Genomic DNA, 57,671 nt, shown 5'->3' with positions numbered 1-57,671 from the left:
GCGGCTCGAAGGTCAGAATCGCCTGCTTGATGGTCTGCTCGATATCCGACCACTGGCGCGTGGCCATGAACGCGCCCGTCAGCGGCGGCACGCCGAAGTTCACGGTCGACCCGGCGACATGCGGATAGCGTTGAGGATCGATCAGATCGCCCAGATTCGTGGCATTGAGCAGGTACGCGAGATCGCGCTGGATGATGTCGCGCAACTGCGCACGTGTGACCGCATATTCGCCGGGCACCTCGGTCTGCCGGTGCGGGGCATCGTCGCGCAGCCGGTCGATGAGCGTCGGCAACAGGTAGCTGTCGGCGCGACGCAAGCCGCGGGTGGTGGTCATGCCGTGCGCCCCTTCGTCCTGTTTTCCTCGACGCCACGCTTGCCGGGTTCATCGCCGTTCGGCCCGGCGCCGGGATTGAATGCTTTCTCGCTTGAATGAGCCTGAAAGACTGTGTGCGAATCGCATAGGTATTTGCGCATGGATTGCTCGAAACCGATTGGCTCCGCTCGCGCCTGTATTGCCTGATTTTTACCGAGGATAGTTGGAAGACTCATCGAATTCTCGTCGGTGCACGCGCCGTTATATTGACTGATCGAGATAAACGTCGCTTTTGATTTGTCTTTTCTCGCCGATTTACTCTGAAATCGGTCGCTATTAACGCACAATCGAGAGTTTACGTCCATCATCAAATAAATGCCTAAAAACAGCGATTTACTCACCCTTTTTTTAGAGTTGTAAATTTTGTTTAAAAACATGGGAATAGTTAAATTCAAAAGAGAATAGGAATTGTCGTGTTCAAATAATCCGGAAGATGCAGTTATTACGTCAATGCGTATTCAAACAACGCAAAAACGGGCTGATCGCCCATTTTCAGACGTCGAGAAGGATGCGAGGGCAGCGAAACCGGCGTGCGACGTACCTGCTTAACGACGACCGACTCCGGCCGCGAAGTCGTCTACGAATGAGCTTCGCCCGAATGAGGCCGCTCGATCGCGTAATAGACGAGACATCCCGCCACCACGCCCCAGAACGCAGCGCCGATGCCGAGCAGTGTCACATCGCTCAGGGTGACGACGAACACGATCATCGCGCTCAAGGGCAAGGCCGAGCGGAACGCGCTGATGAACGATTTTTCCAGCACGCCCATCATCGCGAGTCCGGCGAGTATCGCGATGTACACGCCCGGCAGGCTCGTCAGCAGGAACACATAAGCAGTGGCGAATACGCCGATCAGCGCGCATATGACACCCGCGATCAATGCGCCGATGTAATGTCGCCCATGCGTGCCGCCCGACACCAGAATCGCGTTGCTCGGCCCCGCCAGCACGGACGGACAGCCGCCGAACGGCGCGGTAATCGCCGTGAGCACGCCGCTATAGAGGGTCACGAGCCGCAGCGACGTGCGATAGCCCGAGGCGCGCGTCACCGCGATGCCTTGCGCATTCTGCACGAAGAGCACGGTGATGAGCATCGGCAGCAGGAGTTGCGAGATCGCGTGAATATCGAAGCGCGGCATGACGAGCGCCGGCGTGGCCGTCCATGCGCCGCCGGCATGGCTCGGCAACCGGAAGCCCGTGGCGAAGAGAATCGCCGCGCCAGTCAGCATCGCGCCGATGAGCGGCGGCATGGGCGCCGCATTGCGGCGTTCGAGCCACATCAGACCGAAGAACGTCAGCAGCATGCCGGCGCCGATGAGCGGCGCGGCCACGGTCGAATGCACGACGGCGAGCACGTACTTGATGAACAGCCCGGCGATCATCGCCATGACGATGGGCATCGGCACCCACCTGTCCAGCAAGCCGACGAGGTTCGTCACGCCGAGCACGAGCAGCACGGCCGCGCATACGAGATACGTGCCCACCGCCGCGCCGAAACCGTATTGCGCGATCACCGGCGCGGCGAGAATCGCGCCGGGAATCGTCCAGAGAAAGAGCAAGGGCTGGCGCGTCTTCCAGCTGATCGCGATGCTCGCGAACCCGTTGATGCCGATCGAGGCGAAGAGCCACGACGACGTCTGCGCGAAAGTCAGGCCGCCTTCCCGCGAGGCGGCGATGATGATCGCGACGGGTCCCGTCGCGGAAAAGCTCATGCTCGCGAACGCGAGCGTGAAGTACAGGAGCCACGACCGGCCGAGGCCGGTCCCGGATGCATCGCCAACAGACATAAGTCACGCTCGGACGGGAACTCGCCTGCGCCGGATTCCGCGCAGGGTCACAACGATCAAAGGCTCGACGTCAATGCACGGCCGCCGCTTCGGCATGCACGGGCGCACGCCAGATGAGGCCGATGATCACGCCGAGCACGCACAGCGCGCCAATGTACCATGCGGGCGCCATCGTGATGCCCTGCCGCCCCACCATGAACGAGGCGACCGCCGGTGCGGTGCCGCCGAAAATCGCGTAGGCGGTGTTGTACGAAAGCGCGAAACCCGTGAAGCGCACTTCGGGCGGAAAACTCTTCACGATGATGTACGGCCCGAGCGTGATGGTCCCGATCAGGAAGCCGCCGAGGACGTAGAGCGTCCACACCCACTGGCCGCCTGCGTTCAGGCTCATGTAGAACGCGCCGGAGACGAGCAGCATCGCGATACTGCCGATCGCGTAGGCGCGCCCTCCGCCGATCCTGTCGGCGGCCCATCCGGCGAACGTGCTGCCGAGGATCAGCCCGAGGATCGACCACGAGTTGTTGGTGAAGACGTCCTTCGGCGCGAAGTGGAACTGCGATTGCAGGAACGTCGGCGTGTAAAGGAAGTACAGCACGAAGATGCCCGAGAACACCCATGTCGCCAGCAGCGAGACGATGACCGCGCCTCGATGATCCTTCAGCACGACCGCGAGCGGCAGACGCGCGTCCGCTTCACGCTTCGCGCGCAGCGCCTCGAATACCGGCGTCTCCTGCAGATAGCGGCGCAGATAGACCGAGATCAGACCGAACACCCCGCCCGCGATGAACGGCAGACGCCAGCCCCAGCTCTTCAGATCGGCAGTCTCCATGTTGCCGATCAGGAACTTGGCCGACAGCGCGCCGAGCAGGATGCCCGTGCAGAGACCCGACATCAGCAGCCCGCACGCGAGACCCACGCGGTCGCGCTTCACGTGCTCCGCGCAGAAGATCCACGCGCCCGGCACTTCGCCGCCGACCGAAAGCCCCTGCAGGACGCGGCACAGCAGGAAGAGCAGCGGCGCGACGATGCCGAGCGTCGCGTAGCTCGGCAACAGACCGATGAGCAGCGTCGGCGCGGCCATCAAAAACAGGCTCAGCGCGAACATCTTCTTGCGGCCGATGCGGTCGCCGAAGTGTGCGAAGAAAATGCCGCCGATCGGACGAACGAGATAGCCCGCCGCGAAAATACAGAACACTTCGAGCTGCGAGAGCCATTCGGGCGTCTGCGGCGGGAAGAACACGGTCGCCAGCAGCTTGGTGAAGAACACCGCGACGATGAAATCGTAGTACTCCAGCGCACCGCCGAGCGACGCCAGCATCAGCGTCTTGATATCGTTGCGTGACATCGACCGCCCTTGAATGGCGACGTCGTCCGTCTGTACAGGGGTAGAACTCATCTTTGGCTCCAGACTCCGAGTGAGGTGACGTTTAACGCATTCGCCATTTAATCAGCATGCTGATTATTCGTGCGTCCGGCTCCATGGAACGCACGAGCAGATCCGCTCTGATGCCTGCGCGACGCATCGTTCTGTTGACTTCGTGTATTGACATCCATCATTGACTTCTTGCGCTGCTGCCATCAGCATTTCGTCAGTACGCTGATAGATAGCTTTGTATCCGGAAAAAAATGGCAGCGCAACTCTGATTGCACCTACAATTTCGCGATGGTCCGTGGCTCCGGTTGCAGTGCATCGACACCGTGCGCGCACATGTTCGTGACATCGCCCATGACATCGCCTATGACATCGCGACGTGCGAACGCTACACTCCTGAGTGACACGACTTCTTCCAGAAAGGTGAAGGATGGGCACCGTAGCCGAGAAAAAAGCGGCCGCTTCCGATAGCGGAATCGAGACCGGCCATTTGTGGCAGCGCCCGGGGTTTCTGATCCGGCGGCTCAATCAGATCCATATCGCGCTCTTCTTCGAGTGCTGCAAGGACTTCGCCATCACGCCGGTGCAGTATGGCTTGCTGACGACACTGAGCGAGCGTCCCGGGCTCGATCAGACCTCGCTGTGCGCGGAAGTCGGCGTCGATCGGACCACCATGGCCGACGTGCTGCGCCGCCTCGAGGAGCGCGGCCTCGTCAAGCGTGAGCCGAGCCCGCACGACGGGCGTCTCAAGATCGCCAACATCACCGCGAAAGGACGTCGCGTGATGAAGGACATGTACGGCAGCATGCGCGAAGCCCAGGTGAGGTTCCTGAACCCGCTGAGCCCCGAAGATCGCGTTCATTTCGTGCGCATGATGATGCAACTCGTCGAAGGCAATAACCAGTACGGCCGCACCTCCCTCAAGCATTTCGACTGACTACTGTGTGATATCGCGGCGGTACGTCTCCGGCACGAAGAGCGCGCCGACCGCGAACGACACGGCGGCGATCACGATCGGATACCAGAGCCCGAAGTACACGTTGCCGCGCGCGACCGCCATCGCGGACACCACGAAAGGCAGCATGCCGCCGAACCAGCCCGAGCCGAGATGGAACGGCAATGAAAGCGACGTATAGCGGATGCGCGCCGGGAAGAGCTCGACCATGAACGCGGCCATCGGTCCGTAGACCATCGCGAGGTAGAGCAGCAGTAGCCACATCAGGAAGACGACCATCGGCGCGTCGATCCTGGCGGGGTCGGCATGCGCGGACCAGCCCGAGGCGACCAGTGCTTTCTCCAGCTCGCGCCGGTCGTCGCCGTGCACCACGATCGAGCCGATCTCCGCCGATGCCCCCTCGCCCGCCCGCTGCGGCGCCTGACTGTACGACACGCCCGACGCACTCAGGAACGAGCGTATGCGGTCGCATTCCGTCACCGGCGCGGAGAACAGCGTGAAGCGGCAATCGTTCGCACGGACCGTCACGGGCGCCTGCTTCTGGAACGCTTCGAGCTGAGGATTCGCGTAATGCGTGAGCGCGTGGAAGATGGGCTGCGTGGTCGCGGCGAGCAAAAGGCACGCCAGCATCATGATCCACTTCCGCCCGATGCGATCCGACAGCCAGCCGAACACGAGGTAGAACGGAAACACGGCGATCAGCGCGATCGCAAGAAACAGACTCACCGTGTTCGGCGCGACCTTCAGCGTGTTCTGCAGGAAATACATCGAATAGAAGTGCCCGGTTCCGAACACGACGCCCACGCCCGAGGCCGTGCTGAACAGCATGATCAGCACGTACTTGAGATTCTCCCACTTGCCGAAGCTCTCCCCTATCGGCGATTTCGACAGCCGGCCCGCCTGCTTCATGTCGCGAAACGTCGGCGATTCGGCGAGCTTCGTGCGCAGATAGACCGAGACGGCCAGCAGCACGATCGAGATGACGAACGGCATGCGCCAGCCCCAGCTCTGGAACGCGGCTTCGTCCATCGCGGCGCGGCTCACGCTGACCGCGGCGATCGAGGCGAGCAGCCCGAGCGTCGCCGTGGTTTGCAGCGAGCTCGTATGGAAGCCGCGACGCTCGGCCGGTGAATGCTCGGCGAGATAGGTCGCGGCGCCGCCGGTTTCGCCGCCGAGCGCGAAACCCTGCAAAAGCCGCAGTGAGACGAGCAGGACCGGTGCCATCATGCCGATCTTCTCGAACGACGGCAGCAAGCCCACCCCGACGGTCGCGACGCCCATCAGCACGATGGTCGCCATGAACGTGTACTTGCGCCCGATCCGGTCGCCGAGCCGTCCGAAGAAAAGCGCGCCGAGCGGACGCACGAGAAAGCCCGCGCCGAAAGTGGCGAGGCTCGCGAGAAAAGCGACGGTATCGTTGCCGCTCGGGAAGAACAAGGTGCTGAACGTGCCCGCCAGCGCGGCGTAGATGTAGAAGTCATACCATTCGAGCAGCGCGCCGAACGAAGACGCGATGATCAGCGTGAATTCCTGGCGCGTGACTACGCGGTGCGACCGCTCCGAAAGAGACGTGGCCATGTCGATCCCATGCGCGTGGCGGCCCGCTTGCGTGAAGCGCGCCGTACTACCGGATTTCTACCTGATTACTACCGGATGATCAAAGATCCTTGAGCAGTTCGAGCGCCTCGTCACGCTTCATCACGGCGGCGTACTTCTGCGCCATGTCGAAGAGATTCGCTTCGTGCGGCGCGATCGCACGGTCGCCGACGCAGTCGGAGAGCACGAACGGGCGAAAACCGTATTGCATCGCATCGACGACGGACGATCGCACGCAGCCGCTCGTCACCGCGCCCGCGATCACGAGCGTGCGCACGCCGTGCTGCGTGAGCCACGCCGCGAGCGGCGTGCCGAAGAACGCCGACGGCACCGTCTTGCGCACGACGAGTTCGCCCTTGCGCGGCGCGAGTTGCGGCACGATCGCGCTGTCGTGCGCTGCTTCCTTCAGCGCGAGCAGGCCCGGCACTTTCATCGTGAAGACATTGTGATCGGCGTCGTCGTCGGCGAAGACGATGCGGCTGTGCGCAACCGGCCAGCCCTTGTCACGCGCATGCGCGAGCAAGGGAATGGTGTGCTCGATGGCCTGCGGGATATTGCCGCCGCCGAACACTTCCGGATTCGCAAAGCCGTTCACGAAGTCGACGATCAACAGTCCGACCGGCGCTTTCGGCTCCAGCGTCGAGCCGAAGCTCTGACGCCTGTAGGTTTCGATATCGTGGGACATGTGCGTGTTTTTGTGATCTAGCGGTCGAGCACCGCGCCATCGCGAACGACGGCTTCGCCGTCGAGGAACACATCGCAATGACGCAAGGGAATGTCGATATGGCAGGCCGTCGTGCGGCTGCCGCCTGCTTCGTTGTTCGGGCCGAGCGAGAACAGGAAGTTGCCTTCGAAGGCGCGCGCGTCCATGCCGATGGTCGCCTCGCGATCGTACAGTCCGAGCGTTGACCAGTGCGCCCGCGGCTGCAAGCCCCATCCGATGTGCGAGATCGCGTACGCTTCGGGATCGTCGAACGTCGCCATGTATTCGCCGAGCAGTTGCGCGTCGACGCCGCCTTCGACGCGCGTCGCGTAGCCGCGCTCGACCGTGAGCTCGATGCGGTCCTGTACGTAGCTCTTCTGCGGCAGCAGGATATCGCCGCGATCGATCACGATGCGGCCATGCGCCTGGCCATCGTTCGGGAAGGTCAGCGCGAAGCCGCTCGGCCAGTGGTCCCAGCGTCCGGGTTCATCGACGAAACCGTATTCCGCGATCGGCTCGAACTCGCCCAGCGGGCAGCGGAAATCCGTGCCGGCCGCTGACACGATGTGCATCTCCTTCGCCCGCGCGATGCGCGCCTGTGCGGCAAGCACGCGTTCGCGATCTCCGGGCGCCGGCACGAGCCGCGTGAGCACTTCGGGCGGCTCCACGGCAAGCAGAATCTTCGTGCCGGTCTTGAGTATTTCCAGTTGCTCCGGCGAGAAGAGCAGCGTCATCAGATCGAGCACGAGATCGCTTTCCTTCAGCGCGGCGATGGCGGCGCGGTTGCCGGTCAGGGGCGTCGTGCCGAGGTAGGCGAGCGAGTCGCGGCTCAACGCTTTCTCGCCGTTCACGGGCGGAAGATCGAGACGATTGACGATCGCACCCATCGATTGCGCCGCGATCAGCGCGGTCGCAAGCGTCTGGGGATGCGTGGACGCGCTGGTGAGGATGGTGACCGTCTGCCCGGGTTCGAGACGCGAGAGCTTGAGCACCTTGGTCCACGCATCGACCATCTGGTAATCACTGACAGGCATGTTTGCCTCCTTGATGGCGGATTCAGCGGCGCGCGGCGAGCGGCGGAAGCGATGCACCGAGGAAATCGCCCAGCGCCGCGTAAAAGCCGGCTTCGTCGTCCCACGGAATCATGTGGCCGGCGTTCTGCACGCGCGTGTGATCGAGATGCGGCACGAGGGTGCGAATCTCGTCGACATCCGTGTCGCGCACCACGTCGCCCCGGCCCGCCGTGACGAGCAGCGCGGGAATCTTCAGATGCGGAAGATCGGCGTGAATGTCGTCGGTATGGAAACCTTCGAAGCTCGTGCGGATGGCGCGCTCGTCGCATGTATGCAGCCATTCGGCACGCAAAGCGAGCTGCTCATCGGTCCATGTCGGGCAGAAGGCGCGCATCGCGTCGGCGCTCATGCCATCGCGCGACTGGCGGATCGAATCGATGTACCACGGCAATTGCGACGGATAAGGACGGCGCCCGGGACCGGAAACCGGCGGGTCGATCATCGCGAGGCGCGCCATGGCCGCAGGCATCGAGCGCGCGGCGCGAACGCCGATGCGCGCGCCCATCGAATGACCGACGACGCTGTATCGAGCGAGGCCCAATGTAGTTGCAAATGCAATCAGATCGGCTGCTTGCGCATCGAGGCTGTAATCGAGTGAATCGGACACGGATGACAGACCGCGTCCGCGCACGTCGAGCACGTAGGTATCGAACACCTTGCCCATGTGCTCCGCGACGAAACCCCACGTGACCGCCGGGCTCGTGATGCCCGGCACGATGATCACCGGATCGCGTCCGGCGCGCGTGCCGCCATAGCGCAGATAGTGCTGACGGATGCCGTTCGCGTGAACATTCGCGCCGTATAAATAGGTCGACATGCCGGCCTCGATCAATACGCGCCGGACAGCAACGCGCCCGCTCCGGGAACGATCGCTTCCAGACCGAGTTGCCTGAGCATCGCGTAAGTCGTCGCGACCGCGGCCGTGACGACCGGCTTGCCCGTCATCGCCTCGACCTTTGCGATCACCGGCAGTGAGGGCATTTGCACGCATGCGGACAGGACGATGGCATCCGCCTCCTGATAGCGCGTCGACATCACGATTTCCGGCAGGCGAGCCGGATCGTGGCGGCCGACTTCGAGGTTGTCGGGAATCTCCAGCGCGCGATAGTCGATGACTTCGTAGTCTTCGTTGCGGATATAGTCGACCACGAGCTCGGTCAGCGGCTTCATGTAAGGCGCGACGACCACGACGCGCTTCGCGCCGATCACCTTCAATGCATCGACCAGCGCGCCCGCGCTCGTGATGACGGGTGCGGTGCCGCCATTCTCGACCGTGCGTTCATGCAGACGCTTCTGCGACACGCGGTGGTAACCGTGCCCCATCGCCATGATCGCGACCAGACAGGCATAGCCGAGCACATCGACGCGCGCATCCGAGAGCTCGACGGCGCAACGGTCCGACTCCGCGTCCATCGCGGCGAGTTCTTCCTTGACCACATTCTTCATGCGCATGCGGCTCGAATGGAACGTGAAGCGTTCGGGCCGGATCGTCTGGCGCGCGAGCAACATCGCGGGAATCTCGGTCTCCATCGTCGTGTTCGAGCTCGGCACGATCTGGCCGATTCGGTAGGGCTTCGTCATTTGCTGCTCCATGTCCTTGAGGTGTTCCGGTATGTCAAAGGCGGAAGATGCGTTCGGCGTTGCCGTGGCAGACGAGCGCGCGCGTGGCGTCGTCGAGCGGCGCCCGTTCGATGAAGTCCGCTGCGATCTCGGTCGATTCGTACGGATAGTCCACCGAGAACATCACCGCCTGCGCCCCCATCTCGCCGATCGCGCCCATGAGCGCAGGCGCAGAGCACACGCCCGACGTCGTGATCAGGATGTTCGTGCCGATGTACTCCGACGGCGCGCGTTCGAGACTCACGCCGTGCGAATAGACGGCGAAGCGGCTGTCGAAACGCCAGCGCAGGAACGGCAAGCCTTCGCCCATGTGGCCGAGAATGATCTTCAGATCGGGAAAACGATCGAACACGCCGCTGAACAGAAGACGCAGCGCGTGACTGCCGGTTTCGACGCCCCAGCCCCACGTCGCGCCGGTGAGCTCGGGATGACCGTCGAGCACGCGCGGATTCACGAATGCGTCGGTCGGATGCAGGTACAGAGGCACATCGAGTTCCTGCATGGTCGCCCAGAACGGGTCGTATGCGCGGTCGTCGTAGTAGACACCCAGCGTATGGCCGTTTACGAGCGCGCCCTTGAAACCGAGCTCGCGAACGGCGCGCGTCAATTCGTCGGATGCAGCCTGCGCCGTATGCATCGGCAAGGTCGCAAAACCGCCGAAGCGCGCCGGATGCCGCGCGATCTGCTGCGCGAGAAAGTCGTTGCTCTCCTTCGCGCGGCTGATCGCGAGCGCCGCATGGGGCTCGCCCTGCACGCTCGGCCCCGTCTGCGAAAGAATCGTGTAGTCGATGCCCGCGCGGTCCATTTCCACGATGCGCTGCTCGTCGAAATCGGCGAGACGCGCGGCGAGATCGCGCAGGACTTCGGGCGCGATGTGCTGCGTAAAGCTCTTGGAATACGCCTGAAAACCCGGTGTGCTGAAGTGCTCCTCCAGCGCAATCTTGCGAACCCGCTTGCTCATTTGAACCCCATTTAATCAGTAGGCTGACAATGTGATCGAAGTGAAGATCCGCCGGACCGCGCACGGCGCGGCCAGCGGAACTCAATCGCCCTTTCCGAAGAACCGCCTGATGCGGCCCCAGATGACGCTCCACACGAGGCTGCCCGCGTTGAACTTCGCCGCAGATGCCGATGCGGATGCCTCCGGCGCCGCGTTGCCGCCGAGTTGCGCGGTGATGCGCGCGCCGAAATCCGCGATCATCCGCCGCACGAAATCCTTCACCAGGCCCGAGCGCGAAAACTGCGCGAGCGGCCCTTGCAACATGTATTCGAGCGTGACGGCCACGCGCGTCTGCGCGCCGCCTGCCTCGCTCGTCAGCGCATATTTGACATCGCCGTTCGCGCGCGAGCGGCTGATGTTGTCCTGCCCCGCTCCACGCATGACGGCGCGATGCGCGGCGTCGTCGCGTTCCAGGCGTGCCGCGCCGGCGAAGTTCGCCGACATCGGGCCGAACTTGATTGCGATCTTCCCCTTCACGCTTTCGCCGTCATGTTCCAGCAGTTCCGCCCCGGGCAGGCAGGACGTGACGGATGGCAGATCGCCCATGAATGCCCAGACCTCGTCGAGCGCGAAGGGCACGACGAAGCTGTCGTCGATCGCAGTCCAGCCTTTGCGCTGCGCGGCGGGTTGAGCCGACGATGCAGTGCTCGCTGCGACAGGCACCTGCAAGGCGCTGGCCGGTGCGGCGGAGAACGTCTGGAACGCGGGCGACGACGTAGTTGCATCGCTAACTATTGCGCGCGCAACGGGCGCCTCGGCGATCGGATTCCCCTTGAGATCCTGAAGCACCGCCTTGATCGCCGCGACGATGCCCATATAGCCCGTACATCGGCACAGATTGCCCGACAGTTCGAGCCGGATGCGCGCTTCGTCGGCATCGGGGAAACGCCGCACGATGTCGCGCGCGGTGATCAGCATGCCCGGCGTGCAGTAGCCGCATTGCAGGCCGTGATGAATCGAGAAGGAACGGCGCAGGCGCTTCATCAGTTCGTCGTCGTCGAAGCCTTCGATGGTGCGCACCTTCTGCTGATCGCACGCAACCGCGAACGTGATGCACGAGCGCACCGGCTCGCCGTCGACGAGCACGGTACACGCGCCGCACACGCCGTGCTCGCAGCCGAGATGCGTGCCCGTGAGATTCTGCGTATCGCGCAGGAAGTCGCCGAGATGCACGCGCGATTCGACGTCGCTGCGCACGGAACAGTCGTTGATTGTGAGTTCGATGACGGACATTGCAGTCTCTTTCAGGCTCGGTTCGCGCTCGATGTGCCGAACGCCTGCGCGAGGCAGCGCTCGAGCGCCGCAGTATGAATCGATCGGTCGATGCTGTCCGCGTTGGGCATCGCGCTTGCAACCGCTTGCGCGAGCGCATCCTCGCTGGCGGCGGCCGGGCCGTGCTGCGCGATCTGTCGGGCGAGTTCGTCGAGCGCGGCCGGTGGCCCGTCGAGTGCGCCGAGCACGACGCGAGCGAGTCCGGTGCGCGCATCGAAAGCGGCAGCCGCGCTCGCGTGCGCGAATTCGCCGGTCTTGCGGCACAGCTTGTAATAGCCCCAGCGCAGCGTCGGGCCGAGTTTCGGCAGCAGTATGGCGGTGATGATCTCGCCTTCTCCGAGCAGCGTCGTGAATGCGCCGAGCATGAACTCGCTCGCGCGCACGTGCCGCGTGCCGCCCGCTTTGGACAACTCCAGACGCGCGTCCAGTGCCGACAATGCGAGCGGCCAGTCCGCGGCGGGATCGGCGTGCGCGAGGCTGCCGCCAATCGTGCCGCGGTTGCGGATCGCGCGATACGCGATGCCGCCAGCGACATGCTGCATGTACGGATGACGCAGGAGCGCGTGCTTGCCATCCTCGATTTCGGCATGCGTCACCGCCGCGCCCACACGCACGAAGTCGCCGGCTTCGGAGACGGTGCGCAGGTCAGCGATGCGCGATACATCGACGACGCGGCCCGGCCGTGCGAGACGCAGGTTCAGCATCGGACCCATCGACTGGCTGCCGGATATCGGCTTTGCGCTGTTCAACTCCCTGAGCGCTTCGGGCAGCGACGCCGCTCTCACATACTCGAATGCAGCGGCTTTCATCCCGCCACCTCCTGACTCAGCTCTTGCCTGCTCGCCGCCTTCGCGGCCTTCGCGGCCTTCGCCGCTTCGATCGCCGCGAGCAACCGGCGCGGCGTCAAAGGCGTTTCCGACACGAGCGCGCCGAGCGGCGTGAGCGCGTCGTTCACCGCGTTGAAGAGCGCAGCAGGCGGTGCGATCGCGCCGCCCTCGCCCACGCCTTTCGCGCCGAACTCCGTATAAGGCGACGGCGTTTCCATATGGATGATCTTGAGCGACGGCAACTCCGTCGGTCCCGGCAACATGTAATCGGCGAGTGTCGACGTGAGCGGCTGCGCGTTGTCGTCGTAGAGCGTTTCTTCGTAGAACGCGGTGCCGATGCCCTGCGCCGTGCCGCCGATCGTCTGTCCTTCGACGACCATGGGATTGATCATGCGGCCGCAATCCTCGACGATCACGTAATCGAGGATCTCGACATCGCCAGTCTTCGGATCGACGGCGACCGCTGCCGCGTGCGTCGCGTAGCTGAACGCGCCGGTATCGACTTTCGGCTTGAAGCCTTGCGTCGCTTCGAGACCGGCGAGATTGACGCCCGCGGGCAAGCGCTCCGGACGCAGATACCACGCAGCCGCGATCTCCTGAATCGACACGCTGCCCGTTGCGCCGATCACTTCGCCATTCTCGAAGCGCACGGTGCCCTGCTCTTCACCAAGCAGATGCGCGCCGATGAAAAGCAGACGCGGCACCAGCTCACGACAAGTCGTAGCGACCGCGCCGCCCGCCATCACGATGCTGCGCGACGCATACGTGCCCGTCGAATACGGTGTGAGGGCCGTGTCGCCATGCACGACCTTGATCTTTTGCAGCGGCACGCCAAGCACTTCGTTCGCGATCTGCGCGAGCGTCGTTTCCATGCCCTGTCCATGCGAATGAATGCCCGCACGCACTTCGAGCCCGCCATCGGCGGTGATGCGCACCGTCGCGAGATCGTAGCCCGGCACGACAGGCAAGCCCCACGACGCGAACACCGCCGTGCCGTGCGCGGACTGCTCGGTGAACGTTGCAAACCCGATACCGACGAGACGCCCATCGTTCCCACCGGTCTTCTGCCGCGCGCGCCACTTCGGAACGTCGAGTTGCGCCACCGCACGCCGCAGGCTTTCCTGGAAGTCGCCGCTGTCGTAGTGCTTCTTCACGACGTTCGTATAGGGCATGTCCGCGCCGCGCACGAGATTGTCGTGACGCACCTCCCACGCCTCGCGTCCAACTGCGCGCGCGATGGCATCCATCGTCAGCTCGATCGCGAAGCACACACCCGTGCGCGCCACGCCGCGATACGGCAAAAAGCCGGGCTTGTTGGTCGCCGCGCATTGCGTGCGGCAGCGGTAGCCCGAGAAATCGTACGGGCCGGGGAGATTGCCGAGCGCTTGCCCCGTCTCGAGGCCGATCGTGAAGGGCCACGCCGAATACGCGCCGCCGTCGATCAGAAGCTCCGCGTCGAGCGCGAGGAGACGACCGTTCCTGTCGGCATAGGCGGTCAGCTCGTAATGATGCTGACGCGTGTTCGCGCCGGCGATCAGGTGCTCGCGCCGATCCTCGATGAAACGGAACGGCTTCTTGTACGTAAGCGCGAGCCATGCGATGCACAACTCCTCCTGCTGGAGCACGCACTTGTAGCCGAACGCGCCGCCGACATCGGGCGAAATGACACGCACCTGTGCATGCTCGATGCCCAGACACTGCGACAGCACCGTGCGAATCATATGCGGCACTTGCGTCGACGTGATGACGACGAGTTGCGAATGCGTGTGGTCCCAGTAGGCGAGCACGGCCTTGCCTTCCATCGGCACCATGCACTGGCGCGCGAGATCGACCTTCTGCCGCACGACGACGGGCGCATCCTTCGCGCGCTCATCGAAGTCGACATCCGCCTTGAGGTCCAGAAAGAGATTGTCGGTCCAGTGATCGTGCACGCGGACATCGGTGCGTTCGCGCGCGGTGTATGCGTTCGCGAAGGCTGGCAACTCCTCCAGATCGAGTTCGATTTCCTCGGCGATATCCTCGGCCTGCGCGCGCGTCTTCGCGAAGCACATCGCCACCGGCTCGCCCACGAACCGCACCTTCCCCGACGCGAGCGGCGGATGCGACGAAGACTTGTACGACGGCAGGCTCGAGTCGGCGACGATATCGCTTGCCCCGTGCATGTCGTCGCGCAAGATCACCTGCCCCGCGTACCGCTCCGGCTTGCCGATGCGCACGATGCGCGCATGCGCGACGGGACTGCGCAGAAACGCGACTTCCTGCAAGTCGGGAAACGTATAGTCGGCAACGAACTTGCCCTTTCCATGCAGATGCCGCTCGTCCTCGCGACGCCTGACGCGCGCGCCGACGCCACCGCTTTCCGCCGGCGCTTCCGTGTGTTCCGTATCACTCATGCGCTCTCTCCGAGATGGACGATCCAACGACCTTCAGACCGGGTAAGCGAGATCGTTGGCGATCATCGCTGTGTCGTAGACCGCCTGTCTTTCCTTCAGCAAAAGAACGTTACCATTGCGCGCGAAACGATCAAAAAGCCTGCCCGCCTGATGCAGCGTCGTCGCGCCTTCGACCAGCGTTTGCAGCAGCATGTAATTGCTCTGTGCGACGATTTCCTCGTCCGTCGCATCGAGGATGCGCACGTTCGACACGAAATGCAGCATTTGCCGCGGCGCGAACATCTGCGTGCGCGCGATCGCCACTGCCCGGTCGCGCAGCATGTCGCGCCCTTCCGCATACACGAGGCCGACCGGGAAACCGTTCGCGACGTTCTCGTGCTCGGTCACGCGATAGAGACAGTTCTCGGTGAAGAACTCCGGCCAGCGCTCGATGTCGCCACTGTCCAGCACCGCGCAGTATTCGGCATGAAAATCCTCGACCGCGGCGCGCGCGATGAGCGCCTTGTCGTGCGCGATGGCCTGCTTCTCGAATCCTGGCAACATCTAGAACTCCATGACTTCACGATAGTGTTTGTACATGGCCCGAATGGCAGCCTCGGAGATCAGGTTGTCAGCCGTGCCGATCTTGTCGCCGTCCAGCCTGACGATGCTGCGGTCGCTCACCGAGCGGCGCACGCCTTCCTGGACGAACTTCATCGCTTCGTTGTCTTCGAGGCCCAGAAAACCCGACGGTCCCATCAGATTGCCCTGGCGCAGACGGTGACGCACCATGTCCTCGCTGTCGTCCTCGTAGCCGAACATGGTCCAGAGCATGATCATGCTGTTCGGCCCGTTCGGCACGATATGGCGGATGCCGAGCGTGTTCATCTCGCGCTGCACGATGAGATTCGGCCAGATGGTCTGCATCGTCACCGACCATTCGGAGTCGAACTCCTTGACGAACTCGAGGAAGCGTTCGTCGCGCAGGGTCATGCCGTCGTGGAACGAGCGCATCTCCTTCTTCTTTTCCTCGTCGATGCTCGCATAGAGCGAATCGCTCTTCGCCGAAGCCATCGTGCCATGGATGCCGTACTTGCTGTCCGCGACCATCGCCGAACGGTTGCCCGCCACGAGCAGGCCGAACACGACGAGGAACGAATGCAGCAGCGTCGCGTGATACGGGTCTTTAAGGTTCTCGTGATACATCTTCCAGTTGCACGGCAGCTCGTTCTTGTAGAAGCCGAGCACGCGCAGGCGCTTGCCGTTGAACACGGCATCGAAATCCTCGAGGATCTCGGGCGTGAGATAGTCCTCGAGCGACTCCATGTCGTGCGTGAACGATGCGAAGACCACGCCGTTGCGGGTCGCGACCGCGAGCTTGCGCAGGCCGTGCTCGTCGGTGCGGAAATCCTTGGGCATGCCGCCCAGCTTGTTCACGCCGCGCCTGAACGGCACGCCCTGAAGATTGCCCTTCAGGTCATACGACCATTGGTGATAAGGGCACACGAATTCCTTGTTGTTGCCGCGGCTGTGACGGCAGAACTCCGCGCCGCGATGCGAGCAGCGGTTCTCGAACACGTTGATCGAGCCGTCTTCCGCACGCGATACGACGACCGGCGTCGGCCCCACGTAAGAACGCTTGAAATCGCCGGCATTCGGCACTTCCGCTTCGAGCGCGACGAAGTTCCAGGTGCGGCCATGAAAGATCCGCTCGACTTCGCGGGCATAGACGGCGTCGCTCGTGTACACCCAGTCCGGGATGCATTGCAGCCCTTCTTCGGGCCACACGAGCCCTTCGACAGGCGGATTCTTCGACTGCGGCGTGAAGCCGCCGATGATCGTTTCAGACGAGTACACCTTGATCTCCCGAGTGTGTTGAGCGAGTCAGCCGTTCGAGCTGGCGCAGCTTGACCGTGGGGTCGGCGAGCATGCCGGCGTCCACCGGCGTTGCTTCCTCGACGAGCCGCCTGATCGCACGCAGCTCGCCACCCTGATTGATCGCGAGCGCCTGGACGATGACGCCGTCGCGCAGTCCCATCAGCACGGTCTTGCCGTCCGCGCCCGCGCGTTCGATCCACTGATCGACGGCGGTGTCGGGCATGCCGAGCATCTGGATGTTCCAGTCGTATTGATCGGTCCAGAACCACGGCGTCGGCGCATACGTCGCCGCTTCACCGACGATGTTGCGCGCCGCGACGAGCGCCTGTTCTTGCGCGTTCTGCCACGATTCCAGACGCGTCGCACGATCCGAAGCGCCATATGGAAAGTTCGCGCAATCGCCCGCGGCGTAGACATCCGGAGCGGACGTGCGGCAATGTCGGTCCACGCCGATGCCGTTGCCGGTCGCGATGCCGGCCGCTTTGGCAAGCTCGTCGTTCGGTTCCTGACCGATGGCGATCACGCACAGATCGAAGTTCGCCGAGTCCACTTGCACACCCGTCGCGTGTCCCTTCACTTGCAGTTGCTTCGCGCCGAATATGAAACGCACGCCGTGAGTCTCGTGCTTCGCGCGCAGGCGTTCGGAGAACGCCGGCGGCAATGCGCGGCTCAGCAAGCTCGATGCGGATTCGAAAACGCTCACATCGAGGCCGCGTGTCCGCGCACTTGCCGCAAACTCCAGACCAAGAAAGCCCGCACCGATCACCGCCACGGAGCGCGCGGTCGTGAGGCGCGCGCGCAGGCGCATCGCATCGTCGAGCGTGCGGAGATAGAACGTGTGCGGACCTTCGGGCACGCCGGGCAACTGGCGCGCATGTCCGCCCGTCGTCAGAAGACAATGGTCATAGCGCAGTTCGCCGCCTCGTTCGAGCGTCGCGACGTGCCGTTGCGTATCGAGCTGCAGCACACGATCGTTGAGCCATTCGATACGTGAATCGCGATAAAGCTCGGCCGCGTGCACCCAGCCCTTGAAGCAGTCGGCATCGTCCTGCGCGACGAGTACATCCTTCGACAGCGGCGGCCTTTCATACGGCGCGTGACGCTCGTCGCCGACGAGCACGACCCTGCCCTCGAAGCCGTGCATGCGCAGGGCTTCCGCCGCACGCGCCCCCGCCTGCCCTGCGCCGATGATCAATACGGTCTGCGTCATGATTCGTCGCTCCGGTCCGCGGGCATCATAGATCGACGAAGATCTCGCCGGCCTCCACCTGCACCCCGTACACGCGGATCGGCTGCGTGACCGGCGCGCACTGCGCGGCGCCCGTGCGGATGTCGAAGCGCCCCTGATGCAGCGGACACTCGATGCAGCCGTCTTCCATGTAGCCGTCGCTCAAGAGCGCGAACTGATGCGTGCAGACGTTATGCGTGGCGCGCACTTCGCCGTCCAGCAGATAGAGCGCGATGCGCTCCTCGCCGATCGTCACGCCGAGCGGCTCGTCTTCCACGAGATCGGCGAGTTTCGCCGCGAACCTGAGAGTCATCTGTCGCCTCTTCGAAATTGCTCAGTATGCTGATGAACATGATGAGCGTATGCTAGCAGGACTTTTCGAGGAGTCAACCCGATCAAAAATAATGACTTTCCCGTAGAGGTATGGGCAAGAACGGGGCCGGCCGACGCCGCACTCGCGGCTATGCGATGATTCGAGGCTCCGCCACGATTTCACCGCGTCATGCCTACGACCACCGCCACGCGCGCCGGCCACCTTCCTCTCGCAAGCATTGGCTTCATCCTTGCTTCGATGCCGTGCTTCGCCGTCGTCGATGCGCTCGCCAAGGCGATCGCGCTGCTTTCGCTCGCGGGGCATCGCATTGATCGTCGGCAGCGCGATCGCCGTTGCGCTGCTGCGCAAATTGCCTGAAGGACCGCTCGCCTGAATCACGATGACCGAAACCGCAGACATCCGCTTTCTCCTCACGATCCAGCAGAGCGGCAGCCTCGTCGCGACCGGACGCAAGCTCGGCTTGTCGCCGTCGGCCGTATCGCAGCGCCTGCAGCAACTGGAGAAGAGACTCGGCACGCGCCTCGTCGATCGCACCGCGCGCAAGCTGCATTTCACGGAAGAAGGCGCATTGCTGTGCCAGCGCGGCGCGGAACTGATCGAGCAATTCGACGCACTCTTCGATGAATTGCAGATGCGCCGCGGCGGCCTGGTCGGCACGTTGAAGATCAACGGACCGCTCGGCTTCGGCCGGCGTCATCTCGCGCCCGTAATCGCGGACTTCCAGCGCGACAATCCCGAGGTCGACATCTCGCTCACGCTGTCCGATCAGCCTTTGACTGAAACCGCGGACCGTTTCGATGTCGTCGTGCATATCGGCGAGTTGCGTGCTTCCAATCTGGTGGGTCATGCGATTGCGCCGAATGCGCGCTTTCTATGCGCATCGCCGGGATTCGTGAAGCGCTTCGGCGTGCCCGAGTCGCCACAGGATCTCGCACGTCTGCCTTGCATCGTGCTGCACGAAAACAAGGAAGATGCGTCGCTGTGGCACTTCAGCAAGGGAAGAACGAGTACGAGTGTCAGAGTCGCGACGAAGCTCGGTTGCAATGACGGCGACGTGATCCGCCGCTGGGCGTGCGAAGGACGCGGCATCATCCTGCGCTCGGAATGGGATGTCGCGGACGATATCCGCAAGGGCGCGCTGGTGCGGCTACTGCCATCGTGGAAAGCGCCTGATGCGAACGTGGTCGCGCTCACTCGCAACCGCGCAGGCCTGCCGCGCAGAACCCGGGAATTCATGCGGTATTTGCAGTCGCGCTTCCGGCCGCATCCGCCATGGCGTGACTGAAGATTCAGTCTGACTGAATCATGGAGTTAGCGTCGCTTAACCTGAGCGAACCTATAATCGACGCCATTGCTGAACAACGCTCGTCGAGGAGCAGCAATCGTGAACGAAACCTCATCCCAGTACCCCAAAGCCGTTCTCTTCGATCTTCTCACCGCCCTGCTCGATTCATGGACGCTATGGAACGAATCGGCGGGATCGCCCGACAAAGGCCGGACCTGGCGCGCGGCGTATCTGGAACTCACGTACGCCCGCGGCGCATATGTCGATTACGAATCGCTCGTGCGACAAGCAGCGAGCAGCGTCGGCCTGCCTCGAAGCGCGCCGGATGCGCTTCGACGGAACTGGGGCGATCTAAAGCCCTGGAGCGGCGCGAAGGAAGCCCTCGAACGCTTGCAGCCGCATTGCAAGCTCGCGGTCGTCACCAATTGCTCGATCGCGCTGGGCCGTCAGGCCGCGTCGATCCTGCCGATTCGCTGGGACCTGGTCGTCACCGCCGAAGAAGCCGCTTTCTACAAGCCGAATGCACGGCCCTATCTTCTGGCGCTGGAGAACCTCGGCGTCGATGCAACGGACGCGGCGTTCGTCGCGGGATCGAGTTACGACATGCTCGGGACCGCGCCCATAGGCTTGCGCACGTACTGGCATAACCGCGTCGGTCTCGCGCCGGTCGCAGGTAGCGCCGCGCCCGACATCGAATCCCCGACGCTCGAAGCGCTTCCGGCATGGGCGAGCCGCTTCGGCGAATCGTCCTGAACATGCAACACGAAGACATCATGAATCTCGAGCAACTCGACACACCCGCCGCAATCGTCGATATCGCCAGGATGCAGCGCAACATCGACGCGATGCAGGCGCGCATGAATGCGCTCGGCGTGAAGTTCCGTCCGCATGTGAAGACGACGAAATGTGTCGACGTTGTGCGCGCGCAGATCGCAGCGGGCGCGCAGGGCATCACCGTTTCGACCCTCAAGGAAGCGGAGGAATTCTTCGCGGCGGGCATCACGGACATTCTCTATGCAGTCGGCATCGCGCCCGCGAAACTGCCGCGCGCCATGGCGCTCAAGAGACGAGGCTGCGACCTGAAGATCATCGCGGACAATGCCGCGGCTGCGTCGGCGATCGTCGAGTTTTGCAAGGCCGCGAACGACACCTTCGAAGTGTGGCTGGAAGTCGACACGGACGGACATCGCTCCGGCATCGCACCCGACGACGAAGCGCTCCTGACCATCGGACGCATTCTGCGGGAAGGCGGCGTCGAAGTCGGCGGCGTGATGACGCATGCGGGTTCCAGCTACGAGTTGAGCGATCCCGAGGCGCTCACGGCGCTCGCCGAGCAGGAACGCGCGGGATGCGTGCGTGCGGCCGAGCGCCTGCGCGCGGCGGGCATCGCATGCAGGACCGTGAGCATCGGCTCGACGCCGACCGCGTTCGCCGCGAAGCATCTAGAAGGCGTCGATGAAGTGCGCGCCGGCGCGTACGTGTTCTTCGATCTGGTGATGGCGAACGTCGGCGTCTGCGATTCGGGCGACATCGCGTTGAGCGTGCTGACGAGCGTCATCGGTCATCAGGCCGAGAAGGGCTGGGTCATCATCGATGCAGGATGGATGGCGATGAGCCGCGACCGCGGCACGTCGAAGCAGACGCGCGATTACGGCTACGGCCTTGCCTGCGCGCTCGACGGCACGCCGCTGGCAGGCTGCGCGCTCATCGGCGCGAATCAGGAGCACGGCATCCTGGCGGTCGAACGCGAGAACGCCACGAGCATCGATGAACTCGCGAAGCGCTTTCCCGTCGGCATGAAGCTGCGCATCCTGCCGAATCATGCGTGCGCGACCGGCGCGCAGTATCCGGAGTATCACGCACTTGATCGCGACGGCAGCACCGTCGTGTGGCGGCGCTTTCACGGCTGGTAAAAAGGCTTTCACCCCGCCAGACCGTGCGCCGGCTGCCAGGACAAGCGCACGCGAAAGATTGCGAACTTGCCCTCGCGCGGATAGCCGTTCGAGAAGTTGAGCTCGTGCAAGTGCGAATCTGCGATGTACAGATAGCCGTTCTGAATGGCGAAGCCGTCGGCCCAGGAAAGCTCACGATGCTTGCCGACGCGAGGCGAAGTCGTCGCCTGACTAGCTGGACCGGCAAGCGAAACACATGACGCGGCCGCTCATTCCTCGCCCGTCACCCACTTCTTTGTGGCGTGATAGCCGCGCTTGGACGTATCGGCGATGGCATGCCCCGCCGACTTCGCGCCTTGTCCGACGGCGTGAGCGGCATCGCGCGCGGCGTGCCCCGTCTGACGGCCGGCGGATTTCACGTCTTCCTTGAATTCGTGCGCGCCCTCCGCGAGGCTCGCATGCGCGAGCGGACTGAGCGCGGCCAGCACGACGGGGAGCATGAGCAGAGTGATCTTTTTCATGGGACTATTTTCGCACAACGCGCGATGTGAGGCATCAGCAGGACGTCGGCCGCAGGCGCTCGACTTCGAGCCCGAAGAACGGACGCAGCCGCGTGCCGAGCACGTTGCCGAAGAACGCGGCGGCCACCCACAGCCAGCCATGCAGGCTGCCCGACACGATGCCGCTGAAGTACGCCCCGATGTTGCAGCCGTACGCGAGCCGCGCGCCGTATCCGAGCAACAGCCCGCCGACGATGGCCGCGATCAGCGAGCGCAGCGGCACGCGCCATACCGGCGCGTAGCGTCCCGCGAGCGCGGCGGCGAGCATCGCGCCGAGCACGATGCCGATGTCCATGACCGAGGTGACGTCGCGCGAGATCGGCGCGGCGAGTGCGGCTGCGTTCGCCTTGCTCATCCAGTACGGCCAACTCGCGGTATCGACGCCGAGCCCGGCCGCCGCCTTCGCGCCCCACAGCGCGAACGCCGACGTGATGCCCCACGGCCGCCCGGACAGCGCGAGCGTCGCGAAGTTGAGCACGGCGAGCGCAATGGCGCCGGCCACCAGCGGCCACGGACCGTGCAGCCACGGCGATGCGTGCGACGGCTGCACGTGCGCCGCGACGAGCTTCCCGTGCCGGCGCTTCTCGATGACGACGGTCAGCGCCGCGATCAGCGCGAACACGATCCAGTTGACGGCGAGCGCGGGGCCGGCGCCGAGTGTCTTGACGAGCGAGATCGGCGGCAGGGATGGCAGCGCGGTCCAGAACGGCATGTGCGCGGTGGCGATCACCGAGCCCGCGATGAACGCGACGAGCGTCACGATCATGCGCGTGCTGCCGCCGCCGACCGTGTAGAGCGTCCCGGACGCGCAGCCGCCGCCCAGTTGCATGCCGATGCCGAACATGAACGCACCCACCACCACGGACGTGCCCGCCGGCGACACGAGCCCAGTCACGGGCATGCCGAAGAGCGAGCCCGTTGCGAGCGCCGGAAAGAACAGCGCGACACCGACCGCGAGCATCAGCATCTGGGCGCGCAGGCCGGCGCCGCGGCCGTCGGCGATGAACACGCGCCACGCGGACGTGAAGCCGAACGCGGCATGATAGAGCGCGACGCCGAGCAGCGCGCCGACCACATACAGCGCGGCCTGGCGTGCGCCGACGGTTTGCCCGAGATACCACGCGCCCAGCACGATCAGCAATGCGGCGATGCCGAGCGGCTTCGGGTTGATGTCGGTGCGGCGCGGAAACGAAGTAGCGAGATCTGACATGTCGATAAGCGAGTCGAAAGCGGAATAATCCGTCATTGTCCTGCGTTTGCGTGATTCCCGCAGGCGGCACGGCGCTTGCGAGGTCCGGCGCATCCTGTTTCCTGCTCTGGAGAAGACCATGCATATCGTCTGTCACATGATGTCGTCGATCGACGGCCGCAGCCTCACCGACAACTGGAATCTCGATTTCGCGTCGCCGACCTATGAAGACACCGCCGCGCGCTTCAAGGCCGACGCGTGGGTCTGCGGCCGCGTCACCATGCAGGAAATCTCGCACGCCAAGGACAGGGACTATCCGCGCGGGCTCGCAAAGGGTCCCATCCCGCGCATCGATCATTTCGCGAAGCGCGATGCGAGCCAGTACGCGATCTCGATCGATCCCAAGGGACGCGTCGCATGGAAGAGCGGCACGGCGCTCGAGTCGCACATCGTGGAAGTGCTGGCCGAAAGCGTGGAAGACGACTACCTCGCCTATCTGCAATCGATCGGCGCATCGTATGTGTTCGGCGGCAAGGACGGCATCGAACTGAAGCGCGTGGTCGATACGCTCGAACGTGAGTTGAAGATCCGCAAGCTGATCGTCGAGGGCGGCGGGCACGTGTCGGGTGCGTTCGTCAACGCGCAGCTCGCGGATGAAGTCAGCGTGCTGCTGGTTCCGCTCGTCGATGGACGCGAGGCGCACACGTCATCGTTCGAAGTGGCGATGGACGACTGGAAAAAGCCCACGTATCTGAAGCTCGAATCGGTCGAGAAACTGGAGCACGACGTCGTCTGGGTGCGCTACACCCGCAAGCCCTGACGCCTCGGGATTTACCCGCGCCATGCCTCCGCAAGCCGTAAACACGCGGCTTGCATTGTTATAATCCTCTCATCCGACGACTAAAACCTAACACATCTCGCGCGATACGCCGCCAGCAATGGCACGCCTCATCGCGCCGTCCCGATGGCCAAGAACGACCGCTTGCGCGCCCTTTCGAGCGCACTCGAAAAACAGAACGTGATGCGCCTGCGCGATGCGGCCGCGTTGCTTGGCGTTTCGGAAATGACGGTGCGCCGCGATATCGCCGCGCATCCCGGCCAGTTCACGTATCTGGGCGGCTACATCGTCAGCGCTGCCGATGTGCCCAATGCGGGCTACACCATCGAGGAAGAGAAGGACCATTTCGCGCAGGCCAAGGCGATCGCATCGGGCCATGCGGCGCGACTGCTCGTCGATAACGAAACCATCTTCATCGATTGCGGCACCACGCTGACGACGCTCGCGCGGCAGATTCCCGTCGAGATGCATCTGACGGTCGTGTGCTATTCGCTGAACGTCGCGGAAATCCTGCGCCGCAAGCCCAACGTGCGGATGATTCTGCTGGGCGGCGTGTATGTGCCGTCGTCGGAATCATTCGCGAGCGACGAGAGTGTCGAGACGCTGAGGCGCATGGGCATCAACAAGGCGTTCATGTCGGCGGGCGGCGTCGATGAAGCGCGCGGCGTGACATGCTGGAACTTTCACGAGGTCGCCATCAAGCAGGCCGCCATGGCGAGTGCGGTGGAACGGCATCTCGTCGTCGATGCGAGCAAGTTCGGCAAGGTCAAGGCCGTGCGGTTCTCCCAGCTCTCCGAGTTCGATTCGATCATCACCGAAGAAGGGCAAATGCCGCGCAAGCGAAGCTGACGCCGCTCGCAAGGCGCACTACTCCGGTTATTCCCTGCCCATCGCGGCCGATTCGCGCCGCGCCGGTTCGCCCACCTCTCGTTCCCCCGCCGTTCTGCCAGTCGCCAATCAAGGCAAAACCTAGGGCAATTCAATAGTCATTCTAAATATTATAAAAATTACAAATTTATTTGGCTAAATTATATATATTCCCGCTTTATCTAATTTTCCGCATCGTCTCGGCTTAAATCTAGGAATTTAATCAATTTTCTTGCGTGAAATTTCTCGCGCCGTCGCGCATTCGTATTTGCGGCGATTGGAGCAAGGCATCCGCTCATCACGCTCGTCACCGCACGCGCCTTCGCGCGGGCGCATTCGGAGAAAAACAAGCATGACTGGCATGACGCATCAGGCCTCGCGCCGCCTCGGCATGAAAGCGCTCCTGGTTCACCACGACACGGCCTCGGACAGTGCGGGAGCGCGGGCGGTTCAGGCGCTTGCGAGCGATCTGCGCGAGCGTCTCGTCGACATCGTCATGGCCGCCGGCGCAGCCGACGCCATCGACATCATCCACGCCGACCCGGCGATCCAGTGCCTGCTGCTCGACTGGGAGCTTGGCGGCACGCGAACAGGCGCACGCCCGACCGAAGCGATGGCCGTGCTCGACGCCATGCGCACGCGCAGCGAGAGCGTGCCCGTGTTCCTGATGGCGAGCCGCACGAGCGCGTCGGGCGTGCCGGTGGACGCGATGCGCAAGGCCGACGACTTCATCTGGATGCTCGAAGATACGACACCTTTCATCAGCGGGCGCATCGTGGCGGCCATCGAACGCTATCGCGAGACCGTGCTGCCGCCCATGTTCCGCGCGCTTGCGCGTTTCTCGCGCGTCTACGAGTATTCGTGGCACACGCCGGGGCACACCGGCGGCACAGCTTTCCTCAAGTCCCCGGCGGGCCGCGCCTTCTTCGAATTCTTCGGCGAGCCGCTGTTTCGCTCGGACCTTTCCATCTCGGTGGGTGAGCTGGGGTCGCTCCTCGATCACAGCGGGCCGATCGGCGAAAGCGAGCGCTACGCCGCGCGCGTCTTCGGCGCGCATCGCACGTATCACGTGACGAACGGCTCCTCCACGTCGAACCGCGTGATCCTGATGGCCAGCGTGACGCGCAACCAGATCGCGCTGTGCGACCGCAACTGCCACAAGTCGATCGAGCACGCCATGACGATGTCGGGCGCGATTCCCGCCTATCTCGTGCCCTCGCGCAACCGCTACGGCATCATCGGCCCGATCATGCCCGAGCATCTCACCGCGGCGACGGTGCGCAGTTCGATCGAACGCAATCCGCTCGTGCAGGCGCGCGACGGCGTGACGCCGACGCCCGTGCACGCGGTCGTGACGAATTCCACGTACGACGGCCTCTGCTACAACGTCAGGCGGGTCGAGCAACTGCTCGGTGAGAGCGTGGACCGCCTGCATTTCGACGAGGCCTGGTACGGATACGCGCGCTTCAATCCGCTCTATCGCGATCGCCACGCGATGCACGGCGATCCCGCCGATCACGACAGCACGCGCCCCACCGTGTTCGCGACCCAGTCGACCCACAAGCTGCTCGCCGCGCTCTCCCAGGCGTCCTTCATCCACGTTCGCGATGGCCGCAACCCGATCGGGCATGCGCGCTTCAACGAAGCGTTCATGATGCACGCATCGACCTCGCCGCAATACGCGATCATCGCGTCGAACGACGTGAGCGCCGCGATGATGGACGGTGCCGGCGGCGTCGCGCTCACGACCGATTCGATCCGCGAAGCCGTCGCGTTTCGTCAGATGCTCGCCCGCCTGCACGCGGAGTTCGCGGAGAAGAACGACTGGTTCTTCGACGGCTGGCAGCCCGAGACCGTCGTCGATCGCAAGACCGGGCGCCGCTTCGCGTTCCATGAGGCGAGCGAAGCGCTGCTCACGAGCGATCCCTCGTGCTGGGTGCTGCACCCGAATGACGCGTGGCACGGCTTCGGCGACATCGAAGACGACTATTGCATGCTCGACCCGATCAAGGTGTCGCTCGTCACGCCGGGCGTAGCCCCGGGCGGCGGCCTGCTTCCGGTGGGCATCCCCGCCTGTGTCGTGACGGCATATCTCGACCGCCAGGGCATCGTCGTCGAGAAGACTACCGACTTCACCATCCTCTTCCTCTTTTCGATGGGCGTCACCAAGGGCAAGTGGGGCACGCTCGTCAACACGCTGCTCGACTTCAAACGCGACTACGACGCCAATGCGCCACTCGAACGCGTGCTGCCCGGACTCGTCGAGCAATACCCGCTGCGCTACGCCGGCCTTGGCTTGCGCGATCTCTGCGACCGCATGTTCGGCGCGATGGCCGAGTTCGGCACGACCGAGCGCATGGCGCGCGCCTACTCGACCCTGCCGCGCCCCGATTTCAGCCCGACAGAAGCCTACGAAAAGCTCGTGCAGAACAGGATCGAACTGCTCGAACTCGATCAGATGGAAGGACGCACGGTCGCGACCGGCGTCGTGCCCTATCCGCCGGGCATTCCGCTTCTGATGCCGGGCGAGAACGCCGGAGCCGCCGATGGCCCGCTGCTCGGCTACCTGAAAGCGCTGGAGCGATTCGATCTGCGCTTCCCGGGCTTCATCCATGACACGCATGGCGTCGAAGTCGAGGACGGCGTCTATCGCATCGCGTGCATTGCCTGATTTCCCATCGACACGAGGAAGGATACAAAAATGATCGAGCGTAGCAGCAAGCTACTGCGGCATCGCGTGCTGATTGTCGACGAAACCCTTGCCGATCCGTCCAGCGCGGGCGGACATGTCATCCGCGACCTGGTGGGCGAATTCGAGGCGCGCGGCGTCGAGGTCGTGCGCGCGTCCACGCTGGCGGACGGCGAGGCGATCGTCACGACCGACGCCAGCATCGACTGCATGTTCGTCCACTGGAACACCGGATCGGCGCATTCCCCGGGGAAGGGCCCGGTGCTGGATCTCCTGCGCACCATTCGCGCGCGCAACGCCAGCGTGCCCATCTTCCTGATGAGCGAGCGCTCGGGCGAGCAGCCGCCTGACCTGGAAGCGATGTCGCTCGCCAGCGAGTTCGTCTGGACGCTGGAAGACACCGGCCCGTTCATCGCCGGCCGCGCGCTGGTCGCGATGCGCCGCTATACCGAGAGTCTCCTGCCGCCGTTTACGAAGGCGCTGTTCGAATACACCGCCACCCGCGAGTATTCGTGGGCGGCGCCGGGCCATCAGGGCGGCGTCGCATTCACGAAGACGCCGCAAGGGCGCCTCTTCTTCGACTTCTTCGGCGAGAACCTGTTTCGCACGGACACGGGTATCGAACGTTCGTCGATGGGTTCGCTGCTCGATCACGACGGTCCGTGCGGCGAAGCGGAGCGCTATGCGTCCCGCGTGTTCGGTTCACATGTGAGCTATTCGGTCCTCAACGGCACGTCGGGCTCGAACCGCACGGTCATGTCCGCGGTGGTCGGCGACAACGAGTTCGCGGTGTGCGACCGCAATTGCCACAAGTCGATCGAGCAAGGGCTCGTGGCGACCGGCGGCATTCCCGTATTCCTCGCACCCGCGCGCAATCGCTACGGCATCATCGGGCCGATTGCGCCGTCCGAGCTGAGCGCTGCGTCGATCGCGCGCAAGATCGAGGAACACCCGCTCGCGCGCCTCGCGAGCAGCGGGAAGCCCGTGTATGCGGTGGTCACGAACTGCACTTACGACGGCATGTGCTACGACGCGGCCAAGGTCCAGAGCCTGCTCGATCAATCGGTCGACGTGATTCACTTCGACGAAGCATGGTATGCGTATGCGCGCTTCAATCCGCTGTATGCGAACCGCTTCGGCATGCGCGGCGATCCGCGCGAGCACCGCGCGAGCGACGCCACGGTGTTCGTCACGCATTCCACGCACAAGCTGCTCGCCGCGCTCTCGCAGGCGTCCTACATCCATATCCGCAACGGCCGGCGCCCGATGGTCCCGAGCCGCTTCAACGAAGCGTACACGGCTCAGGCAACCACCTCGCCGCTCTACGCGATCATCGCCGCCAACGAGATCGGCGCATCGATGATGGACGGTTCGCAAGGCCAGATGCTGACGCAGGAAGTGATCGATGAAGCCATCGATTTCCGCCAGGCGCTCGCACGCGCGCACCGCGAACTGGCGAAGCAAGGCGAATGGTTCTTCGCGCCGTGGAACGCGCCCGAGGTGACGGACCCGTCGAGCGGAGAGCGCATTCCGTTCGCGGATGCGCCCAGACAACTGCTCGCGTCCGATCCCGGTTGCTGGGTGCTGCGTCCCGGCGAGACCTGGCACGGCTTCGACAGCGTGCCGGACGGCTGGTGCATGCTGGACCCGATCAAGGCCGGCATCGTGTGCCCGGGCATGGGCGACGATGGCGAGCTCGAATCGTCCGGCATTCCCGCCGCCGTGCTGAGCGCCTATCTCTATCGCCATGGAATCATCCCGTCGCGCACGACTGACTTCATGGTGCTGTGCCTGTTCTCGGTAGGCGTGACCAAGGGCAAGTGGGGCACGCTCGTCAATACCCTGCTGCATTTCAAGCGCGACTACGACGCCAATCGCCCGCTCACCGAGGCCCTGCCGGATCTCGTCAAGAAGTCGCCCGAGCACTATGCGGGCATGGGACTGCGCGATCTCGCCAACGACATGTTCGGGAGGATGAAATCGTCGGCCATGGACAAGGCGCAGGCGGCGGCATTCGGCACGCTGCCCACGCCTGTGCTCACGCCACGTCAGGCCAACGCGAGGCTCAAAGCGGGCGACGTCGAGCTGCTGCCGCTCGACGAAATGGCCGGGCGCGTCATCGCCGTCGGCGCAATTCCCTATCCGCCCGGCATCCCGATCCTCATGCCCGGCGAGAACGCCGGCGCGAGCGACGGTCCGTGGCTCGCCTATCTTCGCTCGCTCGAAGCATGGAGCGCGGCCTTCCCGGGTTTCGAGAAGGAAGTCGAAGGCGCGGTGGTCGAAGCGGGCAAGTACCACTTCTGGTGTGTCAGGAAAGCCGAACAACTCAAGGATCGTTGAACAAAGATGAGCAATGTCGTCAGGAAGGTCGGCGTCGTCCCCGCGACGCTGATGGTGGCCGGAAACATCATGGGTTCCGGCGTATTCATGCTGCCAGCCAATCTCGCGGCAACGGGCGGGATCGCCATCTTCGGATGGCTCGTCACCATCGCGGGTGCGGTCGCGCTGTCGCTCGTGTACGCGAAGATGTCCTCCATCGATCCGGCCGCGGGCGGGTCGTATGCCTTCGCGCGCAAGGCGTTCGGTCCTTTCGCAGGCTATCAGGTGAACATGCTCTACTGGCTTTCGGCTTGGATCGGCAATATCGCCATTGCGGTGGTGGGGGTCGGCTATCTGAGCTATTTCATCCCCGTGCTCAAGCATCCGCTCGTACTCACGTTTGCCTGCATCGCCGTGATGTGGCTGTTCGTGTTCGTGAACGCGCTCGGGCCGTCGATCATGACCCGCGTGCAGTCCGTCACCACGGTGCTCGCGCTGGTACCGATCGTCGGCGTGGCGATCATCGGCTGGTTCTGGTTCAAGCCTGACGTCTACATGAGCGCGTGGAACGTCAGCGGACACGATGCCTTCGACGCCGTCCAGAGCACGCTGAACGTCACGCTGTGGTCCTTCATCGGCGTCGAGACGGCAGCCGTGTCGGCGGCCGTGGTCGAGAACCCGAAGAAGAACGTGCCGATCGCGACCGTGGGCGGCGTGCTGATCGCGGCGGTGTCGTATGTGCTCTCTTCCACCGCCATCATGGGCATCATCCCGAACAAGGCCTTGCAGGTTTCAGCCTCGCCGTTCGGTGACGCCGTGAAGATCATGCTGGGCGACAGCGGCGGCGCGATCGTCGCGTTGTGTGCGGCGCTCGGCTGCCTGGGCTCGCTCGGCGGCTGGATTCTGGTCACGGCGCAGACGGCGAAAGCCGCCGCGGACGACAAGCTGTTTGCTCCGATCTTCGGCAAGGTGAACAAGGATGGCGTGCCGGTGGCGGGCCTCGTCATCGTCGGCATTCTGATGACGGCGACGCAATTGACGAGCATTTCGCCCGATGCGAGCAAGCAGTTCGGCATCGTGTCGGGCGTGAGCGTGATCTTCACGCTGGTGCCGTACATCTTCACCTGTGCGGCGCTGCTCGTGCTCGGTCACGGGCATCTCGGCAACGCGAAGGGCAAGTACATCGCCGTCATGCTGGTCGCATTCGTCTACTCGCTGTGGGCGATTGTCGGTTCGGACGCGAAGCAGGTGTTGTGGTCCTTCGTGATCGTGCTCGCGACGAGCGCGACTTACGCCGTGACATACAACCGCAGCCATCCGGCGGTCTTCCCGCTCGAACCGCCGAGCGGATCGTAGGCGGCGTCGGCTCGGCCAAAACCATGAAGCAAGCCGCGGCGGCGTTCGGATCGGAATCCGAACGCCGCCGCGGTTTTTTTTCGAACGCCTTCCTACTGCCGGCGCCCCAGCGCGAACAACGTCCCCGCGACGAGAATGAACGCGCCGATGATCACCTTCTGCCAGGTGCTCGGCACGCCGATGAGAATCAGCACGCTATTGATGAGCGTGACGAGCACGACGCCGAGCAAGGTGCCCACCACCGTCCCCGTGCCGCCCGTGATGCGCGCGCCGCCGAGAATCACGGCGGCGATCACGTCGAGCTCCGTGCCGACGAGATCGAACGGATTGGCGAGCCGGTTCGTCGAGACGTGCAGAATGCCCGCCACGCCCGCCAGCAAGCCGGTATAGCCGAACACGAACAGATGAATCGCGCGCAGGTTGTAGCCGAGGCGCTCGGCGATCGCGAGACTGCCGCCCATCGCGTAGACGCCGCGCCCCATCATCGTGCGATTGAGCAGCCACCACGTGAGCACCGCCGCGATCACGAGCGCGAGCACGGACACCGGCAACACGGCGCGCAGGCCATCGGACGTGTGGTAGAAGAACAGCGGCAGGCGCCCGAACGTATCCATGCTGTGCGGAATGTTCATGAAGAACTGCGTGCCGACGAAGGTCAGCAGCAAGCCGCGATACAGATACTGCGTGCCGATCGTGACGATCAGCGACGGCGCCTTGAGCCGATGCACGAGCATGCCGTTGATGACGCCGAGAATCACGCCGCCGATCGCGCCCGCGATCAGGATCAGCACGAACGGGCACTCGGGCCACCATGCGAACACGGCCTTGGTGATCGAATACATCGTGAGCGCGGCGATCGCCGTGAACGACACGTCGATGCCGCCCGACGCCAGCACGACGAGCGTGCCGAGCGCGAAGAGCGACACCGTCGTCGCGGAATGCAGCATGTCGAACAGCGTGGCGAACTGGAAGAAGCGCGGATTGATGCCGCCCACGATCAGGCACGTCACCACGATCAGCCCGACCGTGAACCACTCGGGATTGCGCATCAGCTGCGCGTAGAGATTGCCCTTGCGCACACGCGGCGCGACGTCGCTCACGGCCTGCGGCATCGTCTCGCTTCCCGTGCGGCGGATGGATTCGCTCATGCTCATGCTGCCTCTGAAAGTAGCGCGTGATAAAGATCGGCCTCGCTCAACCGGTCCGCGCGATACTCGCTCGCGATGCGGCCTTTCTTCATCATCAGAATGCGGTCGCAGTTCTGCAGCAGCTCGGGCAAGTCGTCGCTGATCAGGATGATGCCGATGCCCTCCTTCGACAGCCGCTGCATGATGCGGTAAATGATGTCCTTCGATCCCACGTCCACGCCGACCGTCGGACCGTGCAGGATCAGCACGCGAGGATCGATCGCGAGCCAGCGGCCGATCAGCACGCGCTGCTGGTTGCCGCCCGAAAGCGACTGCACGGGCTTGTCGACATCGGGCGTGGCGATCTGCAAGTCCTTCACGGTGCGCTCGGCGAGCTCTTGCGCGCGCTTGCGGTCGATCTGGCCGAAGCGGTCGCGCAGGCTCGCGATCATCGCGGTGACGACGTTGTCGCGGATCGGCTTGTCGAGGAACAGCCCTTCGTTCAGGCGGTCTTCCGGCACGTAGCCGATGCGCTGCGCCTTCGCATCCGCGGGCGAATGCAGCCGCACGCGCATGCCGTCGAGCGTGACCGTGCCCATGTCGGCGGGCGCAACGCCAGCCAGTGCACGCGCGAGTTCGTTGCGGCCCGAATCGAGCAGGCCCGTCACGCCGAGAATCTCGCCCTTGTGCAGCTTGAACGACACATCGGCGAACTGGCCTTTGCGGCCGAGACCCTGCACGTCGAGCACGATTTGCGACGCGCCCTCGTCACCTTCCGAACGATAGCGTTCGGTCGACAGATGCTTGCCCGTCATGAGCTCGCTGATCTGCGCCTTCGTGTAGTTTTCGATCGGGCCTTGCGCCATCTTCTGGCCGTCGCGCAGCACGATCACTTCGCCGCCGATCGCATAGCACTCGTCGAGCTTGTGGCTCACGAACAGCACGGCCACGCCGTCCGCGCGCAGCTTCGCCAGTACGGCGATGAGATTGTCGACTTCCTTCTGCGTGAGCGACGTGGTCGGCTCGTCCATGATGACGAACTTCGCCTCGCTCGCAATCGCGCGCGCAATCGCGACGAGCTGGCGCGTGGCGAGCGGCAGCTGCTCGATCAGTGTCTTCTGGAAATTCGCGTCGCCCGGCAGGCCCACGGCTTCGAGCGCGCGAGCAGCGGTTTGCGCGAGCGCCTTGCGATCGAACGTGCGCGCGAGCTTGCCCGCATGTTCGGCAAGCTCGGACGTCAGCGCGACGTTCTCCGCGACGCTCATGTTCGGCAGCAGCGACAAGTCCTGATAGACCGTCTCGATGCCCGCCGAAAGGGATTCGAGCGGCGAGAGCTTCGTGTGGCGCACGCCCTCGATCACGAGCTCGCCTTCATCGGGCGGCTGCGCGCCCGAGATGATCTTGATGAGCGTGCTCTTGCCGCAGCCGTTCTCGCCCAGCAAGTGATAGATCTGTCCGCGCTCGAACGCGAGGCTCACGCCGCGCAGCGCATGCACGCCGGTAAAGCGCTTGTGGATATCGAAGACTTCGAGAAGCGGGGTCGTTGTGGTCATGTCGTTTCGAGGCAGGCGGCGCGCCTCATCGAACCGGGCGCGCCGCGCACATCACGTCAGAAGTTGTATTGCTTGTAGTTCGTCTTGTCGACGTCGACCCAGCCGGTGCCGCGCACGATCACGCCCTTGCCGGGGCCCTTCGTAACGGTCACCTTGTTGTAGCCCGTGATGCCCAGGTCCGCGCCGTTCTGCACTTCCTTGCCGTCGACGAGCATCTGCGCGACCTTGTTCATCGCGAGACCGGCGAGCTTCGGATCCCAGAACGCGATACCGTTGATCGCACCGCTTTCGAGGAACTTCGCGGCTTCCGTCGGCAGTCCGGTTCCGTACACGCAGATCTTGCCGACCTTGCCCGCTTCCTCGACTGCGCGGCCAATGCCGATCACATCCAGCGACGACGAACCCTGGAAGCCCGTCAGGTCCGGATGCTTGCGCAGCACTTCCTTCGCGACCTGATATGCTCGCTCGCCATCGTTGTTGGTTTCGAGCTTGGGCTCGACGAGATCCATCTTCGGATACTTGGCCTTCGCGTTGCCAATGCCACCATCGGCCCATTGCACCTGCGAGCGGCTGCCGAGGGAGCCGACCAGCACCGCCCACTTGCCCTGCTGGCCCATGCACTTCGCGAGGCGCTCGTTCAGGCCCGCGCCGTACGCGGTGTTGTCGAACGCTTCGATGTCGACCTGCGTGTTCTTGGCGTTGTCCGCTTCATGCGTGACGACCTTGATGCCGCGGTCCATCGCCTTCTTGAGCGCGGGCTCGAGTGTCGGCGGATCGTACGGCACCACCGCGATCGCCGTGACCTTCTTCGCGATCAGGTCCTCGATGATCTTCAGCTGCTGCGCGGCGTCGGCTCGGCCCGGGCCTGTCTGATACGCGTTGATGTTCGGGTTTTCCTTGCCGAACTCCTTCACGCCTTCGTCCATGCGATTGAACCAGTTGATGCCGGTCACCTTCACGACCGTCACGATGGTCTCGTTGGTCGCGGCCTGCGCCGCCGCGATCGCGCCGGCGGCGAGTGCGATCGCCGTAAGCGCGGTGCCGAGTTTGTTCAGCTTCATTGCGTTGTCTCCTTTATGTATCGATTGGTCTCTTCAACAATCACACGCAACACTAACGTCCCGTCGACGCGGGCGGCGGTGGAACATTGCTCCTGGGCGCGGCTCCGCCGATGCCGAAGATCGCGCGCACGCGCTCGCCGCCCGCGAATGCGAGCGATGCGAGCAGCAGGAAACCCCACGCGCAATCGCCGAAGAACTGCGACACCCCGAGCAGATTGAACAGGCTCGACAGGAATTGCAGCACCGTCGCGGCGAGAAACACGCAGACGATGCGCCCGTAGCCGCCCGCCGGATTCACGCCGCCCATCACCGCGATCAAGATCGCGATCAGCAAGTACGAATTGCCGTAATCCCATTTCGCGCTCGACGTATGGGTCGCGCTGATGAGGCCCGCGAGCGATGCGAGCACGCCGCACAGGCCATACGTGAGGATCAGCATGCGCGCGCGCGGAATGCCCGCGTAGAACGCGGCCTTGGGATTGGTTCCCATCAGGTAGAGACGCAGGCCGAACGGCGTGCGCTTCAGGATCCAGCCGAGCAGCACGACGGCGGCGATGAAGATCCACAGCGAAATCGGCACTTGCAGGAAAGTGCCGTTGCCGATGTTCGAAAGCGGATCGACGTATTCCACGCGCACCGACGCCCCGTTGCTCAGCACGACCGCAATGCCCGTGAAAAGCAACTGCGTGCCGAGCGTGCAGAGAATCGGCGTGAGCCTGAGCTTCGCGATGACGACGCCGTTCAGCAAGCCGCCGAGCAAACCGATCGCCACGACGATGCACACGAACACGCCCGTATAGAGCGCGGGCGAATCGTCGGCGGACACCATGTGCGGCAGCAGCATCGCCGCGACCATGCCCGACAGGTTCGCAAGCCCGACACCCGACAGATCGATGCCGCCGTTGCCCGAGACCATCGACAGCATGATGCCGAGCGCGAGCAGGCCGAGCTCGGGCAACTGGCCGCCCATCGACTGGAGGTTGTCGATGTCGAGGAACTGGCCGTGCGACATCCACGTCGCGACGATCACCACGAGGATGTTCACGCCGATCAGGAAGTTGAACTGGCGATCCGCGAGCCACTTCGAGCCTTTCATTGCGTGACGCTCCTTTCCGCAAGCACCGCGTTGATCTCGTCGAGACGCGGCATCGAAGGCGCGGTGCCGGGGCGCGTCACCGAAAGGCTCGCGAGCGCGCAGCCGAAGCGCACCGCATCGAGCGGACCTTCGCCGCGAGCGAGCGCAGCCGCGAAGCCGCCGGTGAAGCCATCGCCCGCGCCCGCCGTCTCGACCACGCGGCCGCAATCGAAGGCCGGGACGAGTACCGATTCGTTCTCCGTATGCAGCAGCGCGCCCGCTTCGCCGAGCGTGACGATGACGGCGCGCGCGCCCTTCTTCAACAGCACGTCGGCGGCGCGGCGCGCGTCATCGACATTGACGATTGCCACGCCCGTCAGCGCTGTCGCCTCGGTTTCGTTCGGCGTGATGTAGTCGCACAGCGGATAGATATCGTCGGTGAGCGGCAGCGCCGGCGCGGGATTGAACACCGTCGTCACGCCATGCTTGCGCGCGAGCTCGAGTCCGCGGCGCGCGGCAGGAATCGGTTGCTCCAGTTGCGTGACGAAGACGCCCGCACGAGCGATGTCGTCTTCGATCGCCTCGACGTCCTCGGGCGCCAGCGTGCCCGCAGCGCCCGCCGCGACGATGATCGCGTTGCCGCCCGTGTTCTCGTCGACGTAGATATGCGCGGCGCCCGTCGCCACGTCGCTCATGACGGTCGCGCGCGACGTGATGCCTTCGGCAGTCCAGGTTGCCTGCGCGATCTCGCCGAACGCGTCCGCGCCGATGCGCGTGCAGAAGATCACGTCCGCCCCGGCGCGGGCGGCGGCCACCGCCTGATTCGAGCCCTTTCCGCCCGGTCCCATCTTGAAGGCGGAACCCGCAACGGTTTCGCCGAGCAGCGGCATGCGCTGCGCGCGAAACGCGAGGTCCGTCACGTAGATGCCGAGAATGACGACGCTCTTCATCGCGTGCCTCCTTCCGGCGCATCGGGTGCCAGTTGCACGCCCTTCTTGAAGATGAAGCAGCCATAGCCGCGCGCCTCGCCCGTGGCGATCACGCAGTACGCTTTCTTCGCGCGCTCGTAAAACGCGAAGCGTTCGATCGCCGCGAACGGCAGTTCACGGCCTTCTGCGTCGTCTACTTCGCGTTGCGCCTCGCGCTGCACGGCGGGCAAGGTAGTTGCATCGCCAACTATTTCCATGCGGCCGGCGGGATCGTCGACGAACGTATCGAGCGGCAGCACCGACAGCACCGCGCGCACCGCCCGCGGCGCGCTCGCGCCGTCGATGCGCAGGACCTTGCCCAATACCGATTGCCGCGCCACCGAGTCGGCGGGGAAATGAGCGTCGCAGATCACCACTTCGTCGCCGTGACCCATCGCGGCGAGCGCGTGCAGGATATCGGCGTTCAGAAGCGGATCGATGTTCTTCAGCACAGCGTCTCCTCCATGCATGGGCGGTCCCGTATCGGAATCTACGCCCGGTCAACTCTGCAATCAGTCTCCGTACGGCACCCAGATGTTCTTCACCTGCACGGCCTGACGGAGGAACGGCAAGCCCTCGCTCGCGGCGTCGTGCCAGTCGAACACGCGGCCCTGATCGACGAACGTGCGTTTCAGGTTGCCGACGGACTCGCGCTCGGCCAGCGCCGAGAGCGACGCGCCATGGAAGCACCAGAGCGCATCGACGTCGTCGTGCTGTGCAAGTGTTTGCGCCAGGGAGCGCGCATCGCCGGTGACGATGTTCAGCGCGCCGCCCGGTACATCCGATGTCTCGACGACCTGATAGAAGTCCGTCGCCATCAGCGGACACGTTTCGCTCGGCACCGCGACCACGCGATTGCCGAGTGCAAGCGCGGGCGCGACGAGCGACACGAAACCGAGCAGCGGCGCTTCATCCGGGCACACGATGCCGATCACGCCGAGCGGCTCGTGCATCGCCAGCGCCACGCCATGCAGCGGCGGCGCATGCACCGCGCCGTCGTACTTGTCGGCCCAGGCGGCATACGTGAAGAAGCGCGCGATCGATGCTTCCACTTCGCGCTTCGCATCCCGCTCGCTCGAACCCGCGCGCGTGACGAGCTGCCTCGCGAACTCGTCGGCGCGCGCGCTCAGATTCTCCGCGAGGTAGTACAGCACCTGCGCGCGATTATGCGCGCTCGCGGAAGACCACTTCGTCATGCCGCGCGCGGCGGCCACCGCATTGCGAATGTCCTTGCGATTGCCCTCGCCCGCTTCGCCGACGATCTCACCGGAAGGCGCGCGCACGAGCCGCGAGTAACCGCTGTCGGGCCGTGCCTGCTTGCCGCCGATGAAGAGCTTCGCCGTGCGATCGAGCGCGCTGACCTTGCCCGCGTCCGTGAGCGAATCGGGCTGCGCCTGCAGTGGCCCGGTTTCACCGCGAACCGGAAGCTTGGCCCATGCGCGCGGCTTCAGGTATTCGTAAATGCCCTCGCGTCCGCCCTCGCGCCCGAAGCCGGATTCGCGATAGCCGCCGAAGCCCACGGCCGCATCGAAGAGGTTGGTCGCGTTGATCCACACGACGCCGCATTGCAGGCGCGGCGCGACATCGAGCGCGCGGCTGATGTTCTCGCTCCAGATGCTCGCGGCGAGCCCATAGCGCGTGTTGTTCGCGAGCGCGACGGCTTCTTCCGGCGTGCGGAAGCTCATGGTCACGAGCACGGGTCCAAAGATTTCTTCCTGCGCGAGCGTCGATGCAGGCGCGACGTTGGTCACGAGCGTCGGCGGGAAGAATGCGCCGCCCTCGGGCAACGCGAGACGCGGGCTTTGATGAATCTCGCAGCCTTCGCTTTCGCCTTTCGCCACGAGCGCGCGGATGCGCTCGAGCTGCACTTCATCGACGATGGCGCTCATGTCGATGCCCTTGTCGAGCGACGTGCCGACGCGCAGCGTGTCCATGCGGCGCTTGAGCTTCTCGACGAAGCGCGCCTCGATGCCCTCCTGCACGAGCAGACGCGAGCCCGCGCAACACACCTGGCCCTGATTGAACCAGATCGCATCGACGACGCCTTCCACGGCGCTGTCGAGGTCGGCATCGTCGAACACGATGAAGGGCGACTTGCCGCCGAGCTCCAGTGTGAGCGACTTGCCCGAGCCCGCCGTCGTCGTGCGAATCTGGCGGCCCACCTCGGTCGAGCCCGTGAAGGCGATCTTCGCGACGCGCCTGTGCTCGACCAGCGCCGCACCCGTGCGCCCGTCGCCGGTGACGACATTGAGCACGCCCTTGGGCAAGCCCGCGCGGTGCGCAAGCTCGGCGAACAGCAGCGCGGTCAGCGGCGTATATTCGGCGGGCTTGAGCACGACGGTATTGCCGAGCGCGAGCGCGGGGGCGATCTTCCACGCGAGCATCAGCAGCGGAAAATTCCACGGCACGATCTGGCCGATCACGCCGAGCGGCGCCCAGTCGGCGAACTCCTTGTCCTGCAACTGCGCCCAGCCCGCGTGATGCAGAAAATGCCTTGCCACAAGAGGGATATCGATATCGCGCGACTCGCGGATCGGCTTGCCGTTGTCGAGCGATTCCAGCACGGCGAACAGGCGGCCATGCCGCTGCACCATGCGCGAGAGCGCATACAGATGACGCGCGCGCCCCGCGCCGCCGATGGCCTGCCAGCCTTCGAGCGCATCGTGCGCGGCCTGCACGGCGGCATCGACATCGGCGGAATCGCCTTGCGCGATCGACGCCAGCATGCGGCCCGTCGCGGGCTCGCGCGAATCGAATCGTTCGGCGGCATCGCTATCGCGCCATGCGCCATTGATGAAATGACCGAAGCGCCCGTTGTGCTGATCGAGCCAGGCGCGCGCGGCGCGATCGTCTTCCGGTGCGGGTCCGTATTCCATCGAGGAGAAGTATTCGGCAACGCTCATGAGGCTTGTAAGAGTAGGTCTTGCGAATCAGGCGACAGGATGACGATTGAACGCCGAATAGCGTCCGCTCACGTGATGTTCGAGCTGGCGTTCGATATCCGCGAGCAGGCTCGATGCGCCGATGCGGAACAGCTCCGGCTCGAGCCAGTCACGTCCGAGCTCTTCCTTCATGAGGATCTGATATTCGAGCACCGACTTCGCCGTCGACACGCCGCCCGCCGGCTTGAAGCCGATCGCCACGCCCGTGCGCGCGAGGTAGTCGCGGATCATGCGCACCATCACGAGCGAGACGTCGAGCGTCGCGTTGACGCCTTCCTTGCCCGTGGAGGTCTTGATGAAATCGGCGCCGGCCATCATGCAGATCATCGACGCCTTCGCGACGTTCGACAGGGTGCGGATGTCGCCGGTCGCGAGGATCGCCTTGACGTGCGCATTGCCGCATGCCGCGCGGAAATCGCGCATCTCGTCGTAGAGCGCCTTCCAGTTGCCCGTCAGCACATGCTCGCGCGTGACGACGATATCGATCTCCGCCGCGCCATCCGCCACCGACGCCTCGATCTCGCGCAGCTTCAGCGCATGCGGATTGAGGCCGGCGGGAAAGCCGGTCGACACGGCGGCGACCGGAATGCCGCTGCCCTGCAGCGCGTTCACGGCGGTTTTCACGTAGCGGTGATAGACGCACACCGCACCGGTCGTGATCGAGCCCGGTGCCATGCCGAGCGCGTCGAGCAGATCGTCGCGCAGCGGACGGCGCGCCTTCGCGCAGAGGCGCTCGACGCGTCCGTGGGTATCGTCGCCGTTGAGCGTCGTGAGGTCGATGCAGGTAATGGCCTTCAGCAGCCATGCCGCCTGCGCATCCTTCTTGACCGCGCGGCGCGTGCCGAGCGTGGATGCGCGGCGCGCCACCGCCGACTGGTTCACGCGCAGACCGTCGAGCCACGCGAGATCGAACGGCACGCCGGGATTGCGGGCGCCTGCGTGGGCCTGAGTCTTCCCGGGCCACGCGACGATGGACTTCGATGCGGATTCCAGCATGAGATCGGTTTGCCGGCGCCTTGTGCGACGCACAACAGTTTTTGATAGATTGATCTCAGTTTATATCAGCTTTGTTACGATCGTAACATAGGGAAAGTTCGGAGGCGCCGGCGGGCCGTTCCGCAACAAAAACTTGAGAAGGCGTAGGCGAAAGTTCCAAACTGGAGAAACCGGTGAACGACAGGTCCGGGCGCATGCCGCGCGATTGACAGCAGATCAGGAGATTCGCGAAATGACGACGACGTTCAGAATCGGCGACCGGGTCAGATGGAATTCCGAGGCGGGCTACGTGACTGGCACGATCATCGTCATCCATACGCAGGACTTCGAGTACAAGGGGTACCGGCATCGCGCGTCGCCGGAAAATCCCCAATACGAGATACAGAGCGACAAGACCGATCATGTTGCGGCGCATCGGGGTAGCGCACTCGAACTCATTTCCCGCGAAGGCGACGCGTGACGCTTCCGTTCTACACGATCGGTCATTCTGATCGCACGCTCGTCGACTTCATCGGGATGATCACCGACGCCGAGATTCATATGCTCGCAGACGTCAGGAAGATGCCGCGGTCCAGAACCAATCCGCAGTTCAACGAGCCGACGCTTCCGGACGAACTGGCGGAATTCGATATCGGATACGAGCACATGGCGGCGCTCGGCGGCCTCCGCGGCAAGACGCCGGGCGTGCCCGAGGACGTCAATGACCTCTGGATGAACAAGAGCTTTCATCGCTACGCGGATTACGCGCTGACGCCGGAGTTTCGCGAGGGCCTCGATCATCTGATCACGGAGGGTCGTACGAGGCGTTGCGTCGTCATGTGTTCAGAGGCCGTGTGGTGGCGTTGCCACCGGCGCATCATCGCCGACTATCTGATCGCGCGGGGCGAAACGGTCTTCCACATCATGGGGATGAAACATCTGCAGCCCGCGAGCCTGACCGCGGGCGCAGTGATTCAGTCGAACGGCACTATCGTCTATCCGGGTGTCGACCAGGACGCTTGACCGGTCATGACAGGAATCGTTCGCCGAGTACGCACGCTCGACGCCCGTCAGTGGGTGCTCATCAGCGGCGGCAAGTCAGCGTTGTTGCAAGTGCTCCCGTATCTCTTTTGTACTCAGCGCCGAATAATCCTTACTAAGCTTCTCGAACACAAGTTCTCGGGTTTCCGCGCTCAGGTAGGAAAGCATCATGCCAAGGAATTTGGATTCCGCAACCAGTCTCAGTCGACCGAAGCGTTGATGTAGACGTCCCTGTTCCAGGTACTCGGCCACTTGGCACGCAAACTTGTCTCGTTCTTTTTCCTTTCGTTCGCTTTCAGAAAATGCGGCTGCCTGCTTTTCGGTCAGTGTCGTGGCGCTATGTGCGACATTGACAAAGTCGTCAACTTCCTCCAAGTCGAGTGTGAGCCCTGGAGCCTGGAACACTCGCGCCCGACCTTCGTCGGCCACCACAATCCAAGTCATGTCGTTCATGATGGTTCTCCGGTGCAAAGCCTTCTAAACGGAAACGCTCGCAAAAGCCGGCACGCTGATTTTAGTGGCCATCTTCACGCCCGCATTGTCGAGATGTCAAGCTGATTGGCACGCCAACGGCGCGTTGATCCATGCCTCACCTGTGCCGTTCGATACGCACTGGATGCTCATCTCGATGCATGACACCAGCAGCGTGTATGGCGTCGTTATATATCGGCCCCGACCGATTTTTATTATCGGAGCCGTTAAGTCGAATTCCTAACCTTGGATTTCGGCTCGCGTTCAGGCCGTGCCATCCGCTCAATGCCTCTCTCCATTGCGCCTGCTGACCCCGGGTTCAGCCTCGAATTGAATTCATACGATTTTTTTCGGAGGACTTGGTTTCTTGACAGTCGCGCGCTGTCCGCCCTTTAATGAGTCAAGGGTTTTTGCGTCGAAGGGCCACTCACCGGAATTCGCTCATGACAATCACGCATCACGCCAGAATGTGGGAGGCGGCCGTTGACGCGCTGGAGCGTGCAGCCCGGCTGCATCGTCAATTCTTTCGACTGGCTGGACAGCGAGCACAGGAGCCAGTATGGGAGCCACCCATCGAGTTCTTCGAAGACCATGGCAGATTGTCCATCGTCGTCGCGTTGCCTGGCGTCAAGCCGGATCTGATTCATGTAAGCCTCGAAAACGATACCTTGATCGTTACTGCTGAAAGAAGACGCTCCAACCCGTTGTCCAAAGGTACGGTGCATTGCTTCGAGATACCGTACGGTCGATTTGAGCGACAAGTTCGGCTTCCTGCGGGACGCTATCGCCTGGTTCGGCGCGACTCCGAGCACGGGTGTCTGTTGTTGGATATCGAGACGCTGGACTGAAACCATCCGGCGAAGGTGCTTTCGAGGAGCAAAGATGACCACGGACAGCAGCAAGCGCCTGGAAACGGAGACGCAGGGGAGCGAGACGCCTTCCCCATCGCCATTGCCCAAAGATAGCCTGATCCTGCTGCCGGTGCGTAACACAGTGCTCTTCCCTGGCATGGTCCTACCGCTCAGGGCCGACACCGCTCAGGTGAAAGAGGACGTGCAGGAGGCCGTCAAGCGCCAGTTGCCCTTGGGCATCGTCCTCCAGCGCGACCCTCAAGTCACGGATCCGCCTTTCGACGGATTACATACGGTGGGGACCGTGGCCAATGTGCTGCGCTATCTTACGAACTCCCAGGATGGCAGCCATCACCTCGTCTGCCAGGGGGTGGGTCGTTTTCGGCTCATTGCTCCGGTCGACGGTCTGGATTTTCGCGCAGCCCATGTAGAGTTCATTTCCGACTCGACGCAAACCGATGCCGCAATCGACGCACGCGTTCTTGTCCTGCGGCAACGCGCCGGAGAAATGATTGCGTTATTGCCGAATGCGGGCGCCGACCTGGTCAAGGCACTCGACGCGATCGAATCTCCGGGGCTCCTGGCGGACACGGTGGCTGGGCTGCTCGATATTCCGCCAGAGCACAAGCAGGACATCCTTGAAACACTCGACATCTGCAAGCGTCTCGACAAGGTCCTGGACGCCATTGCCGGACGAATCGAGGTCCTTCGTCTATCACTCGAGATTGGTGAACAGACACGCGGTAGGCTCGACGAGCGACAGCGTGAAGTGATGCTGCGTGAGCAGCTCAAGACAATCCAGAATGAGCTTGGAGAAAACGTCGAAAGACAGGAGGAGCTCAAGCAGCTGGCGGAAGCCGTTACTGTCGCCCATATGCCGCCGGACGTCGAAAAGCATGCTCGCAAGGAGCTGGCCCGGCTCGAACGCGCACCGGAAGGGTCCTCTGAATATGCCATCGGCATGAGCTATCTTGAACTCTTGACCGAGCTGCCATGGACTCTTCCGCCGGAGGCGCCCATTGACATCGCGCGCGCTCGGGGCGTGTTGGAAGAAGCGCACTTCGGCCTGGAAAAGGTGAAGAGACGCATCCTGGAGTATCTGGGTGTGAGGAAGCTCAATCCAGCAGGAAATGCCCCGATTCTCTGTTTTTTGGGGCCTCCTGGTGTCGGAAAGACCTCGTTGGGCCAGAGCATCGCCCGGGCTCTGGAGCGACCATTCGTCCGTGTGAGCCTCGGCGGCCTGCATGACGAGTCGGAGATTCGCGGCCACCGGCGCACCTATATCGGAGCAATGCCGGGGAACATCATCCAGGCAATCCGGAAAGCCGGAGCACGCAATTGCGTGATGCTGCTGGACGAACTGGACAAGCTGGGGCATGGAGTACACGGCGATCCGTCGGCAGCGATGCTCGAAGTCCTGGACCCGGAGCAGAATCGTTCCTTTCGCGACAATTACCTGGGTGTTCCCTTCGACCTTTCCGCTGTCGTCTTCATTGCTACCGCAAATCAGGCAGAGGGTATAGCCGGTCCTTTGAGAGACCGCATGGAGATGCTTGATCTGCCGGGGTACACGGAAGCCGAGAAGTTTCAGATCGCGCGCCGTTTTCTCGTTCCTCGACAGTTGAAGGCGTGTGGACTCACCGAGGCTCAGTGTGAACTCAGCGACGATGCGATTCGCTCGATCATTCGCGACTATACGCGCGAGGCCGGTGTTCGCAGCCTGGAACGTCAGATTGGCGCGGTGTTTCGATATGTTGCGTTGCGCGTTGCAGAAGACCAGACGACGCGCGAACGAATCGAGCCCGACAACCTGCCGTTGATCCTGGGACACCGACGATTCGAAAATGAGGTGGCGATGCGCACCAGCTTGCCGGGCGTGGTGACCGGGCTGGCATGGACTCCTGTCGGCGGCGACTTGCTCTTCATTGAAGCAAGCAGTTCACCCGGCAACGGAAGATTGGTACTCACGGGCCAGTTGGGCGATGTGATGAAGGAAAGCGCCCAGGCCGCACTGACGCTTGTCAAATCCCGCTGCGACTCGCTTCATATCGACAGTTCCGCATTCGAAAAACGCGACGTTCATATCCACGTGCCTGCCGGCGCGGTACCCAAAGACGGACCCAGCGCCGGTGTCGCGATGTTCGTCGCAATCGCTTCGCTGTTTATGGGAAAACCAGTGCGGAGCGATTGCGCCGTGACCGGCGAAATCAGTCTTCGCGGCGTAGTTCTGCCTGTGGGTGGCATCAAGGAGAAGGTTCTGGCAGCTTTGCGCGGCGGCATCCGCACCGTGCTCCTTCCCTCGCGCAATGCAGTCGATCTCGAGGATATTCCGGTGGATGCTCGAGATCAGATGCGCTTCGTCCTGCTGAAAACGGTTGATGACGCCCTACGCGAAATTATCGACAACAATCCGGCAGTGGTGAATAACGCTGCCTGACGGACTCTGCCCAAGGCAGGTTCGTTGTGAAGATCTCGACTCGTCTTTCGAGAACCGACCCAAGGCCCATACGCATCCATGTTGCGACGATGACGCTCAGGAACCGAGTCAAATTCATTCCAGATGTCGTCGCCTGTCAACATGGAACGCACGGAAAGCGGGTCAACTTTGTCAGATTAGCTTCTGTCCAAACTGGTTACTCAATGTCCTGACTGATGATGGAGAACATCCATGAGCGACAACAACGTGGTATTGCTGGTGTGGGACGAACCGAGCAAGGCGTATCAGGCGTATAGCGAGTTGAAATCAGAAGGTTCCATCGTCGCTCTGGCCGTAATCAGGCGAAACGATGACGGAACATTCAGCATACGGGATGGGCAGGACAAGCAACTGGGGCTTGGATCGATAGGCGGCGTCGCACTTGGCACGCTTATAGGTGTTTTGGGCGGCCCCCTGGGGATGCTTCTCGGTTTCATCGGCGGTTGGTTGGTCGGCTCCGGGTGGGATATTGGCCGCAGCGCAGACGTCGAGGGCGCCGTTACAAACTTCAGCCACTTTATTCCCACCGGAAAGACGGGGCTCATTGTCGAAGCAACTGAAGCAACGCCTGATCTCCTCAACGGCTATGCTGAACGAACCGCCGCAGTTCTATGGCGCGAGCCCGTGGATAAGGTAATGGATGAGTTGTCCGCGTCCTATGACGCTGCGGCGGCTGCCGCGAAAGAAGCAAACCGTGTGCTTACCGAGCAGAAGAAGGAAGAACATCGCGCACGACTGCACGAAATTCTCGGAAAAATTAAGGCGAAGCTCGGAATCTAAACGCGATGGGCCTGTGCCCCATGTTCAATTGACCCACGTCTCGGTGCAAGACGCAGCGCTTGCACCCAGCGGCTTTCACGTCGCCTGAATGCTCACGGTTCGGAACGACGCTCATATTCGACGCATTGCCGTTTGCTGGCTCTACTTGAAGAACACGCGCAGGCTGTCCACCATCATCTCCATCGCGATCGCGGCGAGTATCATCCCCATCAGTCTTTGCGTAATGGCGATGCTTTTTTGCGATAAATATTTCGCCAAATATGGAGCTGAGAACAAGGCCAGCGCAAGGACGAACAGGAACGTACCCAGTCCAACTACCAGGCTGGCAACCCTTTGTTCCGTCGCTGCCGCATGTCCGAACACTATCAAAGTCGAAATTGTTCCCGGTCCAACAAGTAGCGGGATGGTTAATGGATAGATGGCGACGTCCGAAGCCTCGTTTGTCTGACTCATCTCCCTTTGACTGGGATGATGCTGGGCGCTTGGGGTTCCGTGCAACATATTGAGGGAAATCAGCAACACTAAAAGTCCACCGGATAGCCGGAACCCGTCTATCGTGACGCCAAAGACGCGCAGTATCGCCCCACCGATACTTGCTGAAAGAGCGCATCCCACTGCTACTCCAATCATGGCGACGAGCGCAACGTGTCGTTTTTCTTTTGCGCTCGCGCCGTCGGTGAGCGAAAGGAACACGGGGACGTTCGCAATGGGATTCATAATGGCGAACAGTGCCGCGAATACTTTCATTGCGAATGCGAAGTCAAATGTCATCGACTCTGTCCCATGTTGGGGTCGCAAAAGACGGGAGCCTCACACGCGTCGCCGGGAGCATTTTGACCGTAACTCGGCAAAGACGCTCTATAACTCCTCGACGCCCGGTCCGGAATCTTATGTATTTAAACGTCTCAGCGCACAAACACGAGTCACTCGTCAATATTATCAACATAATGGTCGACTGCGACCTTGCATTCGTCAATTATGACTTGCAGGAATTCCGACTCGTTTGCCTCGACCCAACGTTCCAGGTATAAAAACCGTTGGGTTCCAAGATCCGCCATGCGTTGGGCATCCGATGTCGTTACTTCGACAGTAACGATTCCGTGATTGTTATTTGAGAGATTGATACTTGCGGAAAATTGAAACTTCCGATATCCAAAACTTTGAGTTGACATTTGTCCGACCTCGGAAAATTGATGTTTAAAGATTCACGATTTTCAATCAACTCCACTGCCACGAGGCTCAGGAAAGAGATCACGTCGGAATGCGTCAGCCCCATTATCCTGGATTATCTTGTCTACCGGATAGGGTGTCGTCTCTTTTGCCTCGAGAATCAACGCGAGCTTTCCACGCGCTAACATCTCTTCAATGGAATGAATAAATCTTCTCTCGAGTAACGCCGCCAATGCGTGTTCGGCCCCCTCGGCCGCTGCGCCAACTACCAGGCCGACGGCAGCGCCCACCGGCCCCCCAAGCGCGCCTACCAAAGCACAGCTTGCCACGCCGATGAATGCGCCTCGCAAAGACTCTGTCTCCTTCCTCAATACGTCAATCCTTCCAGTAGATTCTCTCTGTATTAAAACCGCGCTATCGATAGTAAATCCATCACCCGCTTTTTCGAGGGAGTCCAACTCTCGAAACGCTTTCTCCGCATGGTCTAAAGCCTCGAAAAATATGACAATAAGCTTTCGCGGCATCGTAATCTCCTTCGCGTCGCGCGCGGACCTTCGCCAGAATTAGCACATCGTGTAACGCCTCGGTCAGTGGACATCAAGTTCCGATAGTACGCGCAAAGCACGGACCGTTCGAAGTGACCTCAGAATCCCCGGATCGACGTGTTCCGATATTAGACATCGGAAGCCTCCAATCAGAAGGAAATCCGGACGGATCGCAACTGTACTCTACGTACTTTCGGGGGTTTGTGCCCTAAGCTCAGGCCCTCGTGGTTCTACCCTTACGCTGAGAGATCGGCTCAAGCGCAGGTCGTTGCCGACAGCCAAACACAGGGGTAGCAATCATGGAACTTGGATCAGTTGAGGGAAGCGGTCTGCATACATCGCCCTGCCGTAATCGCCCGATGAATTTGGATGGCCCTCCATTTCGAACGATGGGAGGGCCGTTCAGGTGAACCTCATCGAAAGTATGCGTATCTATGTCCGAGTTGTCGAACGCGCCAGCATATCGGACGCTGCCCGTGACCTTGGGATCGGGCAGCCCACCGTAAGCGAGCGGATTGAGAGACTGGAAAAGTTTGTCGGCTGTCGCCTTCTTCTGCGAAGCGCGAGAGCCTTCAAATGCACTCCAGAAGGACAGACCTTCTATGAACGGAGTAAAACCATTCTGCTGGCCGCATCAGAAGCGATATCCGAGATATCCGGGGACCGGCAGTTGACAAATGGCACAACACGCATTGCTGCTCCGCATTGCTTTGGCGAGATCGTGCTGCCGCACCTGATTCAGTACCTTCGCACCAATTTTCCGCCAATCGGCATGAGCTTGACTTTGAACGACAAGGTGGTCGATCTCGTGACGGAGGGCGTAGATATCTCGTTCCGAATCGGTAACCTCGGTGAAGGCGCATTCATTGCCTATCCTCTTGGCAAGGTCAAACGATGTCTCGTCGCTTCACGCGCCTACCTGGACGGGCATAGGCCTATAGCTGCGCCATCTGACCTGACGGCGCATTCGTTTATTGGCGTCAATGGCGCATTTGCCACCGATCAAATCACGCTGATTGGCGAGGCCGGCATCGTTGAAAGCGTGCCCGTTCGAAGTGAGGTCACCACGAGTCACTGGCGACCCGCCTACGAGATGATTAGGATGGGGATGGGCATAGGGGTGCTTGAGGAGTATGCCTGTGCGGAAGCTCTTGCAACAGGACAGTTCGCTGAATTGCTGGCCGACTTTCGGATTCCCGCGCTGGACCTAAACCTCCTTACTCAAGCACAGCGCCCTATTCCGCAACGAGTGAGGACGATCGTGTCGATCCTGAGGAACGCCGTGCCCAACTTTCTCAGCGGAAACTCGCAAAGCCGAGAGACCACTGGATGCGAGCCCAACGGTCAATAGGGCGGCACCCGATACAGAGTATCGACCGAGGCGTGAAACAGTCACAGCTTCCCGGAGAGCCTTGCAAAGTCAGGCGCCGCCGTGCTGACAAAGATTCCTCAGGCCGCGAATTTTCCTTCCTGTTGCGGATGATCTCGTCCGTTGCTTGCGTATCGAGACGCCGGTACTAAACTTGACGTGCTTGTCCGGCGCTACCTTTCCCCGCTATTGTCGCCAGAGGTCCTTATGAGAACCAGCGCGCGTAATCATTTCGTCGGTCATATCGCTGAGATCAATCACGGCGCGGCAGGCGATGAGGTTGTCTTGCGCACGCCAGGCGGCATCGACATACACGCGCTGCTGACGAGCGGCACGGCCCGTTCGCTCGGATTGTCAAGAAACTCTGAAGCGTTCGCTCTTGTTCGAGCCACGTCTGTGATCGTTCTGGTCGATTTCGATAACAGCAAAGTCTCTGCACGAAACTGTGTCGTCGGGAAAGTCGCTTTCGTGGAGAGAGGGCCGTCGAATGCGGAGGTTTGTGTCGCCGCACCCGGCGGCGCGCAGGTGGTGTCTTTCATAACGAACGATGGTGTTGACCGACTTGGACTGTCGCCGGGCAAGCCGGCTACGGCAGTCTTCAAGGCAACGAGCGTAATCATTGGCGTTGAATCACCTTGACCTTGCCAAAGGATCCAGGAGTTCATGCTATCCGCGACCTGCGAGCACTTCGCTCCAGGTATTGGCTCCCTTCAACTGCCAACCATGCTCGCCGCGATGTTCACGCATAGACCGAGCACCGTAACGTTGAAATAGAATGCCAGGATCGATTGAGCCAGAACCGTGCGCCTCGCACTGCGTCCTCGCAGTCCGATGTCGGCCGTTTGCGACGCGAGGGCAATGGTGAATGAGAAGTAAAGCAGATCCAGGTAATCCGGTTCCAAATTTGCGTCAGGGAAATCCAATGCAGGGGAATCCGGATCGGAGGCGTAATAGATCCGCGCGTAATGCTGTGTAAAGATGGTGGGTATCAGGAACCAGGCGCCAAAGAGGGTGAGTCCTGTTAATCCGGACCGCATTATCTTGGACTCGAGCGCAAGACCCTTGGTGGACCCGAGCTCCAGAACAATCGCCACGATGCTGGCGACGGTCGCCACGCACACCACTGTCAGGACCGTCACAGCGTTTTCGTCATTGATCGTCGCTCGCAGTCGAACGTCCTCAGGGGTCGAAGTCAGCATTTGCAGCCATATGGTCGCGAGAAACGTCCATACCCCCGTATCCCAACCGATGAGTGTGCGGGTTACCGCTCCCAGAGACGGGGGCGAAGATAGCGCGAGCACGAATCCGAGCGAAAACGCGGCGGTCATGTGAGGGCGATTTCGAAGGACCTGGGGATAAAGGTTCATGAGCGTAGAATCAAGTGTGAATTCCTCAGCATGGTCCGAGCCAGCCAACTCGAGCGCCCTCGCAAGCTTATCGGGACTGGAAGTCACGCGCCCCGGCTAACCTCCTCGCGACGTCAAGTCCCGCAGAATTCGCCAATATGTTTTTTTGGAACGCTGTGCTTACGAAGTTTTGCGACGCGCTGCGTGGCTCTGCTACTTCCCAGTTGATCGCGACTGATCGAGTCGCCCGTGCCGCGATCGCAACTTTGCCTGAACACAGTTGAAGCCATGAGCCATCGCAAACGATCCATCCGTCGGGTCGGCGATCGATCTCGTTTCGGACCCGAACGACGTCGGCCAATATCTCACCGGCTTTCCCGAAGTCAAGGTACGAATCGATTATGCGACAGATGCCGCAATGACGCCGCGCTAATCTGACGTTAGGGACCGTCACGCGCCGCCAAGTCAAACGATACTTGATATCGGGTTTTACGTGACATGTTGGCGATACCATTGCCAGGGTCATCGTCGAACGAAGTGGCGGTTGCAAAAGCGTTAGCCGGAACTTCGAGCGCGGCGCGTGCTTACGCCGTTGCAAGCGTATTCGCCAGCCGGTCGAATTCGGTTGCCGACCTTGCACGCCACTCGGCTTTCGTCGCGTCGTCAACCCACGCGCCGTCGATGCCGTTCAGCATGAACCGTCGCAAATCGGCGAGCGAGAAGCCGAAGTGGCTGAACATCAGTTCCCACGCCTCACTTGGATTCACGTTGTGCAAGGTCGGGTCGTCGGTATTCGGATGAACGCGAAGCCCGAGCCCCGGCATCTTGCGCAATGGATGCAACTCCGCCCACTGCTCGGGCGGCAGCGTGCGCAGATAGTACGAATTCGTCGGCACGACCGTAAACACGATGCCTCGCTCCGCGTACCGCGCGCAAAGCTCGGGGTTGTCGACGATCGTGTAGCCATGATCGACGCGATCGACCTTCAGCACCTCCACCGCCGTCTCGACATTGCGCCACGGCATGCCGAACTCGCCCGCATGCGCGGTCGTCCGGAAACCGGCCTCGCGCGCATTCCGATAAGCCTTCCAGAACAGCTCCGGCGGACGATCGTTCTCGCGATAGTCGATGCCGATTCCCGCGACCTCGTCGGCGCGATTCGCCTTCATCCACTCGATGATCGCGACGGCCTCGTCCGGGTCCTGCTCGCGGTCGATGCTCGGAATCAGCTTCGCGCTGATGCCGAAGTCGCGCGCCGCGTCGCGAATCGCCGCGACGATCGCCGCCTGCGCGTCGGCATATGCGATTCCCGAAACGCGCACCGTGCCCGTCGGATTCCAGAAGAACTCACTATGGCGGATGTTGTGCGCGGCCGCGTCCTCGAGATATTCATAAGCGATCCGATGCAGATCGTCCGGCCGCGTCAGCAGATATTTGTCGAGCGAGCGCAGCACGTGCAGCACGCCGACCGGCTTCTCGCCGCGCGTGTAGAAGGCGTCGATCTCCGCGCGCCCGATCGGCGCGCCCGTGCGCTCGGCAAGGTCGATGAACGTCTGGTGCCGCACCGCGCCCAGCAGATGGCAGTGCAGCTCGACCTTCGGGAGCGCGTGGAAAAAGGCCCGGTGGGCCGCGGTGATGTCGATGCCCGTGCGCGCAGCCGGGACGTTGCCAGGGGAACTCTTCATTTTCAGTCTCGTTCGAATTTTGCAGTTACATGCGCAAAGCCGGTCTCTCAGTGCGGCTTCACGACGGTCCAGAAGTAGTAGCCGAGCGGCATCGCGAGCACGACGAGCCCCCAGGGCACTTCGCGCCAGCGGCCCGCGAGCAGCTTCACGAGCACGTAGCAAAGCAGCCCGCCCGCGATACCCGTGCCAAAGCTGTTCGACATCAACGTGAGCAGCACCATCGTCATCACGGGCAGCGCGTCGGTGAAGTCCTCGAAACGCGTCTGGCGGATCGTCGCGAACATCGACAGGCCGATCAGAATCAGCGCGGGCGCCGTTGCTTCCTTCGGAATCGCGAGCGCGACCGGCACGAACAGCAGCATCGCCGCGAACAGCGCGGCCGCCGCTAGCGAGGACAGGCCGCTGCGCCCGCCCGCCTCCGCGCCCGCCGCCGATTCGACGAGCGCCGTCAGCGCGGGAATGCCGAGCACGGGGCCGAGCGTCGCCGCGATCGAGTCGACGAGGAACGGTCGATTGATGTTCGGCAGATTGCCCTTCTCGTCGAGCAGGTTCGCCTTCGCGCCGACCGCGAGCGCGGTGCCGAGCGTCGAGAAGAATTCCGCCGCGAAGAACGCGAACAGATACGGCGCGGCCGCCACGCTCAGCGCGCCGCCGATGTCGAGCTTGAACGCGACCGGCGCGATGCTGTGCGGCAGCGCCACGAACGATGCGGGCAGATGCGTGACGCCGAGCGGCACGCCGGCTCCGGCGGCGGCGAGGATCGCGATCAGGATCGCGCCCGGCACCTTGCGGGCCTGCAGCACGACGGCGACCGCGAGGCCGATCAGCGTGACGAGCGCGCCCGGCCGCGAGAAGTCGCCGAGCGCGAGCGCGTTGGTCTTCGCGTTCGCGACGACCATTCCCGCATTGCGCAGCCCGAGCATCGTGACGAACAGGCCAATCGACGCGCCGAGCCCGAGCTTGATCTGAACCGGAATCAGCTGCATGACGACGCTGCGCGCGCCGAGCAGGGTCAGCACGAGGAACAGCATGCCCGACACGCACGCGATGCCGAGGCCCGTCTGCCAGCCGATGTGCTCGGTCGTCGCGAGCGTGACGCCGACGATCACCGAGCCGCCGATTCCGGGCCCGACGAGGAACGGCAGGTTCGCATAAAGCCCCATCAGCACGGTGCCGAGCACGAACACGACGATCGTCGCGGTGGTCGCGGCGCCGCGCTCCATGCCGCCCGTCGACAGGAGCGACGGAATCACGACGAGCAGATACGCGGCCGCAAGAAACGACGTGATGCCCGCGATCGTCTCGGTGCGCACGCTGGTGCCGCGCGCGTCGAGCGCGAAGCGGCGTTCGAGCCATCCGGACTGGCGTGCCACGGTGGCCTCTGTCATTGACATTGCTGTTCTCCACTCTTGAGAGATAAAAATTGTCCTTTCTGGCGCGTCGGACACAGGTCTTATACTGCCGCGTACCGCATACCGACCACACCGATTCATGTCGTCCAACGCTCGTCGCTGCTGCCCGCGCTCACGCTGCGGCAAGTCCAGCATTTCGTCGTCCTCGCGCATACGCGCAGCTTCACGCAGGCCGCGCTGTCGCTGTCGCTGACGCAGCCCGCGCTCACCGCATCGATCCGGCAAATCGAGTTCCTGCTCGGCGGCCGGCTCTTCGCGCGCACCGCGCACCGGATCACGCTGACGCCGGCCGGCGAGGCCGTGCTGCCGCTCGCCGAGCGCCTGCTGAATCAGGCGCGCGGCACGTTCGACGACATGACGAACCTCATCGCCGAGCGCACGCAGACGGTGCGCATCTCGTTCATTCCATCCGTCGCGGGGCGCCTGCTCCCCGTGCTGAACGCGCTGCGTGAAGCCCAGCCGTCGCTGCGCTTCACGCTGACCGACTCGCCGAACAGCGCGCTCGTCGAGGCGGTGCGCGACGGCGTCGCGGATCTCGGCATCGGCGTGCGCGAGCCCGGCGACGACGACGGTGCGCTGCACTACGCGCAGCTGTTCGAAGACGAGATCGTCGCCGTCCTGCGCCGCGACGATCCGCTCGCGCGCGCGAAGTCGGTGCCGTGGTCGAAGCTCGTCGGGCGCGATCTCGCGGCGTTCATGCGCGGCAGCGTCAGCGACTCGCTGCATCGCACGGGCGGCGCCCAGAAACTGCGCCTCGCCGTCACGTACCGCATGGAATACACGGAGCCGCTCTACGCGCTCGCGCGCAACGGCCTCGCGATCGCCGTGCTGCCAAGCCTCTACACGATGCACCTGCATGATCCCGAGCTCGTCGCGCTGCGTCTCGACAAGCCGCGCGTCACGCGCGCGATTTCGCTGATCTCGCTCGCCGCCGCCGATCGCGGCCCGCACGTGCGCGCATGCCGCGAGTGGATCGCGCAGCACATCTGAGCCGCCGCGATCACGGCAGCTTCGATACGCTGTCGAGCAACGCCGCGTAGAAACGATCCGCGTCGACTTCGTTGATCCAGGTCGCGTTCGGTGCGCGGCCGCTGCGGCCGTTCCAGTCGACGACGGTCTCGCCGAGCGTCCACTGCCCGGTCGTCTCGACGACGACGTTGACCTTGCGCCCGTCGTACATCGACGGATCGACGAGATAGCCGACCGCAGTCGGATCGTACATCGGCGCGTCCTCGGTGCCGCGGCGCTTCTTGTTGTACGCGAGCTCGGCCGCCATGATGTCGGCGACGATCGCGCCGCACCGGTTGCCGGGCGCACGGAACGGCGCGACGCGCGCCGGCGTGATCGGCGCCTTCACGGCGACGTCGCGCGGCAGCACGACGATCGGCACGCCGCTCGCGAACACGACGTCGGCGGCCTGCGGATCGACATGTATATTGAACTCCGCGGCCGGCGTGATGTTGCCGCGCTCGAAGAACGCGCCGCCCATCAGCACGATCTCGCGCAGCGCGGCACGGATCTGCGGCGCCTCGATCAGCGCGCTCGCGACGTTCGTGAGCGGTCCGAGCGCGCACAGCGTCACGCTGCCCGGCGCCGCGTGCGCAAGCGTATCGACGAGATACTGAACGGCGTGCTGCGGCGCGAGCGGCGCTCGCGGCTCGTGCAGCTCGACGCCTTCGAGGCCCGTCTTGCCGTGCACGTTCGCGGCCGTGATGAGCTCGCGCGCGAGCGGCCTGGGGCACCCTGCATAGACGGGCAGCGTCTTCGTGCCGGCCGCCCAGTCGCGGATGATGCGCGCGTTGCGCTCGGTCAGATCGAGCGGCACGTTGCCCGCGACAGCGGTCAGCGCGCGCACGTCGAGACGGTCTTTGGCGCCGAGCGCGAACAGGATCGCGATTGCGTCGTCCTGGCCCGGATCGGCGTCGATGATCACCGTGCGGCGCGCTGTGCCGGCATTCGCGGCCGACGCGAACGAAGTCGGCAGCAGCGTGCCCGCCGCAAGCGCGCCCGAGCGCTTCATGAACGCGCGACGGTCGAGGAAGCGATGTGTCGTCATGATCAGAACACGTGACGCATGCCGAGCGTCATGATGAGTTGATGTTTGTTCGTCGAGCGGTTGTACGCGAAGATCTGCGCGTGCTCCGCATCGCCGGCCGCCTGCTGGCCGATCACGGTCAGCGCGACGTCGGTGCGCTTCGACAGGAAGTAGTCCGCCTGCAGGTTGACCTGATGCCACTTCGGACGCGTATCGATCACGTCGTACTTGCCCTGCGTATAGCCGTATGCGGCGCCGAGGAACAGCGCCGGCGTCATCGTGTAGACGATGTTCACGCCGAAGTTCTGCAGGTGCAGATGCGAGTTGTCGAGATAGTCGTAGTGAACGTCCGTGAAGAGCGCGGCGAACTGCGCGCGGCCGATCGTGTAGAAGCCGCCCGTTCCCGCGATGCGCTGACGGCTCGCGAATACCGATGGCGACGTCGCGCTCTTGCTGAAGATCAGCAGCGGCGACGCGTAGTCGTTCGCGATGGCCCCATCCGGGTTCGTGCTGCTGTACGGATGGTTGTATTGCGCATAGACGCCGCTCCAGCGCAGCGGACCGTGTTCGTAGCCGATGCCGAAGCTGTATGCGCTGTTGTTGGCGAAGCCCGTGGCGTTGCTGAAGCCGTATTGCGAGGTCAGCTTCAGGCCGCGATAGTCGGGGCTCACGTACTTCACCGAATTCTGCACGCGGATGTCGTTGTAGCCGTTGTCGTTGTCGCCGATGTTCACCCCGTTGCTCGCGATGATCACGGGGCCGATGTAGTCGTGGATCGCATCATACTGGCGACCGAACGTGAGCGTGCCGTAGCTGCGGTCGGACAGGCCCACGTATGCCTGGCGCCCGAACTCCCGGCCGTTCTGCGCGGCGGCGCCGGTCATCACGTTGAAGCCGTTCTCGAGCTGGAAGATCGCCGACAGGCCTTGCCCGAGATCCTCCTTGCCCTTCAAACCCCAGCGCGGGTTCTGGTTCGTGCCGGACAGCGCCTGCCAGGCGTTCTTGCCGCCCTGATTCGTCGCGAAGCCGACGCCGGCGGAAATGAGGCCGTACAGCGTCACGCTGCTTTGTGCGTGGGTGTGCGTCGCGAATGCGCCAAGCAGCGCCAGCGGGCCGAGCTTGAGGAGAGTTTTCATGCGGGTCGTGTGGTCGGGAGAGGTCGTTTTGCGCTATTGCGATGGGTCATGCGAGTGGTCGGCCACGACTATACGAATCCGGCGCTGATAATAAAAGTTTGCTTTTCTTATAAACCGATAAGTCAAATTTATTCTCGTCCGACCGGCGGTGAGCCGCGTTTCGCGTCCCGTCCTCGAAGCCCCAAAGAAATTGGTTCTTCGCAGAATTCCGTGGATGGCGACCGGCGATTTTGTAATCTAACGTCTGGAAACGGGACGTTGGAGGCCGA

At 63.0% G+C, this 57,671-nt stretch carries 53 protein-coding genes (1 of these 53 running past the window's edge); 18 read left to right on the top strand and 35 right to left on the bottom strand.

The genetic code is table 11. The features are described 5' to 3' along the window. The 4 genes from tssE to AWB83_RS28850 form a co-directional block, all read right to left on the bottom strand. A protein-coding gene (gene tssE, locus AWB83_RS28860) for a type VI secretion system baseplate subunit TssE (RefSeq protein WP_087049037.1) crosses the window boundary here: on the bottom strand, positions 1-334 show its 5' portion. It extends 185 nt beyond the left edge of the window; the window shows 334 of its 519 coding nt (coding positions 1-334); it begins with the start codon at positions 332-334; its stop codon lies off the left edge, out of view. Beyond that, positions 331-681 carry a hypothetical protein gene (locus tag AWB83_RS36565; protein ID WP_159463087.1) on the bottom strand — a complete coding sequence of 117 codons (351 nt, stop codon included), beginning with the start codon at positions 679-681 and terminating at the stop codon, positions 331-333. The genes tssE and AWB83_RS36565 overlap by 4 nt, the downstream gene beginning before the upstream one ends. Positions 682-950: 269 nt before the next feature. Continuing rightward, positions 951-2,159, bottom strand: a complete 1,209-nt coding sequence (locus AWB83_RS28855; protein WP_087049036.1) for a benzoate/H(+) symporter BenE family transporter — start codon at positions 2,157-2,159, stop codon at positions 951-953. Between the two features lie 70 nt (positions 2,160-2,229). Continuing rightward, positions 2,230-3,555: an MFS transporter gene (locus AWB83_RS28850; protein ID WP_167389177.1), complete on the bottom strand. Its 1,326-nt coding sequence runs from the start codon at positions 3,553-3,555 to the stop codon at positions 2,230-2,232. Between the two features lie 406 nt (positions 3,556-3,961). On the opposite strand from AWB83_RS28850, the gene AWB83_RS28845 reads away from it, so the two are divergent. Beyond that, a complete protein-coding gene (locus AWB83_RS28845; RefSeq protein ID WP_208636815.1) occupies positions 3,962-4,468 on the top strand; it encodes a MarR family winged helix-turn-helix transcriptional regulator in 507 nt (168 codons plus the stop codon). On the opposite strand, the gene AWB83_RS28840 is transcribed toward AWB83_RS28845, so the two are convergent. The 13 genes from AWB83_RS28840 to AWB83_RS28780 all read right to left on the bottom strand — a co-directional run bounded on the left by AWB83_RS28840 (position 4,469) and on the right by AWB83_RS28780 (position 18,368). Continuing rightward, positions 4,469-6,064: an MFS transporter gene (locus AWB83_RS28840; RefSeq protein WP_087049034.1), complete on the bottom strand. Its 1,596-nt coding sequence runs from the start codon at positions 6,062-6,064 to the stop codon at positions 4,469-4,471. 79 nt (positions 6,065-6,143) lie between these two features. Next, positions 6,144-6,767, bottom strand: a complete 624-nt coding sequence (locus AWB83_RS28835; RefSeq protein ID WP_087049033.1) for an N-carbamoylsarcosine amidohydrolase — start codon at positions 6,765-6,767, stop codon at positions 6,144-6,146. A 17-nt stretch (positions 6,768-6,784) separates the two neighbouring features. Next, a complete protein-coding gene (locus AWB83_RS28830) occupies positions 6,785-7,819 on the bottom strand; it encodes a 2,5-dihydroxypyridine 5,6-dioxygenase NicX family protein (protein WP_087049053.1) in 1,035 nt (344 codons plus the stop codon). Positions 7,820-7,841: 22 nt separating this feature from the next. Continuing rightward, positions 7,842-8,675: an alpha/beta fold hydrolase gene (locus tag AWB83_RS28825; protein WP_087049052.1), complete on the bottom strand. Its 834-nt coding sequence runs from the start codon at positions 8,673-8,675 to the stop codon at positions 7,842-7,844. Between the two features lie 11 nt (positions 8,676-8,686). Then, the gene (locus AWB83_RS28820; RefSeq protein WP_087049051.1) at positions 8,687-9,439 is read right to left on the bottom strand and encodes a maleate cis-trans isomerase family protein; all 753 of its coding nucleotides are present in this window, start codon (positions 9,437-9,439) and stop codon (positions 8,687-8,689) included. 34 nt (positions 9,440-9,473) lie between these two features. Then, positions 9,474-10,439 carry an amidohydrolase family protein gene (locus tag AWB83_RS28815; RefSeq protein WP_087049032.1) on the bottom strand — a complete coding sequence of 322 codons (966 nt, stop codon included), beginning with the start codon at positions 10,437-10,439 and terminating at the stop codon, positions 9,474-9,476. Positions 10,440-10,520: 81 nt separating this feature from the next. Next, positions 10,521-11,711 (bottom strand): xanthine dehydrogenase family Fe-S subunit, encoded by a 1,191-nt coding sequence (locus AWB83_RS28810; RefSeq protein ID WP_087049031.1) that lies wholly within the window; start codon positions 11,709-11,711, stop codon positions 10,521-10,523. An 11-nt stretch (positions 11,712-11,722) separates the two neighbouring features. Then, positions 11,723-12,559 carry an FAD binding domain-containing protein gene (locus AWB83_RS28805; protein ID WP_087049030.1) on the bottom strand — a complete coding sequence of 279 codons (837 nt, stop codon included), beginning with the start codon at positions 12,557-12,559 and terminating at the stop codon, positions 11,723-11,725. Beyond that, a complete protein-coding gene (locus tag AWB83_RS28800; protein ID WP_087049029.1) occupies positions 12,556-14,970 on the bottom strand; it encodes a xanthine dehydrogenase family protein molybdopterin-binding subunit in 2,415 nt (804 codons plus the stop codon). Before AWB83_RS28800 ends, AWB83_RS28805 begins: the two co-directional genes overlap by 4 nt. Positions 14,971-15,003: 33 nt before the next feature. After that, entirely contained in the window at positions 15,004-15,513 is a 510-nt protein-coding gene (locus tag AWB83_RS28795; RefSeq protein WP_087049028.1) for an aromatic-ring-hydroxylating dioxygenase subunit beta, read from the bottom strand. Continuing rightward, entirely contained in the window at positions 15,514-16,806 is a 1,293-nt protein-coding gene (locus AWB83_RS28790) for an aromatic ring-hydroxylating dioxygenase subunit alpha (RefSeq protein WP_087049027.1), read from the bottom strand. Then, positions 16,793-18,037, bottom strand: a complete 1,245-nt coding sequence (locus AWB83_RS28785; protein WP_087049026.1) for an NAD(P)/FAD-dependent oxidoreductase — start codon at positions 18,035-18,037, stop codon at positions 16,793-16,795. Before AWB83_RS28785 ends, AWB83_RS28790 begins: the two co-directional genes overlap by 14 nt. A gap of 25 nt (positions 18,038-18,062) precedes the next feature. Further along, complete coding sequence (locus AWB83_RS28780) at positions 18,063-18,368, bottom strand: non-heme iron oxygenase ferredoxin subunit (protein WP_087049025.1); 306 nt, start codon at positions 18,366-18,368, stop codon at positions 18,063-18,065. A 189-nt stretch (positions 18,369-18,557) separates the two neighbouring features. Between AWB83_RS28780 and AWB83_RS37385 the strand changes: the two genes are divergently transcribed. From AWB83_RS37385 to AWB83_RS28760, 4 genes are all read left to right on the top strand, one after another. Next, a complete protein-coding gene (locus AWB83_RS37385; RefSeq protein WP_087049024.1) occupies positions 18,558-18,746 on the top strand; it encodes a hypothetical protein in 189 nt (62 codons plus the stop codon). A 22-nt stretch (positions 18,747-18,768) separates the two neighbouring features. Next, positions 18,769-19,674 (top strand): LysR family transcriptional regulator, encoded by a 906-nt coding sequence (locus AWB83_RS28770; protein ID WP_087049023.1) that lies wholly within the window; start codon positions 18,769-18,771, stop codon positions 19,672-19,674. 99 nt (positions 19,675-19,773) lie between these two features. Next, on the top strand, positions 19,774-20,427 hold the full coding sequence (locus AWB83_RS28765) for an HAD family hydrolase (RefSeq protein WP_087049022.1): 654 nt from the start codon (positions 19,774-19,776) through the stop codon (positions 20,425-20,427). A gap of 20 nt (positions 20,428-20,447) precedes the next feature. Further along, a complete protein-coding gene (locus AWB83_RS28760) occupies positions 20,448-21,587 on the top strand; it encodes an alanine racemase (protein ID WP_087049050.1) in 1,140 nt (379 codons plus the stop codon). A gap of 248 nt (positions 21,588-21,835) precedes the next feature. Here AWB83_RS28760 and AWB83_RS28755 read toward each other — a convergent pair whose 3' ends face one another. Beyond that, positions 21,836-22,087, bottom strand: a complete 252-nt coding sequence (locus AWB83_RS28755; RefSeq protein WP_087049021.1) for a hypothetical protein — start codon at positions 22,085-22,087, stop codon at positions 21,836-21,838. 34 nt (positions 22,088-22,121) lie between these two features. Next, positions 22,122-23,336, bottom strand: coding sequence for a YeeE/YedE family protein (locus tag AWB83_RS28750; RefSeq protein WP_087049049.1), 1,215 nt, complete (start codon positions 23,334-23,336; stop codon positions 22,122-22,124). 118 nt (positions 23,337-23,454) lie between these two features. Between AWB83_RS28750 and AWB83_RS28745 the strand changes: the two genes are divergently transcribed. The 5 genes from AWB83_RS28745 to adiC all read left to right on the top strand — a co-directional run bounded on the left by AWB83_RS28745 (position 23,455) and on the right by adiC (position 31,384). Continuing rightward, positions 23,455-24,135 carry a dihydrofolate reductase family protein gene (locus AWB83_RS28745; protein ID WP_087049020.1) on the top strand — a complete coding sequence of 227 codons (681 nt, stop codon included), beginning with the start codon at positions 23,455-23,457 and terminating at the stop codon, positions 24,133-24,135. Between the two features lie 144 nt (positions 24,136-24,279). Then, on the top strand, positions 24,280-25,002 hold the full coding sequence (locus AWB83_RS28740) for a DeoR/GlpR family DNA-binding transcription regulator (protein WP_087049019.1): 723 nt from the start codon (positions 24,280-24,282) through the stop codon (positions 25,000-25,002). Positions 25,003-25,372: 370 nt separating this feature from the next. Next, positions 25,373-27,691, top strand: a complete 2,319-nt coding sequence (locus AWB83_RS28735) for an Orn/Lys/Arg family decarboxylase (protein WP_087049018.1) — start codon at positions 25,373-25,375, stop codon at positions 27,689-27,691. Positions 27,692-27,721: 30 nt separating this feature from the next. Further along, positions 27,722-30,049, top strand: coding sequence for an Orn/Lys/Arg family decarboxylase (locus AWB83_RS28730; protein WP_087049017.1), 2,328 nt, complete (start codon positions 27,722-27,724; stop codon positions 30,047-30,049). A 6-nt stretch (positions 30,050-30,055) separates the two neighbouring features. Beyond that, positions 30,056-31,384 (top strand): arginine/agmatine antiporter, encoded by a 1,329-nt coding sequence (gene adiC / locus AWB83_RS28725; RefSeq protein WP_087049016.1) that lies wholly within the window; start codon positions 30,056-30,058, stop codon positions 31,382-31,384. A 92-nt stretch (positions 31,385-31,476) separates the two neighbouring features. On the opposite strand, the gene AWB83_RS28720 is transcribed toward adiC, so the two are convergent. The 8 genes from AWB83_RS28720 to deoC are packed head-to-tail and all read right to left on the bottom strand — an operon-like array spanning position 31,477 to position 41,106. Then, on the bottom strand, positions 31,477-32,538 hold the full coding sequence (locus AWB83_RS28720; protein WP_087049015.1) for an ABC transporter permease: 1,062 nt from the start codon (positions 32,536-32,538) through the stop codon (positions 31,477-31,479). Then, the gene (locus tag AWB83_RS28715) at positions 32,535-34,064 is read right to left on the bottom strand and encodes a sugar ABC transporter ATP-binding protein (RefSeq protein ID WP_087049014.1); all 1,530 of its coding nucleotides are present in this window, start codon (positions 34,062-34,064) and stop codon (positions 32,535-32,537) included. Before AWB83_RS28715 ends, AWB83_RS28720 begins: the two co-directional genes overlap by 4 nt. 56 nt (positions 34,065-34,120) lie before the next feature. Beyond that, on the bottom strand, positions 34,121-35,125 hold the full coding sequence (locus AWB83_RS28710) for a substrate-binding domain-containing protein (RefSeq protein WP_087049013.1): 1,005 nt from the start codon (positions 35,123-35,125) through the stop codon (positions 34,121-34,123). 52 nt (positions 35,126-35,177) lie between these two features. Further along, positions 35,178-36,221: an ABC transporter permease gene (locus AWB83_RS28705; RefSeq protein ID WP_087049012.1), complete on the bottom strand. Its 1,044-nt coding sequence runs from the start codon at positions 36,219-36,221 to the stop codon at positions 35,178-35,180. After that, positions 36,218-37,150 carry a ribokinase gene (rbsK, locus tag AWB83_RS28700; RefSeq protein WP_087049011.1) on the bottom strand — a complete coding sequence of 311 codons (933 nt, stop codon included), beginning with the start codon at positions 37,148-37,150 and terminating at the stop codon, positions 36,218-36,220. Before rbsK ends, AWB83_RS28705 begins: the two co-directional genes overlap by 4 nt. Then, on the bottom strand, positions 37,147-37,620 hold the full coding sequence (locus tag AWB83_RS28695) for an RbsD/FucU family protein (protein WP_087049010.1): 474 nt from the start codon (positions 37,618-37,620) through the stop codon (positions 37,147-37,149). The genes rbsK and AWB83_RS28695 overlap by 4 nt, the downstream gene beginning before the upstream one ends. Before the next feature lie 60 nt (positions 37,621-37,680). Then, complete coding sequence (locus tag AWB83_RS28690) at positions 37,681-40,071, bottom strand: aldehyde dehydrogenase family protein (RefSeq protein WP_087049009.1); 2,391 nt, start codon at positions 40,069-40,071, stop codon at positions 37,681-37,683. Positions 40,072-40,098: 27 nt separating this feature from the next. Then, positions 40,099-41,106, bottom strand: a complete 1,008-nt coding sequence (deoC, locus tag AWB83_RS28685) for a deoxyribose-phosphate aldolase (RefSeq protein ID WP_087049048.1) — start codon at positions 41,104-41,106, stop codon at positions 40,099-40,101. Between the two features lie 232 nt (positions 41,107-41,338). Between deoC and AWB83_RS28680 the strand changes: the two genes are divergently transcribed. Continuing rightward, positions 41,339-41,566 (top strand): hypervirulence associated TUDOR domain-containing protein, encoded by a 228-nt coding sequence (locus AWB83_RS28680; RefSeq protein WP_087049008.1) that lies wholly within the window; start codon positions 41,339-41,341, stop codon positions 41,564-41,566. Then, on the top strand, positions 41,563-42,108 hold the full coding sequence (locus AWB83_RS28675; RefSeq protein WP_087049007.1) for a DUF488 domain-containing protein: 546 nt from the start codon (positions 41,563-41,565) through the stop codon (positions 42,106-42,108). The genes AWB83_RS28680 and AWB83_RS28675 overlap by 4 nt, the downstream gene beginning before the upstream one ends. A 75-nt stretch (positions 42,109-42,183) precedes the next feature. Here AWB83_RS28675 and AWB83_RS28670 read toward each other — a convergent pair whose 3' ends face one another. Further along, positions 42,184-42,579: a host attachment protein gene (locus AWB83_RS28670; protein WP_087049006.1), complete on the bottom strand. Its 396-nt coding sequence runs from the start codon at positions 42,577-42,579 to the stop codon at positions 42,184-42,186. A 461-nt stretch (positions 42,580-43,040) separates the two neighbouring features. Between AWB83_RS28670 and AWB83_RS28665 the strand changes: the two genes are divergently transcribed. The 3 genes from AWB83_RS28665 to AWB83_RS28655 all read left to right on the top strand — a co-directional run bounded on the left by AWB83_RS28665 (position 43,041) and on the right by AWB83_RS28655 (position 46,704). Further along, complete coding sequence (locus AWB83_RS28665) at positions 43,041-43,445, top strand: Hsp20/alpha crystallin family protein (RefSeq protein ID WP_087049005.1); 405 nt, start codon at positions 43,041-43,043, stop codon at positions 43,443-43,445. Positions 43,446-43,479: 34 nt separating this feature from the next. Further along, a complete protein-coding gene (gene lon, locus AWB83_RS28660) occupies positions 43,480-45,885 on the top strand; it encodes an endopeptidase La (protein WP_087049004.1) in 2,406 nt (801 codons plus the stop codon). Positions 45,886-46,116: 231 nt separating this feature from the next. Then, positions 46,117-46,704 (top strand): hypothetical protein, encoded by a 588-nt coding sequence (locus tag AWB83_RS28655; RefSeq protein ID WP_087049003.1) that lies wholly within the window; start codon positions 46,117-46,119, stop codon positions 46,702-46,704. A gap of 141 nt (positions 46,705-46,845) precedes the next feature. On the opposite strand, the gene AWB83_RS28650 is transcribed toward AWB83_RS28655, so the two are convergent. After that, positions 46,846-47,475: a MarC family protein gene (locus tag AWB83_RS28650; RefSeq protein ID WP_087049002.1), complete on the bottom strand. Its 630-nt coding sequence runs from the start codon at positions 47,473-47,475 to the stop codon at positions 46,846-46,848. A gap of 443 nt (positions 47,476-47,918) precedes the next feature. Continuing rightward, positions 47,919-48,398 (bottom strand): DUF1269 domain-containing protein, encoded by a 480-nt coding sequence (locus AWB83_RS28640; RefSeq protein WP_087049000.1) that lies wholly within the window; start codon positions 48,396-48,398, stop codon positions 47,919-47,921. A 427-nt stretch (positions 48,399-48,825) separates the two neighbouring features. Here AWB83_RS28640 and AWB83_RS28635 point away from each other — a divergent pair, with 427 nt between their 5' ends. Further along, complete coding sequence (locus tag AWB83_RS28635) at positions 48,826-49,770, top strand: LysR family transcriptional regulator (protein WP_087048999.1); 945 nt, start codon at positions 48,826-48,828, stop codon at positions 49,768-49,770. A gap of 225 nt (positions 49,771-49,995) precedes the next feature. After that, a complete protein-coding gene (locus AWB83_RS28630; protein WP_087049047.1) occupies positions 49,996-50,427 on the top strand; it encodes a TOBE domain-containing protein in 432 nt (143 codons plus the stop codon). A gap of 71 nt (positions 50,428-50,498) precedes the next feature. On the opposite strand, the gene AWB83_RS28625 is transcribed toward AWB83_RS28630, so the two are convergent. From AWB83_RS28625 to AWB83_RS28615, 3 genes are all read right to left on the bottom strand, one after another. Beyond that, positions 50,499-51,155 (bottom strand): DUF1345 domain-containing protein, encoded by a 657-nt coding sequence (locus AWB83_RS28625; protein ID WP_087048998.1) that lies wholly within the window; start codon positions 51,153-51,155, stop codon positions 50,499-50,501. 563 nt (positions 51,156-51,718) lie between these two features. After that, positions 51,719-52,819: an adenosine deaminase gene (gene add, locus AWB83_RS28620; RefSeq protein ID WP_087048997.1), complete on the bottom strand. Its 1,101-nt coding sequence runs from the start codon at positions 52,817-52,819 to the stop codon at positions 51,719-51,721. A gap of 47 nt (positions 52,820-52,866) precedes the next feature. Next, positions 52,867-54,213 (bottom strand): NCS2 family permease, encoded by a 1,347-nt coding sequence (locus tag AWB83_RS28615; protein ID WP_087048996.1) that lies wholly within the window; start codon positions 54,211-54,213, stop codon positions 52,867-52,869. Between the two features lie 93 nt (positions 54,214-54,306). Between AWB83_RS28615 and AWB83_RS28610 the strand changes: the two genes are divergently transcribed. Continuing rightward, the gene (locus tag AWB83_RS28610) at positions 54,307-55,221 is read left to right on the top strand and encodes a LysR substrate-binding domain-containing protein (protein WP_087049046.1); all 915 of its coding nucleotides are present in this window, start codon (positions 54,307-54,309) and stop codon (positions 55,219-55,221) included. A 10-nt stretch (positions 55,222-55,231) separates the two neighbouring features. On the opposite strand, the gene AWB83_RS28605 is transcribed toward AWB83_RS28610, so the two are convergent. Further along, positions 55,232-56,287: a nucleoside hydrolase gene (locus tag AWB83_RS28605; RefSeq protein ID WP_087048995.1), complete on the bottom strand. Its 1,056-nt coding sequence runs from the start codon at positions 56,285-56,287 to the stop codon at positions 55,232-55,234. Between the two features lie 2 nt (positions 56,288-56,289). Beyond that, a complete protein-coding gene (locus AWB83_RS28600) occupies positions 56,290-57,402 on the bottom strand; it encodes a porin (RefSeq protein ID WP_087048994.1) in 1,113 nt (370 codons plus the stop codon). Positions 57,403-57,671 lie beyond the last annotated feature (269 nt).

This window comes from Caballeronia ptereochthonis (genome assembly GCF_001545075.1).
GTDB classification, from domain to species: domain Bacteria; phylum Pseudomonadota; class Gammaproteobacteria; order Burkholderiales; family Burkholderiaceae; genus Caballeronia; species Caballeronia ptereochthonis.
This window is presented reverse-complemented; position numbering and strand designations above follow the sequence as displayed.

Coding starts and splice junctions, on each gene's coding strand:
- AWB83_RS36565 (WP_159463087.1), bottom strand. CDS start 681: ATGATGGACGTAAACTCTCGATTGTGCGTTAATAGCGACCGATTTCAG.
- AWB83_RS28855 (WP_087049036.1), bottom strand. CDS start 2,159: ATGTCTGTTGGCGATGCATCCGGGACCGGCCTCGGCCGGTCGTGGCTC.
- AWB83_RS28850 (WP_167389177.1), bottom strand. CDS start 3,555: ATGAGTTCTACCCCTGTACAGACGGACGACGTCGCCATTCAAGGGCGG.
- AWB83_RS28845 (WP_208636815.1), top strand. CDS start 3,962: ATGGGCACCGTAGCCGAGAAAAAAGCGGCCGCTTCCGATAGCGGAATC.
- AWB83_RS28840 (WP_087049034.1), bottom strand. CDS start 6,064: ATGGCCACGTCTCTTTCGGAGCGGTCGCACCGCGTAGTCACGCGCCAG.
- AWB83_RS28835 (WP_087049033.1), bottom strand. CDS start 6,767: ATGTCCCACGATATCGAAACCTACAGGCGTCAGAGCTTCGGCTCGACG.
- AWB83_RS28830 (WP_087049053.1), bottom strand. CDS start 7,819: ATGCCTGTCAGTGATTACCAGATGGTCGATGCGTGGACCAAGGTGCTC.
- AWB83_RS28825 (WP_087049052.1), bottom strand. CDS start 8,675: ATGTCGACCTATTTATACGGCGCGAATGTTCACGCGAACGGCATCCGT.
- AWB83_RS28820 (WP_087049051.1), bottom strand. CDS start 9,439: ATGACGAAGCCCTACCGAATCGGCCAGATCGTGCCGAGCTCGAACACG.
- AWB83_RS28815 (WP_087049032.1), bottom strand. CDS start 10,439: ATGAGCAAGCGGGTTCGCAAGATTGCGCTGGAGGAGCACTTCAGCACA.
- AWB83_RS28810 (WP_087049031.1), bottom strand. CDS start 11,711: ATGTCCGTCATCGAACTCACAATCAACGACTGTTCCGTGCGCAGCGAC.
- AWB83_RS28805 (WP_087049030.1), bottom strand. CDS start 12,559: ATGAAAGCCGCTGCATTCGAGTATGTGAGAGCGGCGTCGCTGCCCGAA.
- AWB83_RS28800 (WP_087049029.1), bottom strand. CDS start 14,970: ATGAGTGATACGGAACACACGGAAGCGCCGGCGGAAAGCGGTGGCGTC.
- AWB83_RS28795 (WP_087049028.1), bottom strand. CDS start 15,513: ATGTTGCCAGGATTCGAGAAGCAGGCCATCGCGCACGACAAGGCGCTC.
- AWB83_RS28785 (WP_087049026.1), bottom strand. CDS start 18,037: ATGACGCAGACCGTATTGATCATCGGCGCAGGGCAGGCGGGGGCGCGT.
- AWB83_RS28780 (WP_087049025.1), bottom strand. CDS start 18,368: ATGACTCTCAGGTTCGCGGCGAAACTCGCCGATCTCGTGGAAGACGAG.
- AWB83_RS37385 (WP_087049024.1), top strand. CDS start 18,558: ATGCCTACGACCACCGCCACGCGCGCCGGCCACCTTCCTCTCGCAAGC.
- AWB83_RS28770 (WP_087049023.1), top strand. CDS start 18,769: ATGACCGAAACCGCAGACATCCGCTTTCTCCTCACGATCCAGCAGAGC.
- AWB83_RS28760 (WP_087049050.1), top strand. CDS start 20,448: ATGAATCTCGAGCAACTCGACACACCCGCCGCAATCGTCGATATCGCC.
- AWB83_RS28755 (WP_087049021.1), bottom strand. CDS start 22,087: ATGAAAAAGATCACTCTGCTCATGCTCCCCGTCGTGCTGGCCGCGCTC.
- AWB83_RS28750 (WP_087049049.1), bottom strand. CDS start 23,336: ATGTCAGATCTCGCTACTTCGTTTCCGCGCCGCACCGACATCAACCCG.
- AWB83_RS28745 (WP_087049020.1), top strand. CDS start 23,455: ATGCATATCGTCTGTCACATGATGTCGTCGATCGACGGCCGCAGCCTC.
- AWB83_RS28740 (WP_087049019.1), top strand. CDS start 24,280: ATGGCCAAGAACGACCGCTTGCGCGCCCTTTCGAGCGCACTCGAAAAA.
- AWB83_RS28735 (WP_087049018.1), top strand. CDS start 25,373: ATGACTGGCATGACGCATCAGGCCTCGCGCCGCCTCGGCATGAAAGCG.
- AWB83_RS28730 (WP_087049017.1), top strand. CDS start 27,722: ATGATCGAGCGTAGCAGCAAGCTACTGCGGCATCGCGTGCTGATTGTC.
- adiC (WP_087049016.1), top strand. CDS start 30,056: ATGAGCAATGTCGTCAGGAAGGTCGGCGTCGTCCCCGCGACGCTGATG.
- AWB83_RS28720 (WP_087049015.1), bottom strand. CDS start 32,538: ATGAGCATGAGCGAATCCATCCGCCGCACGGGAAGCGAGACGATGCCG.
- AWB83_RS28715 (WP_087049014.1), bottom strand. CDS start 34,064: ATGACCACAACGACCCCGCTTCTCGAAGTCTTCGATATCCACAAGCGC.
- AWB83_RS28710 (WP_087049013.1), bottom strand. CDS start 35,125: ATGAAGCTGAACAAACTCGGCACCGCGCTTACGGCGATCGCACTCGCC.
- AWB83_RS28705 (WP_087049012.1), bottom strand. CDS start 36,221: ATGAAAGGCTCGAAGTGGCTCGCGGATCGCCAGTTCAACTTCCTGATC.
- rbsK (WP_087049011.1), bottom strand. CDS start 37,150: ATGAAGAGCGTCGTCATTCTCGGCATCTACGTGACGGACCTCGCGTTT.
- AWB83_RS28690 (WP_087049009.1), bottom strand. CDS start 40,071: ATGAGCGTTGCCGAATACTTCTCCTCGATGGAATACGGACCCGCACCG.
- deoC (WP_087049048.1), bottom strand. CDS start 41,106: ATGCTGGAATCCGCATCGAAGTCCATCGTCGCGTGGCCCGGGAAGACT.
- AWB83_RS28680 (WP_087049008.1), top strand. CDS start 41,339: ATGACGACGACGTTCAGAATCGGCGACCGGGTCAGATGGAATTCCGAG.
- AWB83_RS28670 (WP_087049006.1), bottom strand. CDS start 42,579: ATGAACGACATGACTTGGATTGTGGTGGCCGACGAAGGTCGGGCGCGA.
- AWB83_RS28665 (WP_087049005.1), top strand. CDS start 43,041: ATGACAATCACGCATCACGCCAGAATGTGGGAGGCGGCCGTTGACGCG.
- lon (WP_087049004.1), top strand. CDS start 43,480: ATGACCACGGACAGCAGCAAGCGCCTGGAAACGGAGACGCAGGGGAGC.
- AWB83_RS28655 (WP_087049003.1), top strand. CDS start 46,117: ATGAGCGACAACAACGTGGTATTGCTGGTGTGGGACGAACCGAGCAAG.
- AWB83_RS28650 (WP_087049002.1), bottom strand. CDS start 47,475: ATGACATTTGACTTCGCATTCGCAATGAAAGTATTCGCGGCACTGTTC.
- AWB83_RS28640 (WP_087049000.1), bottom strand. CDS start 48,398: ATGCCGCGAAAGCTTATTGTCATATTTTTCGAGGCTTTAGACCATGCG.
- AWB83_RS28630 (WP_087049047.1), top strand. CDS start 49,996: ATGAGAACCAGCGCGCGTAATCATTTCGTCGGTCATATCGCTGAGATC.
- AWB83_RS28625 (WP_087048998.1), bottom strand. CDS start 51,155: ATGAACCTTTATCCCCAGGTCCTTCGAAATCGCCCTCACATGACCGCC.
- add (WP_087048997.1), bottom strand. CDS start 52,819: ATGAAGAGTTCCCCTGGCAACGTCCCGGCTGCGCGCACGGGCATCGAC.
- AWB83_RS28615 (WP_087048996.1), bottom strand. CDS start 54,213: ATGTCAATGACAGAGGCCACCGTGGCACGCCAGTCCGGATGGCTCGAA.
- AWB83_RS28605 (WP_087048995.1), bottom strand. CDS start 56,287: ATGACGACACATCGCTTCCTCGACCGTCGCGCGTTCATGAAGCGCTCG.
- AWB83_RS28600 (WP_087048994.1), bottom strand. CDS start 57,402: ATGAAAACTCTCCTCAAGCTCGGCCCGCTGGCGCTGCTTGGCGCATTC.